The 57671-nt window shown below is 33.7% G+C and carries 45 protein-coding genes and 2 tRNA genes (2 of these 47 running past the window's edge); 25 read left to right on the top strand and 22 right to left on the bottom strand.

All coding sequences use genetic code 11. From position 1 onward, the window contains the following. Positions 1–749, bottom strand: the 5' portion of a protein-coding gene (locus ACJJVT_RS12940) for an adenylate kinase (RefSeq protein WP_405399233.1). 361 nt of this gene lie to the left of the window's left edge; 749 of the gene's 1110 nt are visible here — the first part of the coding sequence; the start codon lies at positions 747–749; its stop codon lies beyond the left edge, outside the window. Between the two features lie 136 nt (positions 750–885). On the opposite strand from ACJJVT_RS12940, the gene ACJJVT_RS12945 reads away from it, so the two are divergent. The 6 genes from ACJJVT_RS12945 (at position 886) to ACJJVT_RS12970 (ending at position 9942) form a co-directional block, all read left to right on the top strand. Next, positions 886–2040 carry a 5-(carboxyamino)imidazole ribonucleotide synthase gene (locus tag ACJJVT_RS12945; protein WP_405399235.1) on the top strand — a complete coding sequence of 385 codons (1155 nt, stop codon included), beginning with the start codon at positions 886–888 and terminating at the stop codon, positions 2038–2040. Positions 2041–2045: 5 nt separating this feature from the next. Further along, entirely contained in the window at positions 2046–2576 is a 531-nt protein-coding gene (gene purE, locus ACJJVT_RS12950; protein ID WP_405399237.1) for a 5-(carboxyamino)imidazole ribonucleotide mutase, read from the top strand. A gap of 118 nt (positions 2577–2694) precedes the next feature. Continuing rightward, entirely contained in the window at positions 2695–4713 is a 2019-nt protein-coding gene (locus ACJJVT_RS12955) for a M3 family metallopeptidase (RefSeq protein WP_405399239.1), read from the top strand. Positions 4714–4790: 77 nt separating this feature from the next. Further along, positions 4791–5423 carry a TMEM175 family protein gene (locus tag ACJJVT_RS12960; protein WP_405399241.1) on the top strand — a complete coding sequence of 211 codons (633 nt, stop codon included), beginning with the start codon at positions 4791–4793 and terminating at the stop codon, positions 5421–5423. A 329-nt stretch (positions 5424–5752) separates the two neighbouring features. After that, entirely contained in the window at positions 5753–9538 is a 3786-nt protein-coding gene (locus tag ACJJVT_RS12965; protein WP_405399243.1) for a PAS domain-containing protein, read from the top strand. A 5-nt stretch (positions 9539–9543) separates the two neighbouring features. Further along, on the top strand, positions 9544–9942 hold the full coding sequence (locus ACJJVT_RS12970; RefSeq protein ID WP_405399245.1) for a response regulator: 399 nt from the start codon (positions 9544–9546) through the stop codon (positions 9940–9942). Between the two features lie 26 nt (positions 9943–9968). Here ACJJVT_RS12970 and ACJJVT_RS12975 read toward each other — a convergent pair whose 3' ends face one another. Next, positions 9969–10319, bottom strand: a complete 351-nt coding sequence (locus ACJJVT_RS12975) for a rhodanese-like domain-containing protein (protein ID WP_405399247.1) — start codon at positions 10317–10319, stop codon at positions 9969–9971. Positions 10320–10391: 72 nt separating this feature from the next. Here ACJJVT_RS12975 and ACJJVT_RS12980 point away from each other — a divergent pair, with 72 nt between their 5' ends. Beyond that, a complete protein-coding gene (locus ACJJVT_RS12980; protein ID WP_405399249.1) occupies positions 10392–10946 on the top strand; it encodes a sigma-70 family RNA polymerase sigma factor in 555 nt (184 codons plus the stop codon). Positions 10947–10948: 2 nt separating this feature from the next. Next, entirely contained in the window at positions 10949–11179 is a 231-nt protein-coding gene (locus ACJJVT_RS12985; protein ID WP_324023698.1) for a hypothetical protein, read from the top strand. Here the strand turns inward: ACJJVT_RS12985 and ACJJVT_RS12990 are convergent. Next, positions 11166–11999: a hypothetical protein gene (locus ACJJVT_RS12990; RefSeq protein ID WP_405399251.1), complete on the bottom strand. Its 834-nt coding sequence runs from the start codon at positions 11997–11999 to the stop codon at positions 11166–11168. The two genes, ACJJVT_RS12985 and ACJJVT_RS12990, sit on opposite strands and share 14 nt — an antisense overlap. 129 nt (positions 12000–12128) lie before the next feature. Between ACJJVT_RS12990 and gcvP the strand changes: the two genes are divergently transcribed. The 4 genes from gcvP (at position 12129) to ACJJVT_RS13010 (ending at position 17597) form a co-directional block, all read left to right on the top strand. Further along, positions 12129–14981, top strand: a complete 2853-nt coding sequence (gcvP, locus tag ACJJVT_RS12995) for an aminomethyl-transferring glycine dehydrogenase (protein WP_405399253.1) — start codon at positions 12129–12131, stop codon at positions 14979–14981. A 163-nt stretch (positions 14982–15144) separates the two neighbouring features. Next, positions 15145–16203 (top strand): 3-oxoacyl-ACP synthase III family protein, encoded by a 1059-nt coding sequence (locus ACJJVT_RS13000; protein WP_405399255.1) that lies wholly within the window; start codon positions 15145–15147, stop codon positions 16201–16203. 2 nt (positions 16204–16205) lie between these two features. Beyond that, positions 16206–16727, top strand: a complete 522-nt coding sequence (locus ACJJVT_RS13005) for a methyltransferase (RefSeq protein ID WP_405399256.1) — start codon at positions 16206–16208, stop codon at positions 16725–16727. A gap of 15 nt (positions 16728–16742) precedes the next feature. Then, a complete protein-coding gene (locus tag ACJJVT_RS13010) occupies positions 16743–17597 on the top strand; it encodes a glycosyltransferase (RefSeq protein WP_405399258.1) in 855 nt (284 codons plus the stop codon). Positions 17598–17646: 49 nt separating this feature from the next. Here the strand turns inward: ACJJVT_RS13010 and ACJJVT_RS13015 are convergent, their stop codons facing one another. The 7 genes from ACJJVT_RS13015 to ACJJVT_RS13045 all read right to left on the bottom strand — a co-directional run bounded on the left by ACJJVT_RS13015 (position 17647) and on the right by ACJJVT_RS13045 (position 24842). Then, entirely contained in the window at positions 17647–18156 is a 510-nt protein-coding gene (locus ACJJVT_RS13015; protein ID WP_073242480.1) for an OmpH family outer membrane protein, read from the bottom strand. A 53-nt stretch (positions 18157–18209) separates the two neighbouring features. After that, positions 18210–19043: an OmpH family outer membrane protein gene (locus ACJJVT_RS13020; RefSeq protein ID WP_405399260.1), complete on the bottom strand. Its 834-nt coding sequence runs from the start codon at positions 19041–19043 to the stop codon at positions 18210–18212. Between the two features lie 103 nt (positions 19044–19146). After that, on the bottom strand, positions 19147–21750 hold the full coding sequence (locus ACJJVT_RS13025) for an outer membrane protein assembly factor (RefSeq protein WP_405399262.1): 2604 nt from the start codon (positions 21748–21750) through the stop codon (positions 19147–19149). Positions 21751–21754: 4 nt separating this feature from the next. Further along, complete coding sequence (locus tag ACJJVT_RS13030; protein WP_405399263.1) at positions 21755–22495, bottom strand: isoprenyl transferase; 741 nt, start codon at positions 22493–22495, stop codon at positions 21755–21757. Between the two features lie 8 nt (positions 22496–22503). Further along, positions 22504–23190 carry a DUF6089 family protein gene (locus ACJJVT_RS13035; protein WP_405399264.1) on the bottom strand — a complete coding sequence of 229 codons (687 nt, stop codon included), beginning with the start codon at positions 23188–23190 and terminating at the stop codon, positions 22504–22506. 112 nt (positions 23191–23302) lie between these two features. Continuing rightward, positions 23303–24184, bottom strand: coding sequence for an NAD kinase (locus ACJJVT_RS13040; RefSeq protein WP_405399265.1), 882 nt, complete (start codon positions 24182–24184; stop codon positions 23303–23305). Between the two features lies 1 nt (position 24185). After that, positions 24186–24842: a CBS domain-containing protein gene (locus ACJJVT_RS13045; RefSeq protein WP_405399267.1), complete on the bottom strand. Its 657-nt coding sequence runs from the start codon at positions 24840–24842 to the stop codon at positions 24186–24188. A 92-nt stretch (positions 24843–24934) separates the two neighbouring features. On the opposite strand from ACJJVT_RS13045, the gene ACJJVT_RS13050 reads away from it, so the two are divergent. The 6 genes from ACJJVT_RS13050 (at position 24935) to clpX (ending at position 30313) form a co-directional block, all read left to right on the top strand. Beyond that, entirely contained in the window at positions 24935–25648 is a 714-nt protein-coding gene (locus ACJJVT_RS13050) for a pyridoxine 5'-phosphate synthase (protein WP_405399270.1), read from the top strand. Next, a complete protein-coding gene (locus tag ACJJVT_RS13055) occupies positions 25645–26421 on the top strand; it encodes an alpha/beta fold hydrolase (RefSeq protein ID WP_405399272.1) in 777 nt (258 codons plus the stop codon). Before ACJJVT_RS13050 ends, ACJJVT_RS13055 begins: the two co-directional genes overlap by 4 nt. Positions 26422–26450: 29 nt before the next feature. Next, the gene (locus ACJJVT_RS13060) at positions 26451–26798 is read left to right on the top strand and encodes a phage holin family protein (RefSeq protein ID WP_405399273.1); all 348 of its coding nucleotides are present in this window, start codon (positions 26451–26453) and stop codon (positions 26796–26798) included. A 100-nt stretch (positions 26799–26898) separates the two neighbouring features. After that, positions 26899–28221, top strand: coding sequence for a trigger factor (gene tig / locus ACJJVT_RS13065; protein WP_405399274.1), 1323 nt, complete (start codon positions 26899–26901; stop codon positions 28219–28221). Positions 28222–28309: 88 nt separating this feature from the next. Then, positions 28310–28990 carry an ATP-dependent Clp endopeptidase proteolytic subunit ClpP gene (gene clpP / locus ACJJVT_RS13070; RefSeq protein ID WP_405399275.1) on the top strand — a complete coding sequence of 227 codons (681 nt, stop codon included), beginning with the start codon at positions 28310–28312 and terminating at the stop codon, positions 28988–28990. 87 nt (positions 28991–29077) lie between these two features. Next, entirely contained in the window at positions 29078–30313 is a 1236-nt protein-coding gene (gene clpX, locus ACJJVT_RS13075; protein ID WP_303598864.1) for an ATP-dependent Clp protease ATP-binding subunit ClpX, read from the top strand. 80 nt (positions 30314–30393) lie between these two features. Here the strand turns inward: clpX and ACJJVT_RS13080 are convergent, their stop codons facing one another. Both ACJJVT_RS13080 and ACJJVT_RS13085 read right to left on the bottom strand, forming a co-directional pair. Then, positions 30394–30951, bottom strand: a complete 558-nt coding sequence (locus ACJJVT_RS13080) for a hypothetical protein (RefSeq protein WP_405399276.1) — start codon at positions 30949–30951, stop codon at positions 30394–30396. 256 nt (positions 30952–31207) lie between these two features. After that, positions 31208–32722, bottom strand: a complete 1515-nt coding sequence (locus ACJJVT_RS13085; RefSeq protein ID WP_405399277.1) for a GH3 auxin-responsive promoter family protein — start codon at positions 32720–32722, stop codon at positions 31208–31210. 78 nt (positions 32723–32800) lie between these two features. Between ACJJVT_RS13085 and ACJJVT_RS13090 the strand changes: the two genes are divergently transcribed. Next, positions 32801–33595 (top strand): DUF2797 domain-containing protein, encoded by a 795-nt coding sequence (locus ACJJVT_RS13090; protein ID WP_405399279.1) that lies wholly within the window; start codon positions 32801–32803, stop codon positions 33593–33595. Here the strand turns inward: ACJJVT_RS13090 and ACJJVT_RS13095 are convergent. From ACJJVT_RS13095 to sppA, 3 genes are read right to left on the bottom strand one after another with little or no spacing between them, the layout of a single operon-like run. After that, on the bottom strand, positions 33588–36326 hold the full coding sequence (locus tag ACJJVT_RS13095; protein ID WP_405399281.1) for an AsmA-like C-terminal region-containing protein: 2739 nt from the start codon (positions 36324–36326) through the stop codon (positions 33588–33590). The two genes, ACJJVT_RS13090 and ACJJVT_RS13095, sit on opposite strands and share 8 nt — an antisense overlap. 32 nt (positions 36327–36358) lie before the next feature. Next, positions 36359–37075, bottom strand: coding sequence for a queuosine precursor transporter (locus tag ACJJVT_RS13100; protein ID WP_405399282.1), 717 nt, complete (start codon positions 37073–37075; stop codon positions 36359–36361). A gap of 3 nt (positions 37076–37078) precedes the next feature. After that, positions 37079–38839: a signal peptide peptidase SppA gene (gene sppA, locus ACJJVT_RS13105; RefSeq protein WP_405399283.1), complete on the bottom strand. Its 1761-nt coding sequence runs from the start codon at positions 38837–38839 to the stop codon at positions 37079–37081. A gap of 71 nt (positions 38840–38910) precedes the next feature. Here sppA and folK point away from each other — a divergent pair, with 71 nt between their 5' ends. Next, a complete protein-coding gene (gene folK, locus ACJJVT_RS13110) occupies positions 38911–40053 on the top strand; it encodes a 2-amino-4-hydroxy-6-hydroxymethyldihydropteridine diphosphokinase (protein WP_405399284.1) in 1143 nt (380 codons plus the stop codon). A 118-nt stretch (positions 40054–40171) separates the two neighbouring features. On the opposite strand, the gene ACJJVT_RS13115 is transcribed toward folK, so the two are convergent. Further along, entirely contained in the window at positions 40172–40702 is a 531-nt protein-coding gene (locus ACJJVT_RS13115) for an RNA methyltransferase (protein WP_405399286.1), read from the bottom strand. Between the two features lie 165 nt (positions 40703–40867). On the opposite strand from ACJJVT_RS13115, the gene mutS reads away from it, so the two are divergent. The 3 genes from mutS (at position 40868) to ACJJVT_RS13130 (ending at position 43749) form a co-directional block, all read left to right on the top strand. Next, positions 40868–43450: a DNA mismatch repair protein MutS gene (mutS, locus tag ACJJVT_RS13120; RefSeq protein ID WP_405399287.1), complete on the top strand. Its 2583-nt coding sequence runs from the start codon at positions 40868–40870 to the stop codon at positions 43448–43450. Positions 43451–43547: 97 nt separating this feature from the next. Further along, a tRNA-Gly gene (locus ACJJVT_RS13125) sits at positions 43548–43619 on the top strand. A gap of 43 nt (positions 43620–43662) precedes the next feature. Beyond that, positions 43663–43749: transfer RNA gene (locus ACJJVT_RS13130), tRNA-Leu, on the top strand. Between the two features lie 346 nt (positions 43750–44095). Here the strand turns inward: ACJJVT_RS13130 and ACJJVT_RS13135 are convergent. The 6 genes from ACJJVT_RS13135 to ACJJVT_RS13160 all read right to left on the bottom strand — a co-directional run bounded on the left by ACJJVT_RS13135 (position 44096) and on the right by ACJJVT_RS13160 (position 56034). Beyond that, the gene (locus ACJJVT_RS13135) at positions 44096–44350 is read right to left on the bottom strand and encodes an AAA domain-containing protein (RefSeq protein ID WP_405399288.1); all 255 of its coding nucleotides are present in this window, start codon (positions 44348–44350) and stop codon (positions 44096–44098) included. A 74-nt stretch (positions 44351–44424) separates the two neighbouring features. Continuing rightward, positions 44425–46413 carry a DrmB family protein gene (gene drmB / locus ACJJVT_RS13140; protein ID WP_405399289.1) on the bottom strand — a complete coding sequence of 663 codons (1989 nt, stop codon included), beginning with the start codon at positions 46411–46413 and terminating at the stop codon, positions 44425–44427. After that, positions 46406–50059 (bottom strand): helicase-related protein, encoded by a 3654-nt coding sequence (locus ACJJVT_RS13145; RefSeq protein ID WP_405399290.1) that lies wholly within the window; start codon positions 50057–50059, stop codon positions 46406–46408. The genes drmB and ACJJVT_RS13145 overlap by 8 nt, the downstream gene beginning before the upstream one ends. Further along, positions 50049–51794, bottom strand: a complete 1746-nt coding sequence (locus ACJJVT_RS13150) for an NERD domain-containing protein (RefSeq protein ID WP_405399292.1) — start codon at positions 51792–51794, stop codon at positions 50049–50051. The genes ACJJVT_RS13145 and ACJJVT_RS13150 overlap by 11 nt, the downstream gene beginning before the upstream one ends. After that, a complete protein-coding gene (locus tag ACJJVT_RS13155) occupies positions 51788–54430 on the bottom strand; it encodes a hypothetical protein (protein WP_405399293.1) in 2643 nt (880 codons plus the stop codon). Before ACJJVT_RS13155 ends, ACJJVT_RS13150 begins: the two co-directional genes overlap by 7 nt. Before the next feature lie 41 nt (positions 54431–54471). After that, positions 54472–56034 carry a DNA cytosine methyltransferase gene (locus ACJJVT_RS13160; protein ID WP_405399295.1) on the bottom strand — a complete coding sequence of 521 codons (1563 nt, stop codon included), beginning with the start codon at positions 56032–56034 and terminating at the stop codon, positions 54472–54474. Between the two features lie 652 nt (positions 56035–56686). On the opposite strand from ACJJVT_RS13160, the gene ACJJVT_RS13165 reads away from it, so the two are divergent. Next, on the top strand, positions 56687–56989 hold the full coding sequence (locus tag ACJJVT_RS13165; RefSeq protein WP_405399297.1) for a helix-turn-helix domain-containing protein: 303 nt from the start codon (positions 56687–56689) through the stop codon (positions 56987–56989). 6 nt (positions 56990–56995) lie between these two features. Further along, positions 56996–57671, top strand: the 5' portion of a protein-coding gene (locus tag ACJJVT_RS13170; RefSeq protein WP_405399298.1) for a primase-helicase family protein. The gene runs 536 nt beyond the window's last position; 676 of the gene's 1212 nt are visible here — the first part of the coding sequence; its start codon is at positions 56996–56998; the stop codon falls past the right edge of the window.

The raw sequence follows: 57671 nt of genomic DNA on the forward strand, positions 1-57671 counted from the left end.
TCTTCTTGCAACATTTTAATAGTCACCTCATCTGGCACCAACTCCCCTTTATCAATATATGACTTAGCTAAAGTTCCTAGCTCCGTTCCGTTTTTGATATTGAATCTAAAAACATCTCCGGTAGAAATATGTTTTAAATTATATTTTTCTTTTAGAAATTGTGCTTGTGTGCCCTTGCCGGCTCCTGGCTTACCAAAGAGTACAAGATTAATCATATGTTTCTGGTTTAATTGGTATACTTCTTTTAAATTTCGTCCTTGTTCTTTATAATCTAGACCATAACCAACAATAAAATTGTCGGGTATAGCCAAGCCGAAATAGTCAATTGCGTATTCGCCCTTGTATACATCTGGCTTATAAAAAAGACTGGCTATTTTAAATTCTTTAACCTTGGTTTTAGAAAATAAATGTACCAATTTCTGCAAGGTACGCCCTGTATCAATAATATCTTCTAAAATTATAACACTGCGCCCTTCAATATTTTCTGGTACATCTAACAATGTCTCTACAATGCCCGTAGATGTTAAGCCTTGGTATGAACTTAACCTTACAAAAGAGACTTCACATGGATAATTATAAGCTTTCATTAAATCTGAAATGAACATAAAAGAGCCATTTAACACACCAACAAAAATGGGTGTCTCATCTTTATAATCTTCGGCAATTTTATCTGCAACCGTTTTTACAGCCTGTAAAATTTCAGATTCGCTGAGATAAGGTTTAAAAAACTTGTCGTGAATTTGTATCAATTTTCATAAATTATCAAGGTTTGCAAAGATAAGGTATTGCCTTGTGTTTTTGATTAGAAAGGAATTGGTTTCTAAGATTTAACCGTATTTTTGTAGCACTTAAAGCGTTTTCTCAACTGCCAAAAGCAACAATTATATGGATTATTTTTCTTCAGGTTTTAAATTAGGCATTTTAGGTGGTGGTCAACTAGGTAAAATGATGTTGTACGAAACACGAAAATGGGATATTTACACCAAAGTTCTAGACGCTTCTTCTGAAGCACCAAGTAGAATGTCATGTAATGAATTCGTTCAAGGCAGTCTTTTAGATTTTGACACCGTTTACAATTTTGGTAAAAATGTAGATGTGTTGACCATAGAAATTGAAAATGTAAATCTTGATGCTTTAGAGAAATTAGAGGATGAAGGCGTAAAAGTATATCCGCAACCAAAAGCGTTACGTATTATTCAAAATAAGGCAAAACAGAAGTTATTTTATGTAGATAACGAAATACCAACTGCCGATTTTCAGCGCTTTGCGTACTTGAGTGAAATTAAAGATAGTATTGAAAACGGAGGCTTACAATTTCCATTTGTGTGGAAAGTAGCTCAATTTGGTTATGACGGACAAGGAGTTAAAGTTGTTCGTAGTTTAGACGATTTAAAAGGATTAACCGCTGGTGAGTGTATTACAGAAACTATGATTCCGTTTAAAAACGAATTAGCAGTAATCGTATCAAGAAATGCTGAAGGAGAAATTAAGACATACCCCGTTGTAGAGATGGAGTTTCATCCAGAAGCTAACCAAGTAGAATACGTTATTTGTCCTGCTCGTATTGATGAAAAAGTGGCTGAAAAAGCAAGAGCACTAGCATTAAAAGTAGCGGATAAAATAGGACTTACAGGTTTGTTAGCTGTCGAAATGTTCCAAACCGAAGATGATAAAATATTGGTGAACGAAGTAGCACCAAGACCACATAATAGCGGGCACTATAGTATTGAGGCTAGTTACACCAACCAGTTTGAGCAACATATACGTAGTATTCTAGGTTTACCTTTAGGAATAACCGATAGTAAAGTTGCTGGTGTAATGGTAAATTTAGTAGGTGCAGAAGGCTACACAGGTGATGTTGTCTATAAAAATATAGAAGAAATTTTAGCGATGGAAGGTGTTACTCCGCATATATACGGAAAAGCACAAACAAGACCATTTCGTAAAATGGGACATGTTACCATCGTAAGTAATGATTTAGCAAAAGCTAGAGCGATTGCCGAAAAAGTAAAGGAAACAATTCAAGTGATTTCAAAATAAAAAACATGAGTAAAGTAGCCGTAGTAATGGGTAGTACAAGTGACATGCCCGTAATGCAAGACGCCATAGATATTTTAAAAGGTTTTGATATTGAGGTAGATGTAGATATTGTATCTGCCCACAGAACACCAGAAAAATTGTTCGATTTCAGTAAAAATGCACACACGAACGGCTATTCTGTAATTATTGCCGGTGCTGGTGGTGCCGCTCATTTACCTGGTATGGTTGCCTCTATGTCTCCGTTACCTGTAATTGGTGTTCCAGTAAAAAGTAGTAATTCTATTGATGGATGGGATTCTGTGCTATCTATTCTTCAAATGCCAGGCGGTGTACCAGTTGCCACTGTCGCACTTAATGGTGCAAAAAATGCAGGAATTTTAGCTGCACAGATTATTGGTAGCTCAGACAAATGTGTTTTGGACAAAATTATTCTTTACAAAGAAGGTTTAAAACAAAAAGTTATCGATGGCGCAAAAGCTGTTAACGGTAAAAAGTCAATAAACAACCTCGGAACAAGCCGTGAAGCATTGAATTGAAAATTTTATTTAGATTTCGACTGATACGTCGGAGCATTTAAATCTCGATTATCGAGTAAAACTAATTTTAATTTATTTGAGTGGTCTTGAATTTGACACTTGAACTTGATCTTGAAATATGAATCCATTATTATCCCCTTTCGATACCGCTCCTTTTTCACAAATTAAAAACGAGCATTTTAAGCCAGCATTTTTACAATCTATAGAAGATGCACGAGCAGAAATAGATGCCATTACAAATAATACAGAGGCTCCAACTTTTGAAAACACAATAGAAGCATTAGAATTTTCAGGTCAGAAATTAGACCGAATTTCAAGCGTGTTTTTCAATTTGAATTCCGCCGAAACAAATGAGGAGATTCAGAAAATTGCTCAAGAAGTTTCTCCGTTACTTTCAGAATTCGGAAATGACATTACATTAAACGAAGCGTTATTCAAAAGAGTAAAAGCAGTTTATGATCAAAAGGATGATTTGGACCTTACTGTGGAGCAAAACACTCTTTTAGATAAAAAATACAAGAGTTTTAGTAGAAACGGAGCTAATTTATCCGAAGAGAAAAAAACACGTTTACGTGAGATTGATGCTAAACTGGCAAAGCTAAAACTAACATTTGGCGAAAACGTACTTGCCGAAACCAATAAATATCAATTACACCTTACGGATGAAGCTGATTTAGACGGATTACCAGAAGGTGAAAAGGAAGCTGCTGCTCAGTTAGCACATTCAAAAGGCAAAGAAGAAGGTTGGATGATTACGTTAGACTACCCAAGCTATATTCCGTTTATGAAGTATGCCAAGAATAGAGAGTTAAGAAAAGAACTTTCAATGGCATTTGGCAGTAGAGCATTTCATAACGACAAGTTAGATAATCAAGAAAACGTTCTTGATATTGCCAAGTTACGTTTTGAGAGAGCCAATCTTTTAGGGTATAAAACACACGCCAACTTCGTTCTTGAAGAACGTATGGCAGAGACACCAGAGAAAGTTCATTCTTTCTTAAACGAATTGCTTTCAAAAGCGAAGCCAGCTGCAGAGCGTGAGTTTAAACAACTAGAAGATTTCGCCAAAAAACTAGATAATATTGACCGTTTAGAAAAATGGGATAGCAGTTATTATTCTGAAAAATTAAAGCAAGAGTTATTTAATTTGGATGACGAAAAGCTGAAGCCTTATTTTAAATTAGAAAACGTTATTAACGGCGTTTTTAAAGTTGCCGAAAACCTATTCGACTTACAATTTGAAGAAGTACATGACATTGAAAAATATCATGACGAGGTAAAAACTTATAAGGTTTATGATACCGATAAAAATTTCGTATCACTTTTTTATGCAGATTTTCACCCAAGAGCTGGCAAAAGAGGTGGCGCGTGGATGACTTCATACAAATCGCAATGGAAGCGAAACGGCGAAAATGTGCGTCCGCATATATCTAACGTGTGCAACTTTACTCCGTCAACTAAAAGCAAACCATCTTTATTGACATTTAATGAAGTAACGACGTTATTCCATGAATTTGGACATGGGTTACACGGTATGCTGGCAAACACCACCTACCCTAGCCTATCTGGAACATCTGTTTTTTGGGATTTCGTAGAATTACCGAGTCAGGTTTTAGAAAACTGGTGTTATGAAAAAGAAGCATTAGAATTGTTTGCAAAGCATTATGAAACTGGAGAAACCATACCGATGGCATTGGTACAGAAAATAAAAGAATCGGCAACCTTTCAAGAAGGTATGCAAACACTACGACAGTTAAGTTTCGGATTATTGGATATGTCTTGGCATGGTATTGATCCAACAAGCATTACCAATGTAAAAGCACATGAAGACGAAGCATTTAAAGACACTAGTCTTTACCCAGCAACACCCGAAACGTGTATGAGTACCGCATTCTCACATATTTTTCAAGGCGGATACTCATCTGGTTACTACAGTTACAAATGGGCAGAAGTATTAGATGCAGATGCTTTTGCTTATTTTAAAGAAGAAGGTATTTTCAATAAAGAAGTTGCAACTAAGTTTAAAGACAATGTATTGTCGCAGGGCGGTACCGAAAACCCAATGACATTATATAAAAGGTTTAGAGGAGCAGAACCTAAGGTTGAGGCATTACTTGAACGCGCTGGTTTAATTTAGAATCTCTGAGTAAATATAACCTTGTTGAGCAATCTTTTTAAATAAGTTTTATTTAAATTGATTGCTCAATATATTATATGCATAAATTTATTTACGACAAAAAGAGAGTAGCGTCATTCTGCGATGCGGTTTTCTCTATTGCAATGACACTTTTAGTTCTCGAAATAGATGTACCCAGTGTAGAAACAATTTACAAAAAAGACTTCTTAGTAATTTTATATAATCGCATTCCGAATTTTATAGGCTTCTTTGTTAGCTTTATGGTTATTGCCATTTACTGGGTAAGTCACCTACGTATTTTTAGGTATGTCAAAGAAATTACCGAAAAATTTATATGGTTGAATATAGGACTACTATTGTGTGTTGTTTTTCTACCCTTTTCAACTGCTATATATGTTATAGACTTTTTTGGTACAGCGCCTTTTGTATTTTATTGCTGCAATCTAGTAATCTTAGGTATACTAAATTATTTACTGGTAAGAGACATTACAAAAAAAGGAATAGGTTATAAAGACATGACCCTAACCATAGGCAAATGGTTAAGATTTAGAGCGCTAAATGCGGTAATTATTTGGAGTTTAGCCGCCATACTAGCACCATTTTTACCAATTACTGCGCGCGTAATTTTTGTACTTATTTTTATAGTTCAATTATTAGGAGATAGGTATTTTAAAAAGAAAATCAATCCTATTCTAATAGAAGAAGAATAGATAAAATTTAGACTTCTAATTATAGGCAGAAATCATTTTTAGCTACACCACAAGAATCATAAGGTATTTATACTTAATTGATGCTCCTGTATTAAACCAATTCTCTTCTAACCAAATCCAATTACCATCTAAAAATATTATTTTAAATGCGATAGGCATTAAAGATATCATGTTTGGTATAACTGAATTAAGAATTCAATTAACTTACAAACCTTCTGCAAATCAAATATTTATTAATTATATTGTAGCCAATTAACTACAATATAACTTTACATTCAAAACCATCCCCGTTTTGTTTTCACTTGTTAATTATTAAACTCTTGAATGAAATGAGTAAAGCGAACACTCTTCTTCAAAAAGACCAAATTGATGCTACCACCAATAGCATTAAAAACGTAGGTGTTTTTCAATTTGAAGTTAAATCTAATAAGGTGTATTGGAACGATGCCCTAAAAGAGATTCACCAGGTTTCAAAAGCATATTCACCCGATATAGAAAATGTTTATGGCAACTGCAAAGAAGGTGTTCTAAAAGAAAACCTTTTAAAAGCACACACTCAGGCTTTATTCGAAGGAATTTCTTTTGAATTGGAATATGAAGTTATAACACTTAAAGGTAATTCTCGCTTTCTTCGCGTATCAACAAATGCAATTAGTAATGATAATAAATGTACAAGTCTACATGGCTTCGTTACCGATATCACCAACACTAATGAGAAAAACACAGATGCTTATATATTAAAAAAGCAGTTAGAACACGCTGAGAAATTATCAAATAGCGGCTCGTGGAAATACGACATCAACACAGAAACTTTAAATTGGTCTGACAATTTATATCATATTTTCGAACACGATCTAGAAAGTAGTGTTTCATTTAGCACCTTTTTAAATTATGTGCATACAGATGATAAAGAGAAAATTGCTGCCAAATTTGACCTTGCTTTAAAAACAAAGCATTTTCCTAATTCAAATTATCGTATCGCATTAGAAGATGGCACAATCAAAACCATTAAATCTATAGGAAAAGTTATAACCAATGCGCATGGCGAGGTCATTAAAATTATAGGCACTTGCCAAAATATTACAGAAACCACAGCGAGAGAACATGAGCTGATTCAAAAAAAACAACAACTAGAATTAACCGAAAACAATAATGAAGCAGGTACTTGGCTACTAAATCCAAGTACGGGATCATTCAAATGGTCAGACAATCTTTATAAGATCACAAATTTTGAATCTGATGAAACCATAAGTTTTGAAATGCTATATGATCGCATACACCCAGATGATAAGCACCACGTTGACAAAATGCTCAAGTTGGTACAAGAAAGCGGAACAAAGCAAACTTTCAATCATCGTCTTATAACAAAGGATGGTAGCATTAGAAATTTAGAAATTTCTGCAGATATTTTATCAAATAATATCAGTGATAATAAAGTATTAATTGGTACGGCACGCGATATTTCTAAAAGAGTAAAAATCGAACACGAATTATTAGAAAAAAACCAACTACTTAATTTTACCGAGCATCTTACAACTATCGGGTATTGGAGATATAAACCCGAAACAAATGATGTTTTTTGGTCAGAAAACCTTTTTGAAATGTTCGATTTACCTAAAACAGAGCAACTATCTTTTAGCTCGTACTTCAATAGAATACACCCAGATGATCAAGCATTTGTAAAAGAAAGAATTGATCAATCTATTCAAGATAATAAATTCTATGACTTTACACATAGAATTATTCTTAGTGACAGCACCACACGAATTATACAGATTATCGGCAAGGTTACCCAAAACAAAAATGATGGTTTACACGAATTACTAGGCACATGTTTAGATGTAACTGATAATGAGTCAAGAGAATTAGAACTATCAAAAAAAAATCAGCAACTAAATGTTGCTGAAAAGATGGCAATGATAGGTTATTGGCAATGGAATACCCCCACCAACGAGGTTTTTTGGTCCGATAATTTGCATGCTATATACGGTCACGATAAACAAGAGCCTTTAACTTTTGAAAGTTACATTAATTACGTACATGAAGAAGATAAAAAAGCTGTAGTCGCCAACCTGAAAACAGCGATGAAAACTGGCGATTTTCAAGAATCCACCTATAGAATTCAACTCGACGATGGCAGCATTAAAATCATAAAATCTGTCGGTAAAATTACCCTTGACAGTAAAGGCGAAGTTTTAGAAATGTCTGGTACTTGTCAAGATATAACCGAGGTAAAAAAGAAAGAGCTAGCATTATTACAAAAAAACCAACAGTTTAATTTTGCTGAAAAAATAGCGAATATTGGTTCTTGGCAGTGGAACCCGAACACCAACAAAGCAAATTGGTCAGATAATCATTATAGATTATACGGTATTGAAATAGGAACACCACTAGATTTACAGACCATATACAACCAAATACACCCAGATGATTTAGACCCCTTAAAAGAATTAACACAAGAAATTTTAAGTAACAAAAAATTTACTGAAACAAGGTTTCGAATTCAACTTCAAAGTGGAGATATCAAAACCTTAGAAGTAATTGGAGAAGTAATTACAGACAAAGCAGGAAGCATTGTTTTATTAAAAGGAACCTCTCAAGATATTACCTATCGCATAAAAGCAGAACAACAAATTCAAGAAAAAAACCATCTACTTTCTTTTACCGAAGAAATGGCTTCAATGGGATCATGGCAGTGGAACCCCTATACAGACGTATCAAAATGGTCAGACAATCTTTATAAACTCTATGACCTTGAATTAGGTTTATCAATAGATATGGATTTATTCTTATCAAGAATACATCCAGAAGATTCTGAAAAGGTCGTTGAGCATATAGAACATATAATCGCTACACAAAAAAGTGAATCTCTTTTATCATACCGAATTGTTTTGAATGACGACACAATTCGATCCTTAGAGCTAATGGCCGAAGTAGTTAAGGACAGTAATGGCCAAATGATAGAATTAATTGGTACCGCACAAGATGTAACTGACCGTATTAAAAGAGAGCAAGATTTATTAGAAAAAAATCAACTTTTAAATTTCGCCGAACAGCTCTCCAGTATTGGTTATTGGAAATGGGACATTGTCAATGATGATATGGAGAAATCGGAAAATTTATTGAAAATTTTAGATTTTGACCAAGAAACGAAACTTAATTTCAATACATATATAAATAGAGTTCACCCAGCTGATCGTGAAAAAGTAATTGATGTTAGCCGAAAAATAATAGAAACAAAAAAGTTTGATAAATTTCATCATAGAATTTTAAAGAATGATAATTCTATTAGATCAATAAAATTAATTGGAGAAGTAATACTAGACTCAGAGGGCAACGTTATAGAAATTATAGGTTCTAGTCAAGATATTACTGAGCAAATTGAAGCTCAGAAAAAAGTATTGGACACCAATAGAAGTTTAGAGAAATCAACGATAAACCTAACCTCAAAGAATAAGCAACTTGCTGAATTTAACCACATTACATCGCACAATTTAAGGTCTCCGGTAAGCAACTTGAATGCACTATTGGGGCTATATAAAAGCACCAAAAACGAGAGCAAAAAAGTAGAAATTTTCGGAAAGTTTGAAATCGTAATAGACCATTTGACAGAAACGCTAAACGCGCTAATAGAAACAATATCAATAAAACACTCTGCTGTTGAGATAAGTCAAGAACTTTGTTTTGAACAGACACTGTTAAAAACCAAAGAAATATTAGCTGCCGAATTAATAGAAAGTAATGCCAACATAAGATGTGATTTTTCTAAAGCGAAAAATGTAAAATACAATCCTATCTATTTAGAAAGTATTTTTCTTAATTTAGTAAGTAATTCACTGAAATACAGATCCGAAGATAGAGTACCAGAAATCTCAATTACCTCAAATACTGTAAATGGAAGAATAACATTAGAATTTGAAGATAATGGGCTAGGAATAGATATGAAAAGTAATGGTCATAAATTATTTGGACTTAACAAAGTATTCCACAAACACCCAGATGCAAAAGGCATTGGTCTATTTTTGACCAAAGCCCAAATAGTAGCAATGGGCGGTTCGATTTCAGCAAAAAGTAAAGTTGACGTCGGCACAACATTTTTTATCATTTTAAATTAAAAAAGATGGACAATAATATTCAAGTTTGCGTAATAGATGATGACGAAGTATTTCAATACACTATACTTCACACGCTACAGGCTCACAAATCTGTCAGCAACATCATGCCATTTACTGATGGAGCAGAAGCAATGAACTTTTTCAATAAAAATATTGACAATAATATCACATTACCAGATGTTATTTTTTTAGATGTAAATATGCCAGTAATGGATGGGTACAAGTTTATGGATGAATACATTAAGTTAATATCAAAAGCCACCAAAAAAATAACCGTATATATTCTTTCATCATCTGTAGATTTGGTAGATTTTGAAAAGACAAAAAAGATAAAAGAAGTATCAGACTACATAGTCAAACCTATAAGAGATAACCAGTTGACAAAAATTTTAGCAGAATTGTAAACGTCTAAAAATAAATTTATGCAATATTATTTACTAGAATAAGCGTCATAGCCACCCTCTAAATTTACTACATTCTTAAAACCAAGTTCTACCAACCTTTTTTGAGATTTTAAACTTCTACCTCCCATTTTACAGTAAACAAAGATTTTTTTGTTTTTATCCATGCCTTGTATTTGCTGATTAAATTCATCTGATAGCCAATTAATATTAACGGCTCCGTCTATACACCCTGCATCAAACTCTGCTGGCGTTCTTACATCTAACAAAACCTCTATAGATTCATCAAAAGTAATAAACTCAGAAATCGGCTTTGACTCTATTTGACTTGTAGCAAACTGAGTAATAAGAAGCAGCAGAAAAAATAGTATATTTCTCATGATAATAGCGTTTAGAGTCAAAAGTAAACATAATAGCTAAAATTCAATTACTTTTGAAGTGCAGAATAAAAAATGGAAATAAACAACCTAAATCCTGATAAGTGGGTCGATCTCTATGCAGATTATCTATTTAACTACGCCGTAACTAGGGTAAGCGATGCAGAAATTGCAAAAGACCTCGTACAAGACACTTTTATAGCTGGGCTAAAGTCTGCTAAAAACTTTAAAGGTGATGCGGCAGAGCGAACTTGGCTAATTGCAATTCTAAAACGCAAGGTCATTGATCACTACCGTAAAATAAATTCTAAAAAAGGAAAAGCAGAGGTTCGTATGAGTTACAGCTCACAGACCGATGCTGAAGGTGATTGGCTAGAAGAACGCATTGCCGATCCTAATAGTAATTTTGAGAATGACGTTCTTGAGAACGAAGAACTAGGACTTGCCATTCAAAATTGCATTTCTAAATTACCTAAAAAGCAAGCTCAAGTTTTTACCATGAAAACTATTGAAGGAATGGAAACTGAAGATATTTGTAATGCTTTAGGAATTAATGCGTCTAACCTTTGGGTAATGATACATAGAGCCAGAACTGGCTTGATGGGTTGTTTAAATCAAAATTGGTTTTAGTTATGATGATTTCATGTGAAAAGGCAGCAAATATTTGCGATAAAGCCCAATACGAAGAAGCTTCTGGTTGGGATAAAATAAAATTAAAGTTTCATTTACTTATGTGTAAAACCTGTGCAAAGCACAGTAAAGACAATACTAAGTTAACTTCTCTTTGCAATCAAGCTAGACTTGCTGTACTATCAGAAGAAGAAAAGAAAAAAATGAAAGAAACTTTTTCTAAAGCGAAATAAAATACTTCTTACTTATAATAAAAAGCAACCACCAAAATAACGGAATTGCTTCTACCCAAAAAGATGAAAAGTATTTCTGTTGATTTAATTTTGTTTTAAATAACATCAGTATTAATACTAAGAATAGAATTGATTTAACAGTTATGTGGGCAGTATCTAAATCGGTTTTCAAGAAAGTGGCAGCATAAAAAAGAATTGCCCAACTATACCCAATCATTTTTGTACCCTTCACCCCTACCCTTTGCGGCAGAGTTTTTAAGGAAGTACTATCGTATTTTAAATCTCTGATTTCAAAAGGCACCAATAAAATCAGCACAAACAGAAAACGTTGTAGCGCCTCGACTTTTACATTCCAAGAAATATCATCTAAAACAGAAATAGCGGGCAATATCACTGTAGCCCCTGCCCAAACTGCTGCGACGATTAAAATCTTCAATCCGCTAAAGCTTCTAAAATTTTTATTCTTTGGCAAAACAGGCAATGCATAAAGTCCGGTAATTGCTGCTAGAATAAAGAGACCTACAAATACTCTTTCCGATAGAAAAAACAACTGATACCCAGCAACGAGCAAACATCCAAAACTGAAAAATTGAATATTTTTTTGATAGGTATTGGCGACAAGAATATACTTCTCTGCCTCTACTCCGAATTTTACAAAATTATAACAGCTAATAGAACCGAAAAAAATAAAAAAATAGAGTTCTAAAGGTACATTTATGTTTAAGGTCAGCGCAGTAACATGAACCAAGCTAAATATCGCCAATGCGACATGAATACTGGCATCAAGATAAAAATCAAAAAACTTTTTGATTATGGTCATTAAACAAAAGTAGTTAAAGTGTTTATAACCTCTTGTTTTGGTTAAAAACTTTCAAGATATCAACGGCTTACAGCACTAATTAAAACACATAAAAGTGGTAATTTTACACATTATATAACAATAGTATCTATGAAGACTGACGTGTTTGCATTACGCCATATCGGCATTAGGGATGAAGATTTAAATACCATGTTCAACACGGTAGGTGTTGAAAATCTGGAACAGCTTATTTTTGAGACCATACCAGAACATATTCGCCTTAAAGAGCCCCTAAAATTAGATCCACCAATGAGTGAGCATAAGTTTCTTGCACACACAGAAGCGTTGTCTAAAAAAAATAAAGTTTTTAGAACTTATATCGGTTTAGGGTATCACGAAAGTTTAATCCCGTCAGTAATCAAAAGAAACATTCTTGAGAATCCGGGTTGGTACACGGCTTACACTCCGTATCAAGCTGAAATTGCCCAAGGTAGATTAGAAGCTTTATTAAACTTTCAGACCATAGTTTCAGATTTAACAGGAATGAAACTTGCAAATGCTTCTCTTTTAGATGAAAGTACAGCTGCTGCAGAAGCAATGACCATGCTTTTTGATGTAAGAAGCCGTGATCAAAAAAAGAACAATATTGTAAAGTTCTTTGTGTCGGAAGAAATTTTACCTCAAACACTATCACTCTTAAAAACCCGCTCGACTCCTTTAGGTATCGAATTGGTAATCGGCAACCATGAAGAATTTGACTTCAACACCGATTTTTATGGTGCTTTATTGCAATATCCTGGCAAATACGGACAAGTTTATGATTATGCTGGTTTTGTAGCTAAAGCAAAGGAAAATGACATTAAGGTGGCTGTTGCAGCAGATATCATGAGCTTAGTACTATTGACTCCTCCTGGAGATTTTGGTGTAGATGTAGTTGTTGGTACTACACAGCGTTTCGGTATTCCGTTAGGTTATGGTGGTCCTCATGCTGCTTTCTTTGCTACTAAAGAAGAATTTAAAAGAAATATACCTGGTAGAATAATCGGTGTCACGAAAGATACCGATGGCAAGCCTGCTTTAAGAATGGCTTTGCAGACTAGGGAACAACATATAAAAAGAGACAAAGCAACATCTAACATTTGTACAGCACAGGTTTTATTGGCTGTAATGGCAGGCATGTACGGTGTGTATCACGGTCCAAAAGGGTTAAAATACATAGCCTCAAAAATTCATGCTACTGCGGTCACTTTAGTTGACGCTCTTGAAAATTTGGGACTATACCAGATTAACTCAGCTTATTTCGACACTATTACTGTAAAAGCAGATGCTAAAAAAGTACGCCCCATTGCAGAAGCAAATGAAGTTAATTTCTACTATGTAGATAATGATACCATTTCAATAGCAGTTAATGAAGCTACTTCTTTAAATGATCTTAATCAGATTATAGGGATATTCGCTGAGGCTCTTGGCAAATCTGCAACAGAAGTCACAAGTTTATTAAGCTCAACTTCAATACCAAGCAATATTCAGCGCAGCAGTTCTTTCATGGAGAACAAGGTGTTTAATTCATATCATTCAGAGACTGAATTAATGCGTTACATTAAAAAATTGGAACGTAAAGATTTAGCTCTAAATCATAGTATGATTTCTTTGGGCAGCTGTACCATGAAATTAAATGCGGCAAGTGAAATGTTGCCATTAAGCTCATCTAACTGGGGAAATATCCACCCATTTGTACCGGTCGACCAAGCAGAAGGATATCAAACTATTCTAAGAGAACTAGCAAAAGATCTTTCGGTTATTACTGGTTTTGCAGACACTTCTTTGCAACCGAATTCTGGTGCACAAGGTGAATATGCAGGTTTGATGGTTATTAGAGCGTATCATGAATCTAGAGGAGAATCTCAAAGAAACATATGCTTGATTCCTTCATCTGCACACGGTACCAATCCGGCTTCTGCAGTAATGGCAGGTATGAAAGTTGTGGTAACCAAAACAGATGAAAAAGGAAATATTGATGTTACAGATCTAGAAGAGAAAGCAAAATTACATTCAGACAATTTAGCTGCGTTAATGGTAACATACCCATCTACACATGGTGTATTTGAATCATCTATAAAGCAGATCACAAAATTAATTCATGACCACGGCGGTCAAGTCTATATGGACGGTGCCAACATGAATGCACAAGTTGGCTTAACAAACCCAGCAACCATTGGTGCAGATGTTTGTCATTTGAACTTACACAAAACTTTTGCGATACCACATGGTGGTGGCGGACCAGGTGTTGGTCCAATATGCGTTGCTCCACAATTGGTTCCATTTTTACCTAGCAACCCAGTAATAACAACTGGCGGCGAAGATGCTATTACAGCAATTTCAGCAGCACCGTGGGGTAGCTCATTGGTTTGCCTTATTTCTTACGGATATATTAAAATGTTAGGTGAGTATGGTCTTACCCAATCAACAAAAATTGCCATTCTTAATGCTAATTATATCAAACATAAGCTTGAAGGTAAATTTGACGTTTTATATACTGGCGAAAAAGGGAGAGCTGCTCATGAAATGATATTGGACTGTAGACCTTTCAAGAAAAATGGTATTGAGGTAACTGATATTGCAAAACGATTGATGGACTACGGATTTCATGCTCCGACAGTATCTTTTCCTGTTGCAGGAACAGTGATGATAGAACCTACCGAAAGTGAAAATTTAGCTGAGTTAGACAGGTTCTGCGAAGCAATGACTTCTATTCGAGCAGAAATAGATGAATCTAATGCTGATGAGCCAAATAACGTACTTAAAAATGCTCCGCATACCTTAGAAATGGCCACAACAGATGATTGGCAATTTCCATACTCAAGACAAAAAGCAACTTTTCCTTTACCTTACATTGCCGAAAATAAATTTTGGCCATCGGTACGTAGAGTTGACGATGCATATGGAGACCGTAATTTAATTTGCACATGCGCACCTATCGAAGCGTATATGGAAACTGAATAACAGCCCCAAACCCATAATACAAAGCCTTTTCGACATTTCGAAAAGGCTTTTTTTATTCCCTGTATTTAAAATAAAATGCCTTGACCATCGTAAAATTTACTATGCATGCATATAATATTTTTATAATTTGCTTAAATTGTCGGGCACAATTCAAAAAATTAAAATGAGCATATCAATTACGGGAACAGGAAGCTATATTCCTGATTTAAAAATTTCTAATACAGATTTTAATAACCATAATTTTTTAAATTTAGACGGCACTTCTTTCAAACATAATAACGAGGTTATTATAGAGAAATTTAAAGCCATAACCGGTATTGAAGAAAGACGATATGCTCCCAAAGAATACACCACATCTAACCTAGCATTTTTCGCTGCCGAAAAGGCAATTGAAAATGCCAACATAGACAAAGAAACATTAGACTATATCATTGTTGCCCATAATTTCGGAGACTTAAAAGACGGGTATATTCAAGGCGATACACTACCAAGTTTAGCCACTAGAGTAAAACACCAATTACAGATAAAGAATCCGAAATGTGTTGCTTACGATTTAATTTTTGGCTGCCCAGGTTGGCTCGAAGGTATGATACAAGCCAATGCTTTTATCAAAAGTGGTATTGCCAAAAAATGCTTAGTTATTGGTGCAGAAACTTTATCAAGAATTGTAGACGATAATGATCGTGATTCTATGATATATTCTGATGGTGCAGGTGCTGCTATTTTAGAAAACGTTAGTGATGGCGGTGAAATATTAGGACACGAATCTGCAACCTATGCAAACGATGAAGCCAACTTTCTTTTCTTCGGAGAATCTTATAACAAAGAAGACGAGAAAAAGGCGTACTACATAAAAATGTTAGGTAGAAAAATTTATGAATTTGCAGTAACCAATGTACCATCTGCTATGGCGTCATGCCTAGATAATAGCGGTATTAAGATTAATGAGGTGAAAAAGATATTTATTCACCAAGCAAATGAAAAAATGGATGAGGCGATAGTAAAACGTTTCTACAAAATATATGGCAAAGAAATGCCCGAAGGTATTATGCCTATGAGTATTTCAAAGCTAGGCAACAGCTCTGTTGCCACTATACCTACTTTATTTGACCTTGTAAAAGACGGTAAATTAGAAAATCAGGAAATTAAAAAGGGAGATGTTGTTATCTTTGCTAGTGTTGGCGCCGGAATGAACGTCAATGCAATGGTATACAGAATCTAAACATGTACGAAAATAGTTTTCCAAACAAACGTTACGAACACACACTTCATTTTTTACGTAAACACATAAACGTTAACGAATCTATATTAGATTTGGGTGTAGAAAATCCGTTTACCAAAATCATGGTAGAAGATGGCTATTCAGTAAAGAACACCCAAGGTGAAGATTTAGACATCGATTATGGTATGGTAGCGAATACCGATACAGATGTCATTACTGCTTTCGAAATTTTCGAACATCTTTTAGCTCCATTGAATTTACTTTCAAATACCAAGGCTACTAAATTAGTTGCGAGCATACCTCTGAAATTATGGTTTTCTCCTGCCTATAGAAGCAAAACAGATAAATGGGATAGGCATTATCATGAATTTGAAGATTGGCAATTTGACTGGCTATTAGAAAAAGCCGGATGGGAAATTCAAGATTCTAAAAAATGGGCCCATCCAGTAAAAAAAATAGGCTTCAGACCTTTTCTACGTTTATTTACACCGAGATATTACATTATTTACGCTACCAGAAAATAAGAGACTATTTTAAATATGGATTACTACATAGTTATTCCTATACACAACGAAGAGGCTTTTTTAAAAAGTACTTTAGACTCTATTTTATCACAAACCTTATCCCCTAAAAAAGTTGTTCTAGTTAATGACAATTCTACTGACGGCACAGAAAACATTATGGACCAATACTGTACAGCGAACAGTCTGTTTCAAAAGTTGAATACAACCTCTTCAACACAACATATGCCAGGCAGTAAAGTCATTAATGCATTTAATAAGGGATTAGAAGTATTAGATGACCATTATGATATTATTGTAAAATTAGATGCCGATATCATTTTACCGCCCAATTACTTTAAGGCAATTAGTCAGCACTTCAAGAAAAATAAGAATTTAGGTATTTGTGGCGGATTCATTTATGAGCAAAATAACGCTGGAGAATGGATATTGAATCACCCTATGGATAAAGATCATGTAAGAGGCGCCATCAAAGCCTATTCTAAAGCTTGTTTTAAAGCAATAGGAGGATTGAAGAACGCAATGGGATGGGATACGGTAGATGAGCTCTTAGCGAGGTTTAATAACTTCACCATACAAACTGATGCCACACTCAAAGTAAAACATCTAAGACCTACAGGTAAAGCATATAATGCAAAAGCAAAAAGGTTACAAGGCAAAGCAATGTACACCATGCGTTATGGATTCGTAATTACCTCTATTGCTTCTATGAAAATGGCAATAAAAAATAAATCTGTAAAATCATTCTGGAACAATATGTCCGGTTACATACAAGCTGCTAGAAATAACACCTCTTACCTAGTAACCGCAGAAGAAGGCAAGTTCATCAAAAACCTACGCTGGACAAATATTAAAAGAAAAATAAAAGCATAAAAAAAGCCATCTAATTAGATGGCTTTTCTTTTATAATATATGGTTCTTATTAGAAACCTAATTGTTTTTTAACATCAGCTAAAAGGTCTTTACCTTTTGCAACGATAAGACCGCCACCTGCTTGCGCATCAATAACATAATCAAATCCTTGTGCTGCTGCAACTTGTTCTATTGCCGCTTTAGCTTTTTCAGAAATAGGAGCGAATAACTCAGCTTGTTTCTTTTGGAATTCTTGTTGAGCTCTTTGTTGAGCTTCACCAATATTCTTTTCGTAACCTTGTAATTCTATTGCTCTTTTTTCGTTTTCTTCTTTAGACTTAGCTGCTGCTTCGTTTTGGTACTGTGTGTACTTGTTACGCAACTCTGTCATTGAACCTTCAATATCTGCATTGTAAGTTTCTTGTAATTTCTTAAGCTCAGCTTCTGCCGACTTCATTTCTGGCATTGCAGATAATAATTGAGTAACGTCTATATGAGCTACCTTACTTTGGGCATTTACAAAACTTGTCGTTGCTACGAACAACAATAAGGCTACCGCAATTTTTTTTACTTGTTTCATGAGTGTAATTTTAATTGTAATTGAGTGTTAATTTTTATGGTTGTTAAACCTATTTAAATAGTACCGCTATTGTCATCTTTTTCGGTATCGCTATTTCTCTCTTTTAATTTCTCTTGCTTCTTAGCTTCGCGCTCTTCTAATAACTTCTTTCTTCTTTCTTCGTACGCTTTCTTTCGCTCTTCTCGCAATTTTAATTGTTCTGCTTTCGCATCGGCAGCACTTTTAGCTCTGGTCTCAGTCGCTTCAGCAGCTTTGTCTAAACGCTCTTGTAATGCTTCACTTACAACTTCTTCCTCTTCGTCATCAAAATCATCTAATCTACTACGATCATTTGATTTTTTAGCTGGTTTGCTAATTTTTCTTGTTCTAGCAATACCTCTCAACACTAAATCACTGATATCGTGTCTTTTTTCGGAATACAACATTACAACATCCGCAGATTTATCAAAAATAAAATCATACTTTTTATTGGTGCCAATTTTTTGTACTTCATTGAACACTTGATCTTGTATAGGCTGTATCAACCTTCTCTTTTGCAATACTAAATCTCCTTGTGGTCCGAAACGATCTTGTTGATACTCGATCATCTCACGTTCCAAAATTTGAATTTCTTCTTCACGTTCAGCAATAAGCTCTGGAGTTAATAGCACTTTCTCAGCCATTAAATCTTTCTTCATCTGCTCCACAACACTTTGCTTCTGCTCAACTTCTACCTTCCAACGTTGTACTTTAGTTTCTAACTGCTCAGTCGCTTCTCTGTACTCATCTACATTCTGTAAAATGTACTCCATATCTACGTAAGCCATTCTTACCCCTCTTTGGGCAAAACCTTGTATTGTCATGAAGATGACCGAAACTACTAATAGAACTTTTGTTTTTGTACTCATTGTTAATGTCGTTTAATCCTATAGAAAATATCGTGCCAAAATTACTAAATCTTTTAAAACTAAAGGATTAGCACTAAGCACGATTATAATAATTCAATGAAAATTAAAACTGTTGACCAATAATGAAGTGTGTTTGCCATCCGCTAGGCCCTTGCCCTGCAGATTGTGGCAAAAGATCCTCGTCGAATCCGTAACCAAAATCAATACCCAACAAACCAAATGCTGGCATAAAGATACGCAGCCCCACTCCGGCCGATCGTTTTAATTCAAACGGATTAAAGTCTTGAAAATTGTTGAAGGCATTACCACCCTCTAAAAATGCCAGTCCGTAAATAGATGCAGAAGGCTTTAATGTTAACGGGTAACGTAACTCCAATGAGAATTTATTATACATTAAAGCACCATCTGGCGAAGTTGCTCCCTCTGAATATGGCGTAATAGATTGGTTGTCATAACCTCTAAGTTGCACTACATCTCTACCATCTAAGGTAAAGTTACCTAGACCATCACCACCAACATAAAATCTTTCGAAAGGCACATTACCTACAGCGCTATTATAACTACCCAAGAAACCAAATTCAGCATTTGATTTCAATACCAATTTATCTACCAAGGTAGTATACCAGTCTCCTTTAAATTTTACTTTATAATATTCAAGCAATCTAAAACGTTCCTGATCTAAATCTTCTAACTCAGTTTGTTCTAAAGAAGTAACCCCTACTGAGTTCTTTTTATCTTCTAACTCCTCTGATCTATTCTTTAATTCTCTAAAATCTTTATTACTGAATAACGACCATGGTGGTGTAAATTTAGCTGACAATTCAAATGTAGATCCAGACATTGGAAATATTCGACTAGGTCCTTGAGAATTTCTAGAAATACCAAAGGTATACGCCAAAGAGTTTGCTTTACCATCACCAAAGTTAAATAGACCAATATTATAATTTCTAAAATCATATAGTTGGTAACTAAGCGAGTGAGATATGGTAAAGAAATCATCTGGCCATTGTACACGTTTTGCCAAACCTGCAGTTATACCGGTAATTGAGAATTGCTGATCTTTATCAATTTCTATATCACCATCACTAGCATAAGAAGCTGCAAATTGTTGAGTTCTCGACATGCTTAAATTAAAACGCACTGGCTTTTTACCACCTAACCAAGGCTCAGCAAAGTTTAAGCTATATACTCTATAGGTCTGACTTGCTTGTAAACGCAAGGCGAAAGTTTGACCATCACCCATTGGTACTGGTTTGTACTTTTCACCATTAAATAAATTCTGAATGGAGAAGTTACTAAAAGATAGCCCTAATGTACCAATGAAACCACCGCCACCATAACCACCTTGCAATTCTATTTGACTAGAACCAGACTCTACCAAATTCCAAGCTAAATCTACCGTACCCTCATTAGGGTTGGCGTTTAAGACATCTGGTGTAATTTGTTCCGCATCGAAAAAACCAAGTTGACCTAATTCACGAATAGTTCTAATAATATCTGCCTTGTTGTACTTTTGACCTGGTCTTGTACGTAGTTCGCGATAAATAACGTGGTCATTAGTTTTATCGTTACCAGATACGGTAACGTGATCTAAGAAAGTTTCTTTACCCTCTATAATTCTTATTTCAAAATCAATAGTATCGTTAGCAGCAGACATTTCTACTGGATTAATCGTAGAAAATAAATACCCATTGTTTTGATATAAACTTGTTACATCACTTGGGTCTGGCTTAGAATTATCTGCAATTCTTTCACGCAATAATACACCGTTATAAGTATCACCTTTTTTGATACCTAAAACTCGATTCAATTGACGATCCGTATAAACCGTGTTACCAACGAAATCAATATTACCGAAATAATACTTATCGCCTTCCTCAACTTTTATCTTTAAGTCAATGTTATTTTCATCAATCTTAATAATAGAATCAGAAATTACACGAGCATCGCGGTATCCGTTTTCGGCAAACTTATCAACCAACAAACTAAGATCTTCTTCGTAATCTTCTTGAATGTACTTTGATTTTTTCCAGAAACGACCTAATTTTTTCTGCTTGGTACTTTTTAAAGCTTTACGCAATTTTTTATCAGATAACTGTTCGTTACCTTCAAATATAATATCGCGAATTTTTACTTTATCACCTTTATTAACATTAACAACCATATTACGGGTGTTACCCTCAATAGTATCTTTTGAAGTAGCTATTGTAACATCAGCATTTAAATAGCCTTGTTTTTTATACTTGTTAGTGATGTAATTTTTGGAGTTGGAAATTAAACTTTCGGTAATTTTCTTTCCTTTCTTAAGATCAGTATCCTTAATTAAGCCTTCTACCTTACCTTTTTTAACACCATAAAACTTTACGTTAGTCAACGTAGGGCGCTCTATTATGTTCAATTCAAGAAAAACGGTGTTTTCTTCAATATTGGTAATAAAGATGTCTATTTCACTGAAAAGCTCAAGACCCCACAGTTTTTTAATGACTTCACTAATTTGTTCTCCTGGTAATGTAATAGGTTGACCTACTCTTAAACCAGTATACGTTTTTACGGTCTGCTCGTTATAACTTTGCAGCCCGGTAACGTCAATACCCCCTAAAATATAGCTTTTGCCATCCTCATAGGTATCATCCTGTGCGGCGGCAATAAAGGTAGTTAGAAATAAAAGTGTAGTTAAAAAGTGGTTCAAGGATATGAACCTGGTCATATCTTTAAGTGAGTTGTTCGCTTGTTTTTCCAAATCTTCGTTCTCTGTTCTGGTAATTTTTTATGGCCTCCACCAAGTGGTGCTCTCTAAAATCAGGCCAATATACGTCAATAAAATATAACTCTGCATACGCTATTTGCCATAATAAGAAATTGCTGATCCGATGTTCTCCACTAGTACGGATAAGCAAATCTACGTCTGGTAAATCATGCGTGTAAAGATGGCTATTTATAATTTCTTGGTCAATGTTTTCAATTGAAATTATATTATTTTTAACTTTGGCACTTATCTCTTTCACCATAGACTGAAGCTCTTCTCGAGCCCCATAACTCAAAGCCAAAGTCAGCGTCATGCCTGTGTTTTGCTTTGTTTGATCCATTACTTCAACCAACTCTCTATACGCCTTAGAAGGCAGCGCATCTATGTTACCAATAGTATTTAAACGGATGTTATTTTTGTTAAAAGTTTTAAGTTCTTTCTTTAATGAAGACACCAATAAGCGCATAAGTGTTTGCACTTCTATCTTTGGTCTGTTCCAATTTTCTGTAGAAAAAGTATATAATGTTAGGTAGTCAATTTTTAATTGAACGCATTCTTCAACAACTATTCTTACCGTTTTTACACCATGTTCGTGACCAAAAACTCTTAGTTTACCACGTTCTTTTGCCCACCTACCGTTACCATCCATGATAATAGCAAGGTGCTTTGGAACATTCAGTTTATCAATATCGTTTATATCACTCATCTTAAAAATTACTCAAAACAATCCATACAAGGTTTTCTACCAAAGGTATACGTTAGGGTTAAACCAGAAAATACATACCAGTCATCACTAAAAATATTACCAAATTGAAATTCTTCAAAGTTAGAACCTTCAGGGTTACTACCGTCTAAGTTATCTGTAAAAGTATACCTAGCACCAATTTCGCCCCCAAAAATAAGAAACTGATTGATACGATATTTAAAACCAACAGTCATTGGTACTGCAAAACTTCCTTCTTTTTGACTAATATCTTGTAGCACACCACCATTAAAATACTGATAATCATACCTAAAATAGGTAAGACCCGTATATAAATAAGGCGTAAATGCCGGACCAAGTTTATGCAAATTATATTCTACAAAGTTAAATTCTAAACCAACAGAACCTTCTAAAATAGAATTATCTACCACATAGCCCCTTTGCTGTCTTGCAGTCGAACTAGATTTTGTATCATCTGCAGTAAACTTACCATAGGTTAAACTACCTCGCCACGCATACCTTTTACTTATGTTCCATTTAAACAGTCCGCCAAAAGCAATATTAGAAGGCAAAAGATAATCTGTTTTACCAACATCACTTATTGTATTGGCACCACCAGCAAAAATACCCACTTCATACGTCTGCGCTTGCAAACCTGAAAGTGAAAAAAGCAATACTAACAACGTTATGTAACGCATAAAATAGATTTTACAATTATTGCGGTTATTAAATTTAAAATGAAAACGCAATAATTTTTATGTTCTCAAAAGATAAACAGCGATTAAAGGCATTTATTGTTTAAAAGTCGGCTCAATTTCGCCTATCCTCGCCCCAAAGAAGCTTATTTCTTAAGGTCTTTAAAAAACTTTCTGAAGTATATTCTATCATTTTAATAGTAAAGGGAGCTTTACTAATGGTAATCTCTTGACCATTTTCTAATGATGCTATTCTTGAATCTAAAGAAACCAAGTGATTTTCTTCTCTACCAGACACTTTTAAACGAATTACAGTATCATCTGAAATTACCAAAGGTCTAGCGTTTAAGTTATGTGGTGCAATAGGCGTCAACACCAATGACTTTGCTGTCGGCACAATTACAGGGCCACCACAACTTAATGAATACCCCGTTGACCCTGTTGGGGTTGAAATAATCAATCCGTCAGCCCAGTAAGAAGTCAGGTATTCGTTATTTAAAAATGTTTCGACCGTAATCATAGAGGTCGTATCTTTTCTACTTACGGTAATTTCGTTCAATGCAAAATTAAGATCTCCGAATTCCACATCAAGTTCTTTCGTGTTCAATTGAACCAAACTACGTTCAACAACAGTATATGCGCCTTGCTTAAACTCTCGAACCACTTTTCTAACATCTTCTTTTTTAAAGGTTGAAAGAAAACCCAACCTACCGGTATTTACACCAACAATTGGTATACCTAAATCTTTTACAAAAGTGGTAGCCCTTAATATGGTACCATCGCCACCAAAACTAACGAACATATCAAAAGAGGCATTTAAACCTTCATCAATTGTAAATGTTGAAAATGTTTGGTCGGTATTTTTAACTCTATATAAATCGTAAAAATCTTTTTCAATATAAACTTCGGCAGACACCTTACTTAACTCATCTAATAACTCGATGAGATATTCAATAGCATTATCTTGATATGTTTGACCGTATACAGCTACTTTCATATTAAACATTAAGGTATTTTTCCAAGTAATCTGAGCGGTTCTTTAAATCTTCAAGAAACTCATCGTCGCTGTTTCCAAATACAATATTATAATTATATCGCCTAAAAGTCTGCACTACCTTATTGTAATTATTAGCTGTAATTTTTAATGTCACCTCAATAATATCATTTTGGGTATCAGTAATAAAACCACCGTAAAGTTTAGCATTATTACTTTCAACTATTTGAGCAATTTCACTAAACGAGTAATCTTTAGCTCCTTTTGCTACCACCAAAATACTACCAGGATCTGTAAAAAACGGAGTGTCAATAAATTCAGCAACAATATCGGTTAAACAATAGTAACCAGTAACTTCTTCTTTCTCATTGATTACAGGAAGAAGATTAGCTTCATTACGAGCGAAAACCTCCAACACATCTAACCAATTAGTATCTCTACGAGCAAAAAAACTTTGCAGCTCATATCGAAACTCCTCAATTTTAGCATCTGGTTGCAACCCATCGGCATCTATTTCAGAGAAGAGTCCTAAAAACCTTCCATCCTCCAAAATAGCAATATGGGAATAGGTTGTATCCTGAAAAAATTCTAGAATTTTTTCAGTAGTATCCTTTATATCGAATACCGGTAAATTCGTAATGATATGTTCTTGAATATGCATAGGCCTATATATAACGCAAAATAACAATTAATAATATCAAAAGGCGTGCCTTATTTGTATTTTTGATGCTCTTAAAAGGTAAATAAGACATAATGACAAAACTTAGCGTTAACGTAAACAAAATTGCAACTCTTAGAAATGCCCGTGGGGGTAATGTTCCAGATTTACTTAAGGTTTCTCAAGATTTAGAAGGTTTTGGAGCACAAGGGATCACTATTCACCCAAGACCAGACGAACGCCATATTAGATACCAAGATGCACGAGATTTAAAGAAAACGGTAACAACGGAATTTAATATTGAAGGTAACCCCGTTCCCAAATTTATTGAACTAGTACTAGAAGTGAAGCCAGAACAAGTAACCTTGGTACCCGATTCTGTTGATGCAATCACCTCTAATGCCGGTTGGGACACCATTAAAAACAAAGAATTTTTAACCGATGTCATTAAAACCTTTAAAGATGCCGGTATTCGCACTTCTATATTTGTAGATCCAGACCCAAAAATGATCGAAGGCGCAAAAGCAGTTGGTACCGATAGAATTGAATTATATACCGAAAGCTACGCAACCGATTATTCGAAAAACAAAGAAGAAGCAATAAAACCATTTGTTGAAGCTGCCAAACGCGCAAACGAATTGGGTATTGGCATAAATGCTGGTCATGATTTAAGTTTAGACAACATTGAATATTTTGCTAAAAATATACCTAACTTACTAGAAGTATCTATAGGTCACGCACTTATTAGTGAAGCATTGTACTTAGGTCTTGACAATGTAGTAAACATGTATTTACACAGATTAAAATGAAACAGATATTACATTCAGTAATTTTAGGAGAAGGTAAACCCTTGTGTATTTTACACGGATTTCTTGGCATGTTAGATAATTGGAAAACACTAGGTACTTTATATGCAGAAAATGGTTTTTGTGTTCACCTAATAGACCAAAGAAATCACGGTAAAAGTTTTCATTCACCAGATTTCAATTACGATATACTTGCAAATGATTTTCTGAATTATTTAGACGCACATAATATCGAAAGCACCGCAATAATAGGTCATTCTATGGGCGGTAAAACTGCTATGCAATTTGCATGTACATACCCTGAGCGCGTAAACAAATTGCTTATTGCAGATATTGCACCAAAATATTATCCGCCGCATCATCAAGAAATCATTAATGGTTTAAATGCCATCGATACCACAAATTTGAAATCAAGAAAAGATGCCGACGAACAATTAAAGCAACACATATCAAATGCGGGCATTCGTCAATTTCTATTGAAAAATTTATATAGAAATGATGATAAAAAATTATGCTTTAAATTCAACTTGGATGTACTCAGCGAAAAGATGGAAGAAATCGGAGACAACATCAATAGTTCAGATAGTTTTAACGGACCTACATTATTTTTAAGAGGAGACAAATCTGAATATGTAACCAAAAATGACATAGAAGTCATACATCGCCATTTTCCAAAAGCAACTGTAGAAAACATAGACAATGCCGGACACTGGTTGCATGCCGAAAATCCGGAGCAATTTTTTGAAAAATCAATTACCTTTTTCAATAAAGGATAAATAACTATACTAATTTAAAAACAAAACCCATGAAACTAATTTTAAGAATTCTATTAAGCGCAGTAGCAGTTATCATTTTAGCCAATGTACTACCAAATGTATCGGTAGACGGTTTTATGACCGCTGTCATCGTAGCTATTGTATTAAGTCTTTTAAATTTATTGGTTAAACCAATATTGGTTATTCTAACGCTACCTGTAACCGTAATTACCTTTGGGTTATTTCTATTAATCATCAACGCAATAATTATTTTATTGGCAGATAAACTTATTGATGGTTTTGCCGTTGGTAATATTTGGTGGGCATTGATTTTTAGCCTCTTGCTATCTTTTTTACAATCAATCTTTTTTACACTGTTAAAAGACGACAAGTCGTAGTTGCTTGTGATTTGAAATTCAATACTTTAAAAAATTGGTTGACTTTGCAAAATATAGTATTTTTGCATCCCATTTTACACATGCAAATAGATATTAAGGAATGAATATTACGAAAGAGCAGATAGACGATTTAAATGCAGTAGTTAAAGTCGCTATCACGAAAGAAGATTACCAAGATAAGGTAGACACCATTTTAAAGGATTATAAGAAGCAAGCTAATATTCCTGGTTTTAGAAAAGGCCAAGTTCCTATGGGTCTTATTAAAAAGCAATATGGTAAGGCCGTGTTGGTTGATGAAGTAAATAAATTGTTGCAAGACAATCTTAACAAATACCTAACTGAAGAAAAGTTAGATGTTTTAGGTAATCCTTTACCAAAACAACAAGACAATTTTGACTGGGACCAAGATGAATTGGCTTTTGAATTTGAATTAGGATTAGCTCCTGATTTCGAAGTTTCTTTGAAAACTAAAAAAGCTATCACCCAATATAAAATTGTTGCCGACAAAAAAATGATCGACGAGCAAGTTGAGCGTATTCAAAAGCAATACGGTAAACTTGTAAGTAAGGATGTTGTTAGCAAGAATGATGAAGTAAGCGGTACATTTACGAATGAGGCTGAAGAAATTGATAACAAAACCTTACTTGAAACTGACAAGTTGAAGAGTAAAAAAGCTTTAGATGCATTAAAAGGCAAAAAAGTTGGTGATGTTGTTACATTGAAAACAAAAGGCTTATTCACTGAAGATCACATGTTATCTAGCGCTTTAGGTGTTGATAAACAAAAAGCTGAAGCATTGGATACCGAAGTTACTTTCACCATTTCTGAAATTAACGAAAGAGAAGCTGCTGAATTAAATCAAGAATTGTTCGATAAACTTTTTGGCCCTGACAGTGTAAAAACTGAAAAGGAATTAAAAGAGCGTATCAAAGAAGATTCTGAAAAGCAATTTGAGCAACAGTCTGATCAAAAATTATTGAACGACGTTACAGAATATTTCATTGACAATACAAAATTTGAATTACCTACTGGCTTCTTAACCAAGTGGATTCAAATGACTGGTGAAGAGCCATTATCTGAAGAGCAAGCTGTTGAAGAGTATGCAAAATCTGAAAAAGGATTACGCTACCAGTTAATTGAAGGTAAAATAATTCGCGATAATGAACTACAAGTTCAGTTCGATGAATTGAAAGAATTCTCAAAAGGATTTATTCGTTCTCAAATGGCACAATTTGGTCAATTAGATCCTAAAGAAGAAGAATTAGATAGTATTGCCGCAAGAGTTCTTGGTAACCAAGATGAAGTAAAAAGACTATCAGAACAATTGATGAGTCAAAAATTATTGAATCTTTACAAAGAAAAGGCAAACCTTAAGACAAAGGAAGTTACCTATGAAAATTTCGTGAAAGAAGTTTACGGATAAATTCCAAACAATAAATTAAGTATCTTTACGGTGCCGGAAATAAAATTTTCGGCACCTTTTTTTACTCTAAAATATAGACATACAATTTATGGATTACGGAAAAGAATTCAAGAATTTCGCTATAAACGATCAAGGCATTAGCAGCACTTACTACGACTCTATAATGAGCAGCATGTACCCAACAAACATGACGCCTAACATTATTGAAGAGCGTTCTATGAATATTGTTGCAATGGACGTTTACTCACGTTTAATGATGGACCGCATCATTTTCATGGGCACAGGTATTAATGACCAAGTAGCCAATATTATTCAAGCTCAATTATTGTTTTTAGCAAGTGTTGACGCTAAAAAAGATATTCAAATTTACATTAACTCACCAGGTGGTAGTGTATATGCAGGTTTAGGTATTTATGACACTATGCAGTTCATTACACCAGATGTTGCTACTATCTGTACCGGTATGGCCGCTTCTATGGGTGCAGTACTTTTATGCGCAGGTGAAAAAGGAAAGCGTAGTGGTCTACAACATTCTCGTGTTATGATCCACCAACCAATGGGCGGTGCTCAAGGTCAAGCAAGCGATATTGAAATTACAGCCAGAGAGATATTAAAATTGAAAGATGAATTATATCAAATCATAGCAGAACACTCTGGTAGCGATATTGAGAAAGTTCGTGAAGATAGTGACCGTGATTACTGGATGAAAGCTGACGAAGCTCTTAAATACGGTATGATTGATGAGATATTAGTAAGGGAGAAGAAGTAAATCCGACTAATTGAATCAAATAAATTAATGAATTTTAAACCAAAAACGATTTTTGATCGTTAAGGAATAGAATAGAGAAGATAGATAATGGCAAAGGAAAATTTAGAGTGTTCATTTTGCGGTAGAAAAAAGCCAGAAACCAATCTGTTGATTGCTGGGTTAGATGCGCATATTTGTGACCGCTGTATTGAGCAAGCTCACGGCATTGTTGCCGAAGAGTCAAAACAGACAAAGACCAACGATCTTTCTTCTGAACTTGTTTTAAAGAAACCTCAAGAAATTAAGGAATTTTTAGACACTTTTATTATAGGACAAGAGCGTACCAAAAAGGTAATGTCGGTTGCTGTTTACAACCACTACAAAAGGTTATTACAACCTTCATCTGCAGAAGATGATATTGAGATCCAAAAAAGTAACATTATTATGGTAGGGCAAACCGGTACCGGTAAAACCCTTATGGCTAAGACCATTGCCAAATTACTTAATGTACCATTGGCGATTGTTGATGCAACTGTATTAACTGAAGCTGGTTATGTTGGTGAAGATGTAGAAAGTATTCTTACCCGTCTTTTACAAGCGGCAGATTACAATCTTGAAAAAGCTGAAAGAGGTATTGTTTTTATTGATGAAATTGATAAAATTGCCCGTAAGAGTGATAACCCTTCAATTACAAGAGATGTATCTGGAGAAGGAGTGCAACAAGGTCTTCTGAAATTATTGGAAGGGACTGTAGTAAACGTACCACCAAAAGGCGGAAGAAAGCATCCTGATCAGAAATTTATTGAAGTAAATACTGAAAACATCCTATTTATTGCCGGCGGAGCTTTTGATGGTATTGAGCGTGCTATTACAAAACGTTTGAATATGCAAGCTGTTGGTTATAGCGCTTCTAAATCTGACAACTTTTTAGATGACAGCAATTTATTGCAATACATCATACCTAGAGATTTGAAAGATTTCGGACTTATACCTGAGATTATTGGTAGACTTCCTGTTTTAACACATATGAATCCGTTAGACAAGAAGACACTAAGAGCTATTTTAACCGAGCCTAAGAATGCGATTATAAAACAATACGAGAAGTTATTTGCAATGGATGATATTACGTTCACCATTACAGACCAAGCTTTAGATTATATTGTTGAAAAAGCAATTGAGTATAAACTTGGAGCAAGAGGATTAAGGTCTTTATGCGAAGCCATTTTTACTGACGCAATGTTCGAAATGCCAAGTACAAGTGATACAAACTTTAAAGTAACAAAACCTTATGCCGAAGAAATGTTATCTCACGATACTATTAAAAAACTGAAGGCAGTTTCATAATACTTTATCAAAATATTGAATATAAAAAAAGCGAAGATTTAAATCTTCGCTTTTTTTATGCTTTACTCTTTATGTTATTTTCAAACCACTTTTTTAATCTGTGGTGTAATTTGCGTTACTTCTTGTAATAGATCCATACATACTTTCTGAATAATCTTCTCATCTGTATATAGTGTGTGTCCGTAATTAGGTAATACTTCCATATCAACCCCTAAATTACTCGCCCATTCTTCACTTGGTTTAAATGCATCATTAGCACCGTACACCAAATTAAAAGGTACATTAGGCTTATCATTCGTTCTACGAATTCTTGTTGGCGAAACACCGTATAAAGACTTAACAGGTAATCCTTTCTTAGCAGCTTCCCAAACAATTGTAGCTCCTGTACTAAAGGCAAGATAATAGCAAGCTTCTGTTTCTTTTTTCAATAAATGTGCTGCAGCAGTTTCGGTACCACCTTCTATAAAAGCATTATGTACGTTCTCTTCTGTTTGAATGAGAATATCTAAATTAGCCAGTTGTTGACTATCATAGAAAGTTATATCAAAATACTGTTGTAGATACCCTAAGTATGAAGTTATCCATAGTCCTTTCTTAGCGCCCCACATGTCGGAAACGATCACTAATTTATCTGCCATAATAATAGTATTTATAGTTTTGGTTAAGTTTTACTTCAGCAAGTTGAAATAATAACTGCACTTACAACCATTTAATTGTTTACACGCTTAAAAATATCGGTGTAGTCCATTTTTATCGTAAATAAGTAAGACAAAAAACAACTACAACTTTGATGTAAGGCAAAAACTACATTAATTAAGACAAATGTATAACTACTACTAAGGATATATAAAAGTTTGTTGTGATTAGGCTAATAATTAGTGTGAATAGAGTTATTTACTTGTTCATTCGCAAAAGCTCTTCTAAATAATCTCTCTTATTTGACAACCTCGGAATTTTATGTTGACCACCAAGCTTGTCATTTGCCTTCAACCAATCATAGAATAAGTTCTTACGCGCAATGTGTACCAATGGTGCGTTAAGGGTAATATTATTTAATCTCTTAGCTTCATAATCTGAGTTGAGAGATTTTAATGCGTTATCAAATATTTCTACAAATGCACTAAAATCTTCTGGTAAGGTTCTAAACTCCATAATCCATTCGTGGGCACCTTTTTCTTTACCCTCCATAAAAACTGGTCCGGCAGTATAATCCATTATTTCAGCTTCCGTTTTTGCGCAAGCTATTTTTAAAGCTTCTTCGGCATTCTCTATAATAAGCTCTTCACCAAATACATTTATATGATGTTTGGTACGACCTGTGACTTTAATTCTATACGGGCTTTTAGATGTAAACCGAACCGTATCTCCTATTTTATACCTCCACAATCCTGAGTTTGTAGTAATGATTATAGCATAATTTTTACCCAACTCTACACTCCACAGGGGTATTGCCTCTTCATCAAAAGCACCATAAACATCCATCGGAATAAACTCATAGAAAATTCCGTAGTCTAACATCAGTAACAAATCATCAGCTCCGTTTCTATCTTGAATAGCAAAGAAGCCTTCAGAAGCATTATAGATTTCGTAATATCTAAAATTGCTATTAGGAAGTATTTTTTTATACTGCTCTTTATAAGGATTAAAGTTTACGCCACCGTGAAAGTATACCTCAAGGTTTTCCCAAACTTGAAAGAGATGCTCTTTACCAGTTTCTTCGAGTACTTTATTTAATAAAACCAACATCCAAGAAGGTACACCTGCCAAACTAGTAACATTCTCTTGAACACTTTCGTGAATGATAGCCATAAGCTTACTCTCCCACTCACTCATTAACGAAACCTTATTACTAGGCGTGCTACTGTACTCTGCCCACAATGGCATGTTATCAATCAAAATAGCAGATAAATCTCCAAATAACGAGCCATTATCCTCATAGAGCTCTTTACTACCACCTAGTCTTAAACTCTTTCCTGTAAAAAGCTGTGAGTTCTCATTATTATTCAAATAAAGGCATAATAAATCTTTACTAGACTTATAATGACAATCTTCTAATGCCTCGCCACTAACGGGTATAAATTTACTTTTGGCGTCAGTTGTACCACTACTTTTCGCAAACAATTTTACTTTAGTAGGCCAAAACAGATTTTGTTCGCCCCTTCTAGTTCGTTCAATTATAGGCTGAATTTCTTCATAAGAAAATATAGGCAAACGTTCTTTAAAATCATTGTACGATTTAATAGACTCAAAATCATAGGTTCTACCAACCTCTGTATCTTCTGCAAATTCGAGTAACTGAAGTAAAACCTCTTCTTGAACCTCATCAGGATACTTTAAAAAAAGCTCGATTTGATGGTAACGTTTTTTTAGCAACCAAGAGGCAATGGAATTAAATAAGGTAATTGGCATTTATAGGTATCTTTGTATTGTTAAAAATAGCGCATCTAACTATCATTTTCAAATGATAATTCAATAAGCAAGATTTAAATGCAATACGAGGGAGTACTTAGAAAAATGCAGACAGAAATAGGAAGTCCGATTCAATACTATATGTTGTTCGAATCTGACTTTTTGAATGTAAACCAAATTCTGGACAAAACATTAAAAATAGAATTCATTAAGCATCAATGTCTAAATTGTGGCAATGACCGCCCTATTTACAGACAAGGTTTTTGTAAGACATGTTTTTTTGAAATACCATCTGCAGGAGATTGGATTATGAGACCCGAGTTAAGCAAAGCGCATTTAGATCAAGAAGACCGAGATTTAGCTTATGAGAAAAAGGTGCAATTGCAACCACATATTGTATACTTGGCCAATTCTAGCAATGTAAAAGTAGGTGTAACCAGAAAAGGTCAAATACCAACACGTTGGATTGACCAAGGTGCTCATGAAGCAATTGAAATCGTAGAAGTACCAAATAGATATTTAGCCGGTATTACAGAAGTTGCCCTAAAAGACCACGTTGGTGATAAAACAAATTGGCGCACTATGCTTACTAATACAGTGGTCGATGAAAATCTTCAAGAATGGCGCGATAAACTAAAGCAATACATACCTGAAGAGGCACTACCCTATTTTTTAGATGCTAATGCAGAAACTGAATTAGAATTCCCGGTACTTCAGTATCCAACCAAAGTAAAAAGTTTAAACCTAACTAAAACACCAACCTTTAAGGGTAAATTAAAAGGTATTAAAGGTCAATACCTCATCTTTGAAGACAACACCGTTTTCAATGTAAGAGGTAGCGAAGGTTATTATGTAGGCTTAACTATTAGTTAGTACTATCTTTTTTCTTTTTACCGAATAAGCCACCTAAGATATCTTTTGCCTTTTCTTTTACAGCTTCTTCTGTTTTAACAGGAGTAGAATCTTTCTTAACAGATGTAGTAGCGGCAGTATCTTTCTTAGTAGATAAGATTCCTCCTAAAATATCTTTAGCAGCTGTTTTAGTGTCCGTCGATTTTTGGCTGGTAGAATCTGTCGTTGTTTTATTTCCACTAATTAAACCACCGATCAAATCTTTAGCCTTATCGGTACCTTTAGCAATTAGTTTTTGCTTTTCAACCTCAATAAGCTGATTAGTTAATTGCTTAACACCAGACGTCATATCTGTGGTAACCGTAGGGCTGTTATAAAGACCACCAATGTTAGCGACAACAGGTATGGTTAAATCAGCCAGAGAAGGATCATCTATTTTAGCAATCAACTTTGTAATATCTGAACCTAAATATTTCGCAGGTACTTGCAAAGTAGCTTTGTAATTCAGTTTTTGATCAAACGAATGGCTACCATCCACATTTATGGCAATATCTTTATAGTTTAAAGTAAAAGGTTTTACAACCACGATACCATCTTTAAAAGATAACGACGTTTTTAAGTCTTTTAAATTCAGCTGTTTTAAATCAATAAAATTTAAGTTAGAAACTAATGAATTTAATACCGGCGCCTCTTCGGTATTAACCTCTTCTGTCATTAAATCAGCAAACATTTCACCGGTCAATGATAATAAGTTCGGCATTAAATCATCGGTTAAATTACCTGATAGAGAAATATCTGATGTTAATTTACCATTCAACATTTTCGCAATTGGCGCTATAGCTTTAAACAAATCAACAGAAGCGAATGTTTCTTGAATACCAAGTTGGTTTAAATCTAACTTCATATTAAAAGTTGGCGTCTCATTCTTTGTAGACACATCGCCATTAAAGCCGATTTTACCGCCAAACATACCAGCAGTCATATTGCTTAGCGTAGCAGTTTCATCTTTAATCTTTAAAACTCCTTTTACATCACTTAACACAATATCATCATACAATACTTTTTTAGCATCTGCATTAATGGTCGCATCTAAAAAAGATGGAATTTTAATCTTTTCTTCTTCTACCGCTTCACCAGAAGTGGACTTACTCTCATTTGTAGTTGTAGGGGCTTCAGTCTCAGCAACCATAAAATCGTTTAAAGCAAAAGAATTTGATTTCAGATTGAAATTACCCTCCACTTTTTCATCATTAAACATAAACCCTAATAGATTGTTTATAGTACCTGTAGCATCAAAATCTGTAGTACCCGTGGTACCATTTAATTGATTTAAAGTAACAGTCTTTGGGTTGAACGTTAAACGAGCAGCATTAAATTTTACAGGATTTGCCAACTCTTCTGAGTTGTATTCAAAATTAGTTACACTTAGATCGCCGGTAGTACTTGTTTTTTCATATTGTTCTTTCTCTACTGACTGCATATCAAAAGCAGTGGTTATATCTGCCTTCAATAATCCTTTTAAATCATACTCTGCAGGTATTGGGTATGCTTTCGAAATATTAGCCAAGTTCATAGCACCATCAATATGTGCTTTAACCTTAGTATTTCCCATTAACTCTGTTATGTGTGATGTAAGATTGAATTTATCTTCATCAATCATAAAAGAAGCTTTATTTACATCAACATAAGTATCTTCAACAATACCCGTTTTATTATTCAATTGAATATCAAAGAACACATTGCTAACCGCTTTTGGTAAATCTGGATATTTGAAAGATGCGTTATCTGATTTTAAATCAACATGAAATTTAGGAATATGTGTTTCATCAACTATACCGTTAAAATTACCATTAACCGCAAAGTCACCTGTAGTAGTAACATTTTCAATGTCTTTAGAATAAACTTCTGGTATCAGCCCTAAGAAGTTTTTAAAATCTGACGATGGAGTCTTGAATGTCAAATCTATTTCTTGACTGGCCTCATTTAGTTTAATAAAACCATCAAACACTAATGGCAACTGATTAATTAACGCCTCATTCTTTAAGAAAGAATATTTGCTCTCATTTAAATCGATACCAACAAGTGCATCTAACTTAATCGTGTTTTTATTTAAATAATTAACACTATCCATTTCTAAGGATATAAGAGCATCTGTATGCGTATCTAGCTCAGAAGTAGCCAAAGACAAATCTCCGGTTCCTTTATGCTGAAAATCATCTAATTTAAAGGTTATACCCGTTGAATTATCGGTGTAATAAATTCTAGTATTGGTTATTTCATAAGACTGTAAGTCTAAATTAAAACCATCGGTTGAGCTAGATTCTTCATCAGCGGTAGTTGGCTCTGAAGGTTTTGCAATATCATAGTTGGCATTTTCTTCTTTATCAACGACGACATTTATGAATGCACCATCTAAATTGATATTATTAATAGCTATAGCATCACCCTCGCTTTTAAACAATTGCATAATACCCATTGTTAAGTCTAAGTTTTTAGCCTTAAATAAGGTATCTCCCTCAAAAGGAGCTTTATTTAATAGCACAACATCTTTAAACTCCACTTCTGCATTCGGAAAACTACTGACCAAACTTAAATTAGCCTCAGAAAAATCTAACGTGGCATTTACATTCTGGTTGACATTATTTTTTATAATGTCCCCTATTTTAGCTTCTAAGAAAAAAGGAGCCGCTATTAAAACTATAATAATCAAGACTAATAATACCCCGACAATCTTTAAAATTTTCTTACCCATAGTATATTTTTATACTGTTTTGTTTATTGTTCTTAATCTAAAACATCTAAATCCAATTCTTCATTTGGCTTTAGATTAAAACGTTTTCTCATAATATATACGAAGAAATAGAGAAAAGGGGTGTCTATAAATGCTATAAAAATCTTAAAAATAAATCCGCTTACTACGAGACCGAAAAAAAGCTCCCACGGTAATACTTTGAAGACACATAACAACCCCACAACGGTAAACGTGTCAAGAAATTGTGAAAGGAATGTCGAAAAATTATTACGCAACCATAAATACTTGCCTTTGGTCAATTTTTTCCAAAAATGATAAATAGCCACATCTACATACTGCGCTAACAAATAAGCTATCATAGAAGCTAACACGGCTATTGGCGACAGTGCAAAAACTTGTGTAAATGTTTCATCATTTATAGGTGAAGAAGGAATTGCAGGTGCTACTTCTGCCAATAATATAATACCCATAGAAAAGAAAGATGCAAAAATACCCGCGGTGACAATCTGATTTGCCATTTTTCTACCATATATTTCTGAGATAAGATCTGTTATTAGAAAAGTTATGGGATAAGGCAAAATACCTACGGACACTTCAAAAAGTGAAACCCCAAAAACAGTGAAATCCCCGAAGGGATTCCAATAAAAAAACTTTTGAAATATTAGGTTTGAAACCACTAGAGAAGTGATAAATAAAGCCCCTAAATACAGATAAATACGCTGAGCTAATTTTCTATCTTTTAAGGTCATATATTACTTAATATCTAATACAAACGGCATTCTAGCCTGTATACCCTTTTGCTCTTTAAAAGATTGCAGTTCCTTTAGCACTTTATATGCCTCATCGCCTATTTCATCTTTCAATAAATTGTCTTTGATTTGAAGACTAGCGCCTTCCAAATCTTCCATAAAGCGTTCAAATCCGCTTTTATATTTCGGAAATTTCTTAACTCCGTAAGAACTCAGTGAAGCTAACTCAGCAGCAGCTTCAATTGCATCATCTAAATTACCCAACTCATCTACCAAACCAACTTCTAAAGCTTCGGTACCGCTCCAAACTCTACCTTGCGCAACACTATCTACTTGCGCCATCGTCATATTTCTACCTTCAGATACTCTTTGTAGAAATGTTTGGTAGGTTTCTTCGATACTCTCTTGAATTTGATTTTTAAAACTTTCTTGCATAGGCTCGAAAAGTGAATAATCGACAGCATTTTTATTAGTACCAACTTGCTCTGCATTAATACCTATATCACCAGCTAATTCAGTCATGTTCGGCACAGTACCGAATACACCTATAGAACCCGTTATTGTCGTAGGTTCTGCGAAAATCTTATCAGCACCAGCAGCAATGTAATAACCACCAGATGCAGCAACATTACCCATAGATACAATTACAGGCTTCACTTTCTTGGCAAGTGCAACCTCTCTCCAAATAATATCTGAAGTTAAAGCACTACCACCCGGCGAATTTACACGTAAAACAATTGCCTTTACATTTTCATCTTCACGAGCTTTGATCAATGCTTCGTTTATAATACCCTGACCAATGATGTTCGGACCACCTTCACCATATAAAATTTCACCTTGTGCAAAAACAATGGCAATTTTATCATCACCAGATTTTAATTTCTTTTTATTCGAATACTTTACGTAGTCATCTAATTTGCTATAGTTAATGTCGTCGTCTTTTTTAATTTTTAAAGCATTTGCCAGTTTACTCTCATACTCATCATAAAAAACAATATCATCAATCAATCCTGATTGCTTCGCGTATTTCGGAGTTCTACCACCTAAGGTATCCGCAATAATATTTAAATCTGATTCAGAAATAGATCGTGTTTTTGAAATATCAACAATCATAGAATTCCAAAGCGATTGCAATAAAGAAGTTAATTGACTTCTATTGGCTTCACTCATGTTATTTTCAAGATATGGCTCAACAGCACTTTTGTATTTTCCATGACGAATGACCTCCATCTTAATTCCAGATTTCTCTTGCAGTTCTTTGTAATAAAGAACCTCAGTCGACAAACCTTTAAAATCTAAAACCCCTACAGGGTTTATAAAAATAGAATCTGCAACACTAGCCAAATAATAATCGCGTTGCATAAAAAAATCTGCGTATGCGTAAATAAATTTACCTTCTTCCTTAAAATCTTCTAATGATTTTCTAATAGCCTGAGTTTGTGCCAAACCTGCCATTATAAAATTGTTATTAATAGTGATTCCTTTTATTCGGTCATCATTTTTCGCTACCTCAATAGCTTGTATTATTTCATCTAAACCTTGCGACTCTTCAAAAATACCTGCGAAGGGATCTAATTCGTCACTACCTGTATAATCTGAAATTTGTCTTTGTAATTGCAACTCAAGAATAGAGTTATCTTCAATGGCAACGGTATCTTCACCACTACTAACTAAGCTTACAAAAATCAAAAACATTACAAACATGATTCCGAATGCAAACAGGGAACCCAAAATGGAAGCAAGAAAATTTCTTAAAAAATTCATTTAAATCTTTATTATAATAGTGAACAAAGATAACTAATGTGGATATGTTTTAGTTATTTTGTCCCAACATTATGGGAGTATACAAAACAGCATTCTTATCTATTGGCAGTAATTTAGGTAACCGTCAATTGTTATTACAAAAAGCTATTTTCGAAATCGGCAAAGTAACCGGCGAAATTAGGCAGGTTTCTGCTGTCTATGAAACTCCGTCCTGGGGTTTTGAAGGTGAAGATTTTTTGAATGCCTGTTTAGAATTACAGACATTGCTTTCCCCAGAAGACTTACTTGCTAAATTATTATCGATAGAAACCGATTTTGGAAGAGAACGCAGTGAAGGAAATAATTACCAAAGTAGAACTTTAGACATTGACATCCTCTATTACGAAAAAGATGTAATAAACACTACAAACTTAACTGTACCGCACCCTAAAATGCAAGACAGAAAGTTTATTCTGAAACCACTTGCTGATATTACCCCGCAATTCTATCACCCTATATTAAATAAGGATACAAGAAATTTATTGCAAGAATGCAAAGACAAGAGCACCATAACAAAACAAATAAAAAGACTTTTTAAAAGCAGGCATACATTTTTCGCTAGTTTGGAATATGTTGCCATTGAAGGAAATATTGGAGCAGGTAAAACAACATTGGCAACTAAAATTTCTGAAGACTTTAATGCAAAATTGATTTTAGAACGATTTGCCGAGAATCCGTTTTTACCTAATTTTTATGAGGATCAAGCGAGGTATGCTTTTCCTCTGGAGATGTCTTTTTTGGCAGACCGTTATCAGCAGTTTACAGAAGACACAAATCAACTAGACCTTTTTAAAAGTTTTATGGTAAGTGATTATGATATTTATAAATCTTTAATATTTGCCAAGGTTACCCTACAGCAAAATGAATTTGACCTCTACAGAAAGGTATTTAACTTTATGTACAAAGAAGTTAAAAAGCCCAAAGTATACGTTTATCTGTACCAAACAACAGAGAGATTACTAGAGCAAATAAAGAAACGTGGTAGGGACTATGAACAGAATATAGAACTCACCTATCTTGAGAAAATTAACCGTGGTTATTTCGACTTTCTAAGAACATACCCTAAAGAAAATCAACTGATTATAGATGTAAGCGAACTTGATTTCGTGAGTCACAAAAGTGATTACGAAACTGTTTTAACTAAGATCGAAGACTTTGCATTAGCTAATACATGACAATAATAAATCGCATAATTTCTTGCGTAAATGAAAAGAAATTCTTTTATTGTGAAGGCATACGTGCAACTAACTAACTCAAACTATACTAAAAAACCTGGTCTACGACCAGGTTTTTTTATGCGTTTAATTTACTCCAGCAATCCCAAACGACAACACCTACACTTACTGAAATATTCAACGAATGCTTGGTACCGAATTGCGGTATCTCTAAAACCTCATCACTAGCAGTTACCACATTTTGGGCAACACCCTTAACCTCGTTTCCAAAAATGAGCACCTGCTTTTTATCTTTGGCAGGCATATATTCGTTAAGCTGCGTAGCTTTCTCTGCTTGCTCTACTGATATTATATGGCAACCCTCTTTTTTTAATCTTTCGACCAAAACCATCGTATCATCAACATACTCCCAATCGACACTATCGGTTGCACCTAATGCCGTTTTATGAATATCTTTATGAGGCGGTTTAGCAGTAATACCACACAAGTATATTTTTTCAATCAAAAAAGCATCGGCAGTTCTAAAGACCGATCCAATATTATTTAAACTTCTTATATTATCAAGAACAATAATTATGGGAGATTTACCGGCAAGCTTATACCCTTCAACATCAATTCTATCTAACTCCTCATTTCTTAATTTTCTCATACTTTACTGATCAATTTCATTAGTTTGATTGGTTATAAACTTATCCTCAAATATCAACAATGATTAAAATTCAAGAGATTAAACCATACTTTCGTGAAGGTGCAAAATTAATGAGATAAAGATAAAGTGGCGGATAAAAGCAAGACAAAAAAGGTAACCCCTTTAATGAAGCAGTATAATACCATCAAGACCAAGTATCCTGATGCATTATTGCTATTTCGAGTAGGCGATTTTTATGAGACATTTGGTGAAGATGCAGTAAAAGCTTCGCGTATATTAGGTATTATTCTAACCAATAGAAATAATGGTGGCGAGCGAACCGAGTTAGCTGGTTTTCCGCATCACTCTCTAAATACCTATTTACCTAAATTAGTAAAAGCAGGTCAGCGTGTTGCAATATGCGACCAGTTAGAAGACCCCAAACAAACAAAAACTATTGTCAAAAGAGGTGTGACCGAATTGGTTACCCCAGGTGTGGCAATGAATGACGACATCCTAAACTCTAAGACCAATAACTTTCTATGTGCCGTATACTTCGGAAGAAAGAAAATAGGTATTGCGTTTGTTGATATCTCTACGGGTGAGTTTTTAACCTCAGAAGGTAGCGAAGAGCAAATAGACAAATTAATACAGAATTTTTCGCCTAATGAGATTTTAATATCCAAAGCACATAAAAAAGAATTCTTAGAGGTATTTGGTAAAAACCATCATCTGTTTTACTTAGAAGACTGGGTTTTTCAAGAAGATTACGCACTAGAAAATCTTACATCTCACTTTAATACCAATACATTGAAAGGCTTTGGTGTAGATCATTTAACCTGCGGTGTTATAGCGTCGGGTGTGGTTTTACACTACTTGGGCGAAACACAACACCGCCAATTACAGCATATATCTAAATTACAACGTATTGCCGAAGATGATTATATATGGATGGATCGCTTCACCATTAAAAATCTAGAACTTTACCATTCTACCAATGTAAATGCAGTAACACTTTTAGATGTTATTGATAAAACCATCTCACCAATGGGTGGACGAATGATTAAAAGATGGCTTGCCTTACCGCTTAAAAATTTAGAAAAAATTAAAAGGAGACAACAAATTGTTTCTTTCTTGCATGATGAAGAAGTTGTTTTAGAAAAATTTCAGCACCATATTAAACAAATGGGCGATTTAGAACGATTAATTTCTAAAGTCGCTACAGGCAAGGTAAACCCTAAAGAAGTAGTTCAGCTAAAAAATTCTTTAGAAGCTTTAATTCCCATAAAGCAATTAGCCACCTCATCTAAAAACGAATCGCTCGCTTTAACAGGAGACCAAATACAATCTTGCGATTTACTCCGCGCTAAAATAAAAGAGATGCTTAGCGAAGAAGCACCTGTAAATATTTTAAAAGGAAGTACGATCGCAAAAGGATTTTCTGAAGAATTAGACGAGCTCAGAGGATTAGCAACTTCAGGAAAAAACTATCTAAACAAAATGCTTGAAAGGGAAACTGCCGCAACTGGCATAACATCCCTTAAAATAGCTTCTAACAATGTCTTTGGTTATTACATAGAAGTTAGAAACACTCATAAAGATAAGGTACCTGAAACATGGACGCGTAAACAAACTTTGGTTAATGCAGAACGCTATATTACCGAAGAACTTAAAGAATACGAAGCAAAAATTTTAGGAGCAGAAGACCGTATTTCAACTTTAGAGCAACAACTATTTTCTCAATTAGTAGTATGGATGCAAGAGTATATTGCCCCTGTACAAAACAATGCACACCTTATTGCTCAATTAGATTGCCTTTGTGGTTTTGCACAACTTGCAAAAGAAAACGCATACAATTGTCCGGCTTTAAATGATTCTACAGATTTAGAAATAAAAGACGGAAGGCACCCGGTTATTGAAAAACAGCTGCCTTTAGGCGAACAGTATATTGCCAACGATTTACAACTAGATAGATCCAATCAACAATTTATAATGATTACCGGTCCGAATATGAGTGGTAAATCTGCCTTATTACGACAAACAGCATTAATTGTACTTCTTGCACAAATGGGAAGCTTTGTACCTGCAGAATCGGCTAAAATTGGTATTGTAGATAAAATATTTACCCGTGTTGGTGCTAGTGATAATATTTCAATGGGCGAATCTACTTTCATGGTAGAAATGAACGAAACGGCGTCTATACTTAATAATCTCTCTGAGCGAAGTCTTGTTTTATTAGATGAAATTGGTCGTGGCACAAGTACCTATGATGGTATTTCGATTGCTTGGGCAATTTCTGAATATCTACATGAGCACCCAGCAAGAGCAAAAACAATGTTCGCAACGCATTACCATGAGCTTAATGAGATGACTAACACCTTCAGCCGCATTAAAAACTATAATGTTGCTATAAAAGAGTTAAAGGATACGGTTTTATTTCTACGAAAATTAGTTCCCGGTGGTAGTGAACATAGTTTTGGTATACATGTAGCTAAAATGGCAGGCATGCCCCAACAAGTAATTCAGAAGGCAAATAAAATTTTGAAGAAGTTGGAAAATAAACACGTAAGTGAAGATGTCGGAGACAAATTAAAAAGTGATTCTGACGAAATGCAATTGAGTTTTTTCAATTTAGATGACCCCTTATTAGAAGAAATTAAGGACGAAATCACGAATTTAGACATAGATACCCTAACTCCGGTAGAAGCATTGATGAAATTAAATGAGATTAAAAGGCTGTTAACCAAGGGTAAAAAGGCTACTTCATAAATTTTTTAATTCTTTTGCACTTTTTTACTTTGGTTTTTACAGAATTGTTTTAAATTTGCAGCCGCATCTTTTAAGAGATGCACGTTCTTAAAAATTTGCGAAAGTAGCTCAGGGGTAGAGCATCACCTTGCCAAGGTGGAGGTCGCGGGTTCGAATCCCGTTTTTCGCTCAGAAAATGTTGCCGGTCAACATTTTTTTTCAAAGCCAAGTATGCTCGAGTGGTGGAATTGGTAGACACGCCGGACTTAAAATCCTGTGCTCTTTGGGGCGTGCGGGTTCAAGTCCCGCCTCGAGTACCACAAACCCCTGAAATCAATTGATTTCAGGGGTTTTTTTATTTTATAGGGCAACCTTTAGGGCAACTTTTTAATAATAAAGGCGTAAAAAAAATTTTAAGCAGTATAGTTTCCCTTAATTTAAGACAATCTAATAACCTCGTATTTTAAATGATTCGCTAAAATACCCGATGGGCTCTTACTACTCTTATCTAGAATCTTGGTATTAGCAAAGACTATAAAGTTATCCTTTGCCCTTGAAACTGCAACATTCAACATATTAGGTTTATTACCCCCTATCAAAGAACATAGTTCCAGAATCACCATCACCATAAACCATTGAAAAAAGAATAATAGGTCGTTCTACTCCTTACAAGACATGTACCGTTCCTAATTTCATAATACTAGTATTTATATCATTTTGCTTTAGTAAGCTTCTTAGAACATTCTTTTGACCTGTAAACGGGGTTATTACCCCTACAGCTTCCTCTACCTTCATGTCATACTTGCCTTCGATTTTATTTCTATTAAGAAGCAACCATTTGACCAACTCTTCTACTTCATGGTAGTTTTGCCTACTTGTATTATTTGTAACGGAATTACTTTCTATATGAATGCTGTACATGGGTGGAAATAGCAAGTCGTTTCCTGACCTACCTTTTAAAGGTATTATTTCTAAACTCCCGCATTTTGGATTCTTTAGCTAAAAAATCCTATATCCTTATCATCCAAGCTTCCGACCATACTAGTCCTATCCAATAATGTATTAAACTCTTCACAACTAGTTTCTGGAACTATACAACAATTATGGCATGCAGAACCATTAACATTATCAGGTCCTTGTCCACTTACACGCCCAATATCAGAGCAAACAGGGTCCGCTGAACACCAATCCGCATCTGCAATTGAGTTACTAACCAATGCTTCCAAATTCTTAGACTTTCCCTGTCGCACTAAGCCACCTAAAGAACCCTCAGAATCACTCGAGGAGGTATATATAAGAATTCCATTCATCCTTGATTCCGGATTATCACTAAAATACAATCGCTCCCTCAAAGATGAAGATCCATAACCACAATCAAAACATAACCTTTTTATCAATTGGTGTGCAAAGGTATGCATGGTAACAAAAAAAGGATTAACATTTTTAGGATCATCTTGAGGTCTACGCCTCTGCATTGAAGAATCGTAACGATCCAATAAACCTTTAAAATGGTGTCTATTTTTATTTAGCCAAGCATCCACCGCACTATCCTTAAACTTTAAAAAAATACCTTCTCCATAAACTTCTATTGCAGGAAGCCAATTGACCGGCTTATTGGACAATTCACTCTTATCTAATCTATTACTAGGATTAATGCGTGAAAATCCTGTAAAAACTCTAGTTTCTTTTAATTTTTCAATTAATACTACACAATCAAAATATTTTTCTAAAATTTCTTGACCAACATAATTTTCGAAATTTTCTACTACAGCCTTAAAATCTGAATTCTCGGAATTTCTTCCACTTAAAATATATTCATACTCTTCAAATCTCAATTTTAATTCAGGAGATAAATCACCATAATCTTTATCTATATCCTCAATTACTAATTCTTTTAACACTCCTTCAAGAAGAGCCTCTTTTGTAATGAATGAATTTCTAACTACCGAATGGGTACCTAAAATTGCCGGAAGGATGACGGACCCACCGTCCTGCTCATAAAAGCTTCTTAATTCATCAATCCCAAGTTGATCAATAACCGCTAAAACATGTTGATCCGCATCTTTTGAAGCTTTAGGTAAATAAATTGCAGATTGTATGTCTGAAAAATGAACATTTGAGCCACCACGAATTAATACTTGCAAATGACGACCACATGACGGAACTTCATTAACCCCCTCAAGACCCAGCCAAGGCTTATGTCCCTTGCAGTATTGTCCTGAAGGATTATCATTATTCGGATTAGATTGTTCAAAACTCCTTCCCTCACCTTTTTCAAAGCCAATTCTTGCTAAAGCGCTATCAAATATTTCCTCACCTTCCTTACGTATGTTCATCAATCCACCTAATGTCTTAGTACAACATCTTTCTTGTTCTCTAGTTTTATGATTTATTTTTGTGCAATTTATACGTATGCTTCCTAAATCTCCTGAACCACCCCCTGTGTGATAAGATAATTTATGCTCGTATTCATCATTTGGTATAGAACCATTATGAACCCACTCTTCAAAAGGCACATCTTGAATATGTCCGAGAGGACAAGCAGCCACAAATCTAACAGGAATCATTTTCGATTTATATTTACTTTTTCCATCCCAACAATCAATACATTCGATAACTTGATTCGCTTGACCTAATGGCACTTCCCTCATTCTTCCACATCTACTATTGGTACAATAATGCCATGCAGGAAAACGCACTACTGGAATTGTAAGATGATTATTCTTGGCACCTGAAGTTTTATATTCAAATGGTTTCATGAAATAATCAACTTCTAATAATTTCTCTAATCTTTTTTCATTAAAACGTAATTCACTTTCATTAATACTGTCTGTTCCCCTATTAACTTTAGCTTCAGTTATTTTATCATCCCATAAACTTAAGCCACAGACCATAACGGATAATTCCTTCGGAAAATTAACGATTTGACCAACCCCAAAAGGTGAAAGTAATTGACTACTTCTTACATTATTACTTTTACTCATTATCTTCATTTTTTAGATTGATACTTAATACAGATTCAGTATCTACTCCTCGCATAGATGTCGCTGTAGCAAATGGAGTATTTCTACCTATTACATCTTCTCTTACTTCCGAACTGCTAGAATACATTAAAGGATAATATCCTTCTTTTTTTAAAATATAATAATTAGCTGCATCACCATATTTTTCAGCCCCTCCTACTTTCCAAGAGTCAATTCTCTTTTTTAGCAACTTTTCAGTGTTAGCTACTTCTTCAGGATTTACATTAATACATCTTTGCTTTATTAAATTTTGAATAATTGGAGCTAATTGACCAAACTCTTCTGAAATAATAGGATGGCTTACCAGAGTTCCTGCAGAGAAATGTCTCATAAGACCGATAAAGACTGCGTGTAAACCTTTTTGTCTAGCATTTATAGAAAATGGAGTTACTGATGTGGGCTCAACATTTGCATAAATACGACTATGAAATCCCTGAAATTGCTCATATTGGGATTTGTCCCGTGGTTTTGATGGACTATAAAGCGTAAATATCATTCCGGGTCCAAAAGGTACATTTCTCCCTACCCTAGAACTAGCTTGTATATATTCAGCTGTAGTTTTAGGTTGACCATGAATAAACATTAGCCCCAGCCTAGAAACATCAACACCTGTTGCAACCATATTTGTTGCCAAACAAATATCTAAAGCAGAAGTTTTATCGGAGCTAAACTTAGTTTCCAATTTTTTAAGCGTAGCAGGTATTTCAGCAGAACTTATCCTACTCGTTAGTTCTTCAATCCTATTCAGATATCTTTTTTGTTTATTTCCAATTAAATCACGATTTTGTATTTGCCCAAGACGCTCTTTAATATCCCCATAAACCAAAGAAGAGGCTCCTCCTAATTCTCTAATACTATTAAAATAACCTAATAACGTCCAATAATAATCTATTGAGTTTACCCCAGTTACTAATGAGAGTTCTTTAATCTTCTGTAATACGGTAGCATAAGTTCTTACAATTGATGTTTGAGCCGATGGGTAACCTGATGCCAAAATACCAATGTATTTCCTGCCAGGGTATATTTGATTGCCCTCCTCATCTAATTCATTTAAGCTTTTTTCTTCTGAAAACCATGTATCCCCAAATTCTAATCCTTGAGCAGGAAAAATACTAAGTTGTTCTTCATTATTTATACCATAAAGATTTTTCACTTGTTCGTAAGCCCTACTTATAGTTGCAGAAGATGCAATAATTTTTGGAGGCACAAATTTAATCTCATCATTAGTGATAAACGGAGGCACATTATTTTTATAATTATTACAAAGAGTTTGTACCATTGTTTCATAAAGCCCGACCATAGTACCTAGAGGTCCAGCAATAAGATGCAGTTCATCTTGAATAATTAATTCGGGTGGGCAAATACGATACATGTTCTTTGCATCACTTTTTCTAAAGCCAAATAAATTTCCAGCTTCTTCTTTCCAAGGTATCATTGCAAATTTATCAACAGTACCTAATAATAAAGTTGGTGGATTATTATAAATTACTTCATCTATGACTTGGAGTGGCAAGGGTATTTCCGAATACTCACAATACTTATTTTCACATTGAAAATATACTTTACCTTTATTACCATCCTCTTTATGAATTCCTTTAATTTTTGGAACTTTGTCAAAACTTGATATATTTTCAACTTTTCCTATTTGCGCTCCGCAGCAAGGACACTTCATTACCACAAAATTATAATCTTCTCTAGAATCTCTTTTTAGCTTTTTTAATTTTGCTATTGCTGCATCATTTTTGTTAGGAGTAGAAGAACTCCCTACCCATAAACCAATTGAAATCGGCTCTTCTCCCAATTCACCACGTAAAAAATTATTTTCACGATTTTTAATATTCTCCAATCGGATCAAATCACATGCACAAATTAAAGATGCAGCTCTTTCATATTGTTGAGTAGTCAACAATCTTAAAGTATATCTCATTAAAACTGCCGTTCCACTATAGTAATCCCAATTTGATTTAACTTTTCCTTTAATCCTCCTGAAAAAAATATTAAATGCAGTTAGTCCTAGGTATGCCTCAGTTTTACCTCCGCCCGTAGGAAACCAAATTAAGTCAACAATTCCTCTTTCTTTAGAACCAGAATTTACAACACTCTCAATATTCATTAAAACAAATGCTAACTGAAATGGTCGCCACTTTCCGTTGTACTTTCCTTCATGAAATTCTTTTAATGATTCAAAGCTATTGGTCCTTTCTTTTTCATCTATAAAATCTAAAAATAGCTTTTGATCATATCCAGTACCTGATTTATACCATTTTCGGATTTTCACTTTTGACCTTTGTTGCTGCCAAACCATTGCGCGATTCATCCACCTGAAACATTTAATTAAATCAGAATCAAAATCAGATTGTAACAAAAGGTCAATTCCTTTAGTTATTCGTGATAAAGAAACTTTGCATTTTTCAACATTTGACTGAGCAGCTTCTCTGTAATCATCAAACTCTGGAGTATACGTTAGTCCATCAATTTTATTTATCCAATTCTCGTATTCATTTTTTAATAATATGAGACTTTCTTTTCCCTTATCCCAGTCTCCTAAATCAGAAAGTTCAAACATACTTAAACTAACATGAGAAGTAGGTGCAATCTGAGGCAAATCATGAACCGGTATTACAGATGTTTTAATTTTTTCAACACTCTCGTAATCCGAATCTTCACTATGTCTTAATTCCCATGTTACCGAAGTTCCATGACCTATAGAAAATATTCGCTTTTTTCTATATAACAAGTTTAAAACTTTATCTTCATCCGTATCAGAGGCTAAGTGTTTTTCCTTATAAGGCGCAATTAAATTTGGATTTTCCGCAAATAAAATAAGTTGATTTTGAAAAAGTATTTTATTACTATTTAAAGCATCATCAGTACTTGAATAAGAAGCATTTATTAAAACAAAAGTAAATGTTAATAAGTTACTTTCTTTATCCTCTTTAGTTGTCCTATTAAATACTCTTAATTTAAGCCAATCTTGATTAGAACTGTCTTTTTTCAAGATAACATTATAAGAATTAGTTTCACTATTAAATAGCTTATTAATACTTAGCTCAATTTCCTCTGGCAAAATAGGTCGTCTAATCCAATATTCCGACTCATAGGTGTTTCCCTTACTATTTTTTAAGTCGACAACATTTCCCTCCTTGTCGATATGTTTTTTGGCTTTTAACCCAGCTCCTTTCTCATAAAATGCAGAACATATTTTTAACTTTATCTTATCGTTATTTTCTTGGCTTCTAAAACGAACTGTAAAACCCATTGCTGAGGGAAGGTATTGATTTGCCATACCAACGGGCTCTTCATCTTGTTCCTGTCCTGAAATAGAACTAATTCTTTTGTTTTTTTCTAACTCTCTATGACTTTCAACGCCGTTTTCTTCTTCATTTTCTGATGAAATTTCAGAATCGTCTTCAACTGAATCGACCTCTCCTGAATTGAGTGACTGCTGAGGGTAAAGCATTCCAGCTCCATATCTAGATTTTGGAGATCCATGAACAGATCTTAATAAGATTTCCTCATTAGTCTCCTCGTCTAAATAAAAAGGATTATTACTAGGCCCAACAATTTCCCTAAAAACCGAATCAATAATTTCTTCTCTAATGTTCATCTTTCTTGGTTTTTGGATAATTCAATTCAATTAATTTACTAATAGACTCTTTCAAATCTCTATCTAAGACAAAATATAATTCTTGTCTTGCTCTAGAAATCCCTACATACAATAATCTTTGCATTTGACTTGAAGATACTTCATCAAAATCATATAGAATTATAATGGTGTTTTCCATCCCTTTATAGCCTTGAATTGTACTAGACTTTAGTCCTTTTCGCATTAAATCTAAAATAGGCTGATATCCTGCTAGGATAGATTTTTCAATTTTTTTAGGTGATAGTAGACTTACCCTATTTAAAGGAATCTCCCTACTTTCTATTTCTAAAAGGATTTCTAAAATAATTTTTGGTTGATTAATTTTAGAAGGATACTTGCTAATAACATTAGACCCATCAATGTTCACGGTACTAAATTGAGGTAAATTGATTCCCGTCAACAATGTATTTTGAGAAGCAATGCGTTTTGTATTTCTACAATTAATCTTTAAAGGAGGAAATCTAGTAAATGTTGTAGTTGCAGTTAATAATTCAAATATTTTTTCTGGATCATTAATATAAATTGCCTGATTAGAGAAGTCACCAAACAGAACCCAATTACCATTTTTAAAACCTCCTTTTAGAATTAAATTGAAAACCTCTATGTAATAAGGAGATAACAAATCTTGTGATTCATCAATTATTAAAATATCAAGTTTATCGTCCTCTGGCAACTCTTCATTGTTAATTAAAAAATCAATTGGTAAATCTTCAAAATAATAGTTCTGTATCTTATCTGGATCATAATGTGAGTTGGATTTTGAATTTTGCATCATAAAACTATGAAGGGTACCGGCATATTTAATAAATTCCTTTCCCTTACTTATGTTTTCGACAGATTCTTTAAGTTTTAGTCCTAACTGACCATTAAAACAAAACAATCCCACTTTTTTCTTCTCAAGGCATTTACGCTTAGTAATTTCCAAAGCCATTAAAGTTTTACCCGTTCCCGCAGTACCTTCTATTAAACATCTAGGATTATAATTGATAAAATCAAGAAGGTTAAATTGCTCATGAGTATATTTTTCAATTTTAACTTCGTTATCATTAATTTTATTTATCTCTGAATAACTTATCTCAAAATCACCTCGTAATAAATCAACCATTATTTCACAATCCTTCTTGGTTGGTCTGGATTTGTGAATATCATACCAATATTTTTTGGAATGCTCTTTATGTGAACCCTTGCTCAACGTTTTAATGTAGGATCCAATTGGCAAATTCAGACCTTGTTTTGTTAATATTTGCCAAGAGTGACCTTCTGGACCAAAATCAATAAACTCCGCCATGCTCGTAAATGCCACACCGGTACCCCATAAAAATCTTTCAAAACGACTATTAATCTCTTTTTTATGTTGAAGCTTTTTTAAAACATATTTTCTGAGCGAATTCATTGTTGCACTCTGTTGAGCGAATGGTCCTGTTTTTTTACATTCAGTTACACCATACCTATTTGTAAAACACCAATTACCATTTTTCCTAGAAATACCACCATGTTTTACTTCGATACAAAAAAAACCTTCATTTGGCACTAAAACTAAAAAATCAATTTCTCCTGAAATATTCTTCAAATGATGATTAGTAAAAACCGAATGCAATATGTACATTGAGTTAGTGGAACCATCATTTTGAAATCGTTTATAGAGTATCTGTTCTCCAAATGAATTAAATTCAGTGATGTTATCTGGGATTAGCATAAAATTTTTCTTGTATTTTGATAATCAATTTCAATATTCGCATCATCAATTGAGGTAATTGTTCTCGATTGTATCACTATATCAACACCTTTCACGGAAATAGTTAAATCAGACTCACTAACAGTTTTTGATGATAAAGATTCTTTTATCAAATTCTTAATTTGAGAACTTAAGCCAATGGTATACGAGACAACTTGTTGATATGAAATTTCTAACTCTTTAAGTTTATTATCTATTTCTTTTTCCCCACTAGCTAGAAGAATAATTCTAAGATTCTCACTTTCGGGTTTTAAAAATTCATCATCAAACAACCAATTTCTAAGATTTAATTTAGTAGGATTACCTTCTACTAAACTATTTTCATGCTTAATTTTCTCTAAATAGAGTTTTAGCTTATTAACGTCCCAATTACATTTTACATAAATTTCTTCTAATCTAGATTTCCAATACTCTAACTTTTCAAAATGTCTAATTATACTGTTATTAGATTTAGCTAAATTTCGCATTGTATGTCTATCTTTCACGTATTTAAAAATTTTATCATTTATACTTAATTCATTTGAACTTCTTTTTGAAATACGTAAAATTCCATTTTGTCTTTCAGTCTGAGCTAATATTCTACTCCCATTTGGCAAGAACATAAATGAACCATCTTTGAAATTTATAATTGAACATTTAACAGAATAGGTATTAACACTATTTTCATCCGACCCATAACCAATATATTTAAAAGAATGAAGAAATTCCAAAGTATTTTCTTCTTCATTATCCTGTTGAAAATCCGATACTAATTCCTTATTTATCCTAAGATACTTATCTATTTCTTCTTTAAAATCTGATTTAGATTTTAACAAAAACTCCTCTCGCATTGGAATCAGGCTAGTAATATTATCAGTAAAATAACTCCCTATAATTCTTCGATTTAGATAAGAATAAGTTAAAGCTCCCTCATTTGGCCAACATAATATTTTGATATCAGGCACAAAATCAACACAACAGGCATTATGTAAAAACTTACCAGAATATTCCAAATACGGATAACCACTAAAAATAACTTTATTTGTTTGCAGTAATTTGTTATTCATCTTTTTAAAGCCAGTAGGTATAAAAGCTCGAAAACCTAAATGATTAGGAAGAACTTGGGTGAAAATTAAATCATCAGATATAATATCTTTTGAATTGTAATTTATATCACGGCATAAAAGAATTGCTTTTTCGATATCCGACCTGACATTTTCAGGAAGGTGATTTTTTACATTATCAAATATTTTAGAAAAACTGTTGACCAATATTACTATACCTCTATCTTGATTGGAAGAATTTTTTATAGCATAAAGAATTGGATACAAAATATCATAAAATGCTTTTTGTAAAATCTCAAAATCATTTAGATTTTTAATATGTTTTAAAAGCTTAGGAGTTAAAGTATCTAGTTCGTTTCCTTCTGAAATATTTATTGTAATAGATTGTCTCGAGAATCGAAGACATTTATCCCACAGTTTCTGATCTATATAGTTAGAATCTGAATTAAGCTCACTTAAAGCATTGATTTTATTTTGATTCCAGTTAATACGATAATAGTCAGGAAATTTTTTGAAAATCTGGCTATATAGTTCAATATTTGAATTATATCTAACATCTCTACTAGAGATAAATATTACCGGTATTTTACTATCTAGGAAGCCTTTTATAGTATTTGGGCACACATTAATCTGAGTTATATCATTGATAATTACCGCCCTTAAATTGGAAGGAAGAACTTCACTAACACCAGGATATTTAAATCTTAAAAAATCTATTTGCTCTGGGAGCTCAACTTCATAGTTAGTAAAGAAATTTTCAATTTTATTATCCAAATCCTCAGAAATCCCTGATGAATTATTAATTTCTTTAGCAATTACTTTTAATTCTTCTTTTGCACTTTCAATACGAATTACTTCGTAAAATTTATTTATAAAATTTTTAAATTCATTAAATCCTTTTAAATTTTCTTCCTCAAAAACACCTTTAAAAGACTCTAAATCAGGTTTAATTATTAAATTTTTATTCTCAGGATAAATTTTTGATAATGGTTCATCGTAAATTTTAAATTCATTCAATAACCTATGAATCTTTTTAACATTCCCTCTTCCTGCAATTAATAATACTTTTGAATTAAGACTGTTTTGATTTATTGTTTCTGCATAATTTGGTACAAGAATTTTAGAAATCGGATTTCTATTCTCCTTTAATTTTCCATAATTAATAGAAAACCTACTCTTTTTACTCAAAGGTCTTTGACTATTAATTATATTTAAATGTTTTTGAAGTTTTTTATTCAAGGGGATATTTCCTTGATCTTTAAATTTCAAAAATACTTTCTCATTACTAATCCTCTCAATAATAGCTATACAATTAAAAATTTTTACACGATCACCAAGTTTAAATTTAGTTTCCTGAGAATCACTATTTACATAATCTTCAAAGTAATAATTATTTAAAATAGAAAGTGAAGTCCATAAGGATGCACTCTGTTTTTCAGGAAAACAAAAAAATAAAGGATTTGACAAACAACTACCATCCCTAATTTTCTTGCTATATTCTAGACTAATTCCAGCACTTAGCTCCATTACTGGACTAAATGAATAATCACCCATACGCAGAAAATTGCGCTTATTAACATATTCTAACAGTTTTCTCACTTATTTATGATATTAAAAACAATATTAGAAATTTGATATGCCAAATAAGGTGGAACAGCATTTCCAACCTGATGGTATTGTGCAGTTCTACTTCCTCTAAATAAATAATTATCCGGAAAAGTTTGAATTCGAGCAGCCTCTCTTACTGTTAATGATCTACACTGTGATGCATCATAATGAATAAAATAGTGACCATCTTTAGATATATGACTAGTAATCGTAGTAGCTGGTTTATCAGGAATTTGAACTCTAAATCGATCAGTAAACTTGCCTGAATCTACATTGGCATGATCTGGCAATAAATCTTGACTATGTCCAGCATAATCTTTAAGCCTTGGAAATCTATTGTATTTTTCAACATATAGGCTAGCAAATAAATAACGAATTAAATCTTGGGTTAAGTGTGAACGGGACTCATGATTAGTAATACCATTTAAATTCTTATCAAGATACCAATTCTTTAATGCATGATTATTTGAAATCAAATTATTCGCCTTTATAAATTCCGCGCCTCTTCCTAATTTAATGTTCTTTGGACCAGTTGAAAGGTCATTAAGTTCTATTTCCCCCCAATCTTTAATTTGATTAAGGTTAGTTGACATTTCATTTAACCAATTGTTGGTTGAATCGACAACTTTAACATAGTCCCTTTTTGGTTTACCTTTTTTATTTAATTCAAATTCATTGTATCCAATAAATTTTCGATTTAACCCGCTTCTTATAGCGGGTAAATTATCAATTACCGACTTGAGTGTGATTTCTTTTTTTTCCTTTAAAAATTCTCCTAAATGTTTATAATCCTTTCTAATCCCAAGAACGATTACCCTATGACGCATTTGGGGCACTCCATATTTTTCAGACTTAATTAGAAAATCTGAATCTTTTTCTACAGGCTTTACAAGAGAATGTATCGTGTATTTACCCCCAACTTTGAGATCACGCTTCATCCAATCAAAAACCTTTTCACCCTCCACATTTGCAGATAAAAGACCTTGTACATTTTCCATAACAAATACTGCTGGAGAATGTTTATTTATTATTCTCAAATATTCTTGATATAAATAAACACGAGTATCTTCTTTATTGATACCTCCAACTCTTGATCTTCCAACATTAGAATAAGCTTGACAAGGAGGCCCTCCAATTAAAACCCAATCCTTATTTCCTTTAAGTTGATTACGAATCAGGTCATCTACTAAATTTGACGGCCATTTTTTAGACCCAAGTTCTATAAGTCGAGCTTCTTCTCTAGCCACCTTACCTTCCGGGAAATCATTAAGTAATTTCTCAATGAGCAGTTCTCTTTTTTTTAAATCTGATTCTTTTAAAGCCACATAATAGTCAATAGGTACCACTTTATTATTTTTCACAAACTGCCGATAAAAACTTCTAAAACAAAGTGTTTTATGAGCATTTTCATCTTTTTCGATGGATAATTTTATATCAAAAATAGATTTACCTTGATTATCCTTTAAAGACATAAATCCTTCACCTAAGCCTCCTGGACCTGCAAATAAATCAATTACCGGGATGAATTTATTAGAGAGGTTTTTAATCATAATTATTATGAACTAATTTTTGTGTATTTTAAAAGTAAAAAACACACTTTTAAAACCACATGTTTTTGTAATATATTGTCTAATATGCAAATTATTTATTCCCAATACTTGGTATATTTTTCTTTTAAATTTTCTAGACAAAAATCTTTTTTTGTAACTATTTCTTACTTAATTAGATAGGGTTATAAAATCATCATCAGTAAAATTAACCTTATAAACCTTGTTATTATTACGGATTCCCGTAATTCAATTTATTAAAATTTTAAAAAAAGATCAAATATCTTTTTAAAGTTATAGATGACTAGAAGTACTAACCATTTAATTGTTTATTCGTTTAGCCATATCTATTAGAGCAAAATCATACTACATAAAATGCAAAAACCTATTTAGTAAATAGTAATTTTTATATTCTGATTATATTCAAAACACTTCGGAAATTTTATAATAATAACTAATGATAGTTCAGAGTTAATTTCTAAAAATGGCATCATTTAAAAGTCTGATATATAAATGTTAAGAACATTAATATCTTCTCAATAATTTTCAAAACTTTTATCAGTTTCCCCCAATCCCCCAACCTCATTGAGTTGGGTTTTAATTACTCTAGATAGATTGAACCTTTGTAAAGTATAACACTAAATAAAGTTCAATTATGTCAAACTCTATTCTATTTGGTTTCAATAAAAAAGATTTGGAACGTACCGTTCGCTTAGTAATCGATGAAGTTCGTAAAACAGAAATTATTGAAAGCAATTCTAACTTACCCAAAGAAGACCGCCTCAGCCAAAAAGAAGCTGCCCAGTTTCTAGGTATTTCTGTAACCTCACTTATAGCCTGGAAGAAAAAAGGACATGTGCCTTATTTTCAAATAGGCAGATCTATCTTCTTTTCTAAAAGTGAACTACTTGCTTTGGCAAGAAAGAACAACAGTTTAGTTAAGTCTGCAAGAAAATAGAGTGCTATGAAAAAGAAAGCACCCTATTTAAGAATTGGAACCGTTTATCATAAACATATTGATAAACCATTAATTTCAGGTGATACCACACCCATTATGGTTCGCTGGAACAAGGACACTATAGTAGCTGATCATGGTAAAGATTATTTGTCCGTTATTCCTAAACTAGATGGATTTTGCTGCATACCCGATCATTTGAACTATCAGCAAATACTAGGTACTTTTTACAATACCTATCATGAGTTGCCACAAAAACCAAAAAAAGGTAGTGTAGAGAAATCTATAGATTTTGTAAAACACATCTTTGGAGAGCAACATGAACTAGGCTTAGATTACTTGAAGCTTATTTTTATGAAGCCCACTCAGATATTACCTATACTATGTTTGGTAAGTAAAGAGCGAGGTACCGGAAAAAGTACGTTCATTAAATGGCTTAAAGCCATATTCGGTGAGAACATGACCTATATAAAAGGGGATAGCTTCTCCAGTCAATTTAATGCCGATTGGGCTAGTAAAACCATAATAGCTGTAGATGAAGTTTTCTTTGATAAAAAAGAAATTACCGAAAGGCTTAAATACCTATCTACTACAGATAAGGATAAAGTTGAAGCTAAAGGAAAGGACAGAGAAGAAATTGAATTCTTTGGCAAATTCATTCTATGTAGTAACAATGAAGACACTT

The organism is Maribacter sp. Asnod2-G09 (assembly GCF_045063795.1).
Taxonomy (GTDB): Bacteria; Bacteroidota; Bacteroidia; order Flavobacteriales; family Flavobacteriaceae; genus Maribacter.

Excerpts from the sequence above, each read along its gene's own strand:
- ACJJVT_RS12945 (WP_405399235.1), top strand. The coding sequence starts at position 886 with ATGGATTATTTTTCTTCAGGTTTTAAATTAGGCATTTTAGGTGGTGGT.
- purE (WP_405399237.1), top strand. The coding sequence starts at position 2,046 with ATGAGTAAAGTAGCCGTAGTAATGGGTAGTACAAGTGACATGCCCGTA.
- ACJJVT_RS12955 (WP_405399239.1), top strand. The coding sequence starts at position 2,695 with ATGAATCCATTATTATCCCCTTTCGATACCGCTCCTTTTTCACAAATT.
- ACJJVT_RS12960 (WP_405399241.1), top strand. The coding sequence starts at position 4,791 with ATGCATAAATTTATTTACGACAAAAAGAGAGTAGCGTCATTCTGCGAT.
- ACJJVT_RS12965 (WP_405399243.1), top strand. The coding sequence starts at position 5,753 with ATGAGTAAAGCGAACACTCTTCTTCAAAAAGACCAAATTGATGCTACC.
- ACJJVT_RS12970 (WP_405399245.1), top strand. The coding sequence starts at position 9,544 with ATGGACAATAATATTCAAGTTTGCGTAATAGATGATGACGAAGTATTT.
- ACJJVT_RS12975 (WP_405399247.1), bottom strand. The coding sequence starts at position 10,319 with ATGAGAAATATACTATTTTTTCTGCTGCTTCTTATTACTCAGTTTGCT.
- ACJJVT_RS12980 (WP_405399249.1), top strand. The coding sequence starts at position 10,392 with ATGGAAATAAACAACCTAAATCCTGATAAGTGGGTCGATCTCTATGCA.
- ACJJVT_RS12985 (WP_324023698.1), top strand. The coding sequence starts at position 10,949 with ATGATGATTTCATGTGAAAAGGCAGCAAATATTTGCGATAAAGCCCAA.
- ACJJVT_RS12990 (WP_405399251.1), bottom strand. The coding sequence starts at position 11,999 with ATGACCATAATCAAAAAGTTTTTTGATTTTTATCTTGATGCCAGTATT.
- gcvP (WP_405399253.1), top strand. The coding sequence starts at position 12,129 with ATGAAGACTGACGTGTTTGCATTACGCCATATCGGCATTAGGGATGAA.
- ACJJVT_RS13000 (WP_405399255.1), top strand. The coding sequence starts at position 15,145 with ATGAGCATATCAATTACGGGAACAGGAAGCTATATTCCTGATTTAAAA.
- ACJJVT_RS13005 (WP_405399256.1), top strand. The coding sequence starts at position 16,206 with ATGTACGAAAATAGTTTTCCAAACAAACGTTACGAACACACACTTCAT.
- ACJJVT_RS13010 (WP_405399258.1), top strand. The coding sequence starts at position 16,743 with ATGGATTACTACATAGTTATTCCTATACACAACGAAGAGGCTTTTTTA.
- ACJJVT_RS13015 (WP_073242480.1), bottom strand. The coding sequence starts at position 18,156 with ATGAAACAAGTAAAAAAAATTGCGGTAGCCTTATTGTTGTTCGTAGCA.
- ACJJVT_RS13020 (WP_405399260.1), bottom strand. The coding sequence starts at position 19,043 with ATGAGTACAAAAACAAAAGTTCTATTAGTAGTTTCGGTCATCTTCATG.
- ACJJVT_RS13025 (WP_405399262.1), bottom strand. The coding sequence starts at position 21,750 with ATGACCAGGTTCATATCCTTGAACCACTTTTTAACTACACTTTTATTT.
- ACJJVT_RS13030 (WP_405399263.1), bottom strand. The coding sequence starts at position 22,495 with ATGAGTGATATAAACGATATTGATAAACTGAATGTTCCAAAGCACCTT.
- ACJJVT_RS13035 (WP_405399264.1), bottom strand. The coding sequence starts at position 23,190 with ATGCGTTACATAACGTTGTTAGTATTGCTTTTTTCACTTTCAGGTTTG.
- ACJJVT_RS13040 (WP_405399265.1), bottom strand. The coding sequence starts at position 24,184 with ATGAAAGTAGCTGTATACGGTCAAACATATCAAGATAATGCTATTGAA.
- ACJJVT_RS13045 (WP_405399267.1), bottom strand. The coding sequence starts at position 24,842 with ATGCATATTCAAGAACATATCATTACGAATTTACCGGTATTCGATATA.
- ACJJVT_RS13050 (WP_405399270.1), top strand. The coding sequence starts at position 24,935 with ATGACAAAACTTAGCGTTAACGTAAACAAAATTGCAACTCTTAGAAAT.
- ACJJVT_RS13055 (WP_405399272.1), top strand. The coding sequence starts at position 25,645 with ATGAAACAGATATTACATTCAGTAATTTTAGGAGAAGGTAAACCCTTG.
- ACJJVT_RS13060 (WP_405399273.1), top strand. The coding sequence starts at position 26,451 with ATGAAACTAATTTTAAGAATTCTATTAAGCGCAGTAGCAGTTATCATT.
- tig (WP_405399274.1), top strand. The coding sequence starts at position 26,899 with ATGAATATTACGAAAGAGCAGATAGACGATTTAAATGCAGTAGTTAAA.
- clpP (WP_405399275.1), top strand. The coding sequence starts at position 28,310 with ATGGATTACGGAAAAGAATTCAAGAATTTCGCTATAAACGATCAAGGC.
- clpX (WP_303598864.1), top strand. The coding sequence starts at position 29,078 with ATGGCAAAGGAAAATTTAGAGTGTTCATTTTGCGGTAGAAAAAAGCCA.
- ACJJVT_RS13080 (WP_405399276.1), bottom strand. The coding sequence starts at position 30,951 with ATGGCAGATAAATTAGTGATCGTTTCCGACATGTGGGGCGCTAAGAAA.
- ACJJVT_RS13085 (WP_405399277.1), bottom strand. The coding sequence starts at position 32,722 with ATGCCAATTACCTTATTTAATTCCATTGCCTCTTGGTTGCTAAAAAAA.
- ACJJVT_RS13090 (WP_405399279.1), top strand. The coding sequence starts at position 32,801 with ATGCAATACGAGGGAGTACTTAGAAAAATGCAGACAGAAATAGGAAGT.
- ACJJVT_RS13095 (WP_405399281.1), bottom strand. The coding sequence starts at position 36,326 with ATGGGTAAGAAAATTTTAAAGATTGTCGGGGTATTATTAGTCTTGATT.
- ACJJVT_RS13100 (WP_405399282.1), bottom strand. The coding sequence starts at position 37,075 with ATGACCTTAAAAGATAGAAAATTAGCTCAGCGTATTTATCTGTATTTA.
- sppA (WP_405399283.1), bottom strand. The coding sequence starts at position 38,839 with ATGAATTTTTTAAGAAATTTTCTTGCTTCCATTTTGGGTTCCCTGTTT.
- folK (WP_405399284.1), top strand. The coding sequence starts at position 38,911 with ATGGGAGTATACAAAACAGCATTCTTATCTATTGGCAGTAATTTAGGT.
- ACJJVT_RS13115 (WP_405399286.1), bottom strand. The coding sequence starts at position 40,702 with ATGAGAAAATTAAGAAATGAGGAGTTAGATAGAATTGATGTTGAAGGG.
- mutS (WP_405399287.1), top strand. The coding sequence starts at position 40,868 with ATGAAGCAGTATAATACCATCAAGACCAAGTATCCTGATGCATTATTG.
- ACJJVT_RS13135 (WP_405399288.1), bottom strand. The coding sequence starts at position 44,350 with ATGTACAGCATTCATATAGAAAGTAATTCCGTTACAAATAATACAAGT.
- drmB (WP_405399289.1), bottom strand. The coding sequence starts at position 46,413 with ATGAGTAAAAGTAATAATGTAAGAAGTAGTCAATTACTTTCACCTTTT.
- ACJJVT_RS13145 (WP_405399290.1), bottom strand. The coding sequence starts at position 50,059 with ATGAACATTAGAGAAGAAATTATTGATTCGGTTTTTAGGGAAATTGTT.
- ACJJVT_RS13150 (WP_405399292.1), bottom strand. The coding sequence starts at position 51,794 with ATGCTAATCCCAGATAACATCACTGAATTTAATTCATTTGGAGAACAG.
- ACJJVT_RS13155 (WP_405399293.1), bottom strand. The coding sequence starts at position 54,430 with ATGGGTGATTATTCATTTAGTCCAGTAATGGAGCTAAGTGCTGGAATT.
- ACJJVT_RS13160 (WP_405399295.1), bottom strand. The coding sequence starts at position 56,034 with ATGATTAAAAACCTCTCTAATAAATTCATCCCGGTAATTGATTTATTT.
- ACJJVT_RS13165 (WP_405399297.1), top strand. The coding sequence starts at position 56,687 with ATGTCAAACTCTATTCTATTTGGTTTCAATAAAAAAGATTTGGAACGT.